Here is a 55,074-nt window from a genome sequence, read left to right on the forward strand (position 1 = left end):
TGGTCATAGCGCGACAGATCGCTACGCGCTCCTCGATGACGGCGTCCGACCGTCACCTGGGGCTGATCACAGCCGGAGAGGGACGGCGGGAGCTGGAATCTTCGCCTGAAGAGGCCGGTGGGAGGGTTGGAGTGGTGAATCCTCGGCCTATCCGAGCTGTATCCACCTCAAGACGAAGACCTCACCACAACCCCACTCCTAAATCCTCCCAATTAGGGCAATCCGACTCCTCTCTTCGGCTGACCGGTCGCCTGACATGAGTGCAGCTCGGCATGGCCGCTGTTTCGGGCTGTTTCTGCCCCATGGCGGCGGTCAGGCGCCGTCTTTGAGGGGTGGGTAGTGGTCTGTGGCGGCTTTTGATCAGCCCCAGGCGGCCGTCGGACGCCGTCGGCGAGGAGCGCGTAGCGATCTGGGGCGAGACCAGCCCCGGACGGGTCGCAGTCGCCGAGATCCGAGGAGCGCGTAGCGATTTGGTGCGCCCAACCTCCCCCGAGGGTCTTGTGGTCGAGGTGTGGGGGTGGGTGGCCGCCTGCCCGGTGCGGATGGCGGGCTGTGAGGGCCCGAGGGCGGGCCCGGCCCCGGCCGAAGCAGGGCTGGACATCGCTGACATGGCCGTTTGTCGTCGTCTCCCCCGGCCCGTTCTTTTGGGGGTTTCCCGGCAGTCCTTGTCTTTCCGGGGCGGGACGGCCTGTCAAGGGCGGCCGAAGGTCGTCGCGAAGCGACGCGACGACGAAGGAGGAGCGCCCTTGACAGGCCGGCCCGACACGGAAGGACTATGGGACTGACGGGAAAGCCCCAAGGCCTCTCTGATTCCGGCCGGCCGAAGTCCCGCCAACCGCCCCACCCCCGACCGGCCCATACGGCATGGCCCGGGTGAAACCGCCGCCCAGAACTGCCCGGCCCGAACAGACGACGCCCCCTCCCGCGGCGACACCCGCCACACCCCACCCGCACCCGAGGGGGCGGGTGGGCAGGCGCCGGGCGCGGGGTGTGGCTCGAGGGGGGTGAAGTCCCGCCTGCGGGAGCCCGTACCCCTACTTCACGCCTTTTCCGGCGCCGTCAGGTCGATCAGCCTGCACACCGTCTCGATGTCTATCTTGACCTGGGCTATCGAGGCCCGCCCCGAGAGCCAGGTGATCAGGGCCGAGTGCCAGGTGTGCTCGATGACGCGGACCGCCGAGAGCTGCTCCGCCGTCGGCGGGGCCTCCAGGCCCATGGCGTCCAGGATGATCGCCGTCGTCAGCCGGGACACCGTGTCCACCTCGGGGCTCACGCTGCGGTCCGCGAAGGTGAGGGCGCGGACCATGGCGTCGGCCAGCTGGGGCTCCCGCTGGAGGGCGCGGAAGGCGCGCATCAGGGTTTCCGCGACCCGGGCCGCCGGGTCCTCGCCCGCCGGGGGGCGTTTGCGGAGGGTGGTGTGCATGTGCTGGAGCTGGTCCTGCATGGTCGCGACCAGGAGGTGGACCTTGGACGGGAAGTACCGGTAGAGCGTGCCCAGTGCCACGCTGGAGGACTCCGCGACCTCCCGCATCTGCACCGCGTCGAAGCCGCCCCGGCTGGCCAGCTGGGCGCTGGCGTGCAGGATCCGGCGGCGGCGTGCCTCCTGGCGCTCCGTCAGGGGCGGGGACGCCGGCGTGGTGACCGTGGTGGCGAGGGCCTTCGCTTCCGGTGTCATAAGTCCCGTTCCGTGGCGTTCCGAGTCGTTGCGGGGGGTGTGCGTGGGCTGATTCGGGCTGCTCCGGGTCCAGCATCTCAGGCGCCGGAGCCGTGGCGCGAATCACCTGCTCCGCCTCTTACGGTGTGGTTTCCGGCCGGTAGATTCAATGGTCTTCAACGGATCAAGTCTGCAACTTGTTCTACATTATCCGAGCGGTTACGCTCCGGCGAAAGTGCAGGGAGAAGGGGGCCGAGAGTGACCGCTGAGGCCATGGTGACGAGCCCTTTCGCGGGTTCCGCCACCGACGGCGACCGCCCGCTACGCATCGCACTCCTCACCTATAAGGGGAACCCGTTCTGCGGCGGCCAGGGCGTCTACGTCCGCCACCTCTCGCGCGAGCTCGTACGCCTCGGACACTCCGTCGAGGTCATCGGCGCGCAGCCGTACCCGGTGCTCGACACGGGTGCCACGCTCACCGAGCTCCCGAGCCTCGACCTCTACCGGCAGCCGGATCCCTTCCGCACGCCGAAGCGCGACGAGTACCGGGACTGGATCGACACGCTCGAGGTCGCCACCATGTGGACCGGCGGCTTCCCCGAGCCGCTGACCTTCTCGCTCCGGGCCCGGCGCCACCTCGCCGCCCGTGCCGGCGAGTTCGACGTCATCCACGACAACCAGACGCTCGGCTACGGCCTGTTGGGGAACCTCGGTGCACCTCTGGTGACCACCATCCACCACCCCATCACCGTGGACCGCGCCCTCGACCTCGCCGCCGCGAAGGACCGCACGGGGCGGCTCTCCGTGCGCCGTTGGTACGGGTTCACGCGCATGCAGAAGCGCGTCGCCCGGCGGCTCCCCTCGGTGCTCACCGTGTCCGGGTCCTCCCGGCAGGAGATCGCCGAGCACCTCGGCGTCCGCGACGACCGCATCCACGTCGTGCACATCGGCGCGGACACCGACCTGTGGTCGCCGGACCCGTCCGTCGCCGAGGTCCCCGGCCGGATCGTCACCACCTCCAGCGCCGACGTCCCGCTCAAGGGCCTCGTGCACCTCGTCGAGGCCCTCGCGAAGCTGCGCACCGAGCAGCCCGACGCGCACCTCGTCGTCGTCGGGAAGCGGGCCGAGCAGGGTCCCGTCGCCCGCGCGATCGAGACGTACGGGCTCCAGGACGCGGTCCGCTTCGTCAAGGGGATCACCGACGCCGAGCTCGTCGACCTGGTCCGCAGTGCGCAGGTCGCCTGCGTCCCCTCCCTCTACGAGGGGTTCTCGCTGCCCGCCGCCGAGGCCATGGCCACCGGCACCCCGCTCGTCGCGACGACCGGCGGGGCCATCCCCGAGGTCGCCGGACCCGACGGCGAGACCTGCCTCGCGGTGCCCCCGGGCGACGCGGGCGCGCTGGCCGCCGCCCTGGGCCGGGTGCTGGGCGACTCCGAGCTGCGGGCACGGCTCGGCGCCGCCGGGCGGGACCGGGTGCTGACCAGATTCACCTGGGCCAAGGCCGCCGAGGGCACCGCCGCGCACTACCGCGCCGCCATCGAGCAGGCCGCCGCGGCCCGCACCCGCCGTTCGCGGTGACGTGACGCTCCACCAGACTCCGCATCTCCCTCACCACCCCCGCGACAGCGAAGGCAGGACCCCGTGCTGACCGTCGATTTCTCCCGGTTCCCGCTTGCCGCAGGCGACCGCGTGCTCGATCTGGGCTGCGGCGCAGGCCGGCACGCCTTCGAGTGCTACCGGCGCGGCGCCCAGGTGGTCGCCCTCGACCGCAACGGCGAGGAGATCCGCGAGGTCGCCAAGTGGTTCGCGGCGATGAAGGAGGCCGGCGAGGCCCCGGCAGGTGCCACGGCCACGGCCATGGAGGGCGACGCGCTCGCGCTGCCGTTCCCCGACGACTCGTTCGACGTCGTCATCATCTCCGAGGTGATGGAGCACATCCCCGACGACAAGGGCGTGCTCGCCGAGATGGTGCGCGTGCTCAAGCCCGGCGGCCGCATCGCCATCACCGTGCCGCGCTACGGCCCCGAGAAGATCTGCTGGGCGCTCTCCGACGCCTACCACGAGGTCGAGGGCGGCCACATCCGCATCTACAAGGCGGAGGAGCTGCTCGGCAAGATGGAGGCCGCCGGCCTCAAGCCGTACGGCACCCACCACGCGCACGGCCTGCACTCCCCGTACTGGTGGCTCAAGTGCGCCTTCGGCGTCGACAACGACAAGGCGCTGCCGGTCCGCGCGTACCACAAGCTCCTGGTCTGGGACATCATGAAGAAGCCGGCGCTCACGCGCATCGCGGAGCAGGCCCTCAACCCGGTCATCGGCAAGAGCTTCGTGGCGTACGCGACCAAGCCGCACCTCCCCGTCGACGCCGCGGGCGCAGCCAAGTGAGCTCGCCCGAGCGCACCGAACACCTGGTCCTCGACGGGGTGCTGACCGCCGACCAGGCCGCCGAGACGGTCGCGGGCATCCTCGCCGCGCAGCGCACGGACGGAGCCATCCCGTGGTTCCGCGGGCACCACCTCGACCCGTGGGACCACACCGAGGCCGCGATGGCCCTGGACGCGGCCGGCGAGCACGAGGCGGCCGAGCGCGCCTACGAGTGGCTGGCCCGCCACCAGAACGAGGACGGCTCCTGGTACGCGGCCTACGCCGACCGGGCGGACGGCGTGGACACCGCGCAGCCGCAGGACGCCGGCCGGGAGTCCAACTTCACGGCCTACATAGCCGTCGGCGTCTGGCACCACTACCTGGCCACCGGCGACGACGCCTTCCTCGACCGCATGTGGCCGGCCGTCTACGCGGCCGTGGAGTGGGTCCTCGCCCTCCAGCAGCCCGGCGGCGAGATCGGCTGGAAGCGGGAGGCGGACGGCACGGCCGTCACCGACGCCCTGCTCACCGGGTCCTCCTCCATCCACCAGGCCCTGCGCTGCGCGCTGGCCGTCGCCGAGCACCGCGAGGAGCCGCAGCCGGACTGGGAGCTCGCCGTGGGCGCGCTGCGGCACGCCATACGCCGCCACCCCGAGCGGTTCCTCGACAAGAACCACTACTCGATGGACTGGTACTACCCGGTCCTCGGCGGCGCCCTCACCGGCCCCGAGGCGAAGGCGCGCATCGAGGAGCGGTGGGAGGAGTTCGTCGTACCGGACCTCGGCGTGCGCTGCGTGCTGCCGAACCCGTGGGTGACGGGCGGGGAGTCCTGCGAGCTGGCGCTCGCGCTGTGGGCCATGGGGGAGTCGGACCGGGCGCTGGAGATCCTGCGCTCCATCGGCCACCTGCGCGCCGACAACGGCATGTACTGGACGGGCTACGTGTTCCAGGACGAGGCGGTCTGGCCGGTCGAGCAGACCACCTGGACGGCCGGGTCCCTGCTGCTCGCGGTCGCGGCGCTGGGCGGGGACGAGGCGACGGCCCAGGTGTTCGGCGGGAACGAGCTGCCGGTCGGGCTCGAGCCGGACTGCTGCGGCTAGGGCCTGTCGCCCTGGGCCCCTGCGCGCCGGCCTCCCGGGGCTCCGCCCCGGACCCCGCGCCCGCCGGCGGGGCTGGAATTGCCCGCGGGGCTGGAACGGCCGACCCGAACGGCTCCCTCCAAGGGGCGCTGCCCGGCGCGCCGGGTAAGGCTGCGGGGGACAGCTCAGCCACCGGAGGCACCCGTGTCCGTACCCCGTACTGCCCGACTGCGCCGAGCCCTCACGGCGGTGCTCCTGTCCAGCGCCCTGCTCGCAGGCGCCACCGCGTGCGGCGGCGGCAGCTCCGGCAGCAGCAGCCGGGCCGGCCGGCCCGCAGCGGAGCAGCCCGCCGAGGAGCAGATCTCCATGGCCTCGGCGGCAGAGCTGGCGGCCCTGGCGGCGGCGATCCCGGCCGCGGGCGAGGCCGACGAACTGGCCGCCGCGACGCCCTCGCCCAGTACCTCCGCCGAGAAGCAGAAGTTCGCCAAGACGCGCTTCGTCGCGAACGCCGGGCTCGCGGCCGGGGCGACCTACCAGTGGATCATCAAGCCGTACCGCGCGGGCAAGTTCAAGAAGGGCGCCAAGGGCCGCACCTTCGCCCTCATCAAGGCGGGCCTCGCCGGGGCCTTCGCGTACAACCGGCTCAAGGCGGCCGCCGAGAACGCCAAGGGCGACCCGCTGCTGTCGAAGGCGGTGGCCCCGCTGACGGTCGGCATCGAGTCCCTCAAGGGCCTCGGCACCAAGCTGCGGAAGGGCCAGGCGGGCGACGCCGACATCAGCTCCTTCCAGGACGTGATCGACGGGATCAAGAGCGCGGGAGCGGGCGCGGGCGCCCCGGTCAAGGACCAGGTCCCGAGCGCCTCCCAGCTGGGCGGGTAGCAGGGGCGCCGGGCCGTGTCGGGGGCCCTCCGCCCCCGAACGGGCCGGCCCGCCCGAGGGCCCCGGACGGGAGAGGTCCGCGCACGCCGGAGCCGGGCGGCCGGGCTGCTCCCCGTCCGCCGGGCCTGTTTCAATGGGCCGCATGATCGAGTACGTGGTGATCGCGGGCGCGGCGGCCGGGACCGGCTGGCTGCTGCGCCGCAAGCACCGGCAGCGGATCGCCGCCGGGAACGTGGCGGGGATCCCCGGGATGGCCCGGCAGCCGGCCGGCGAGGGCCGCTGGCGGATGGGCCGGCTGTACGTCGACCAGGGCGCGGCCCGCTGGGTCCCGCGGCGGGGCGAACCGGTGCCGATGCCCGGCGCCCGCGCCACCGGGGTGCGGGCCCCCTCCATGAGGGAGGGGATGTCCATCAACCCCGGCTCGCGGATCGTGACCTGCGGCTACGAGGGCGGGGGCACCATCGACATCGCGGTCATGCCGCTGGACCTGCGCGAGGTCCTGGCGGCGGTGCCGCAGGACACCGCAGGCCCTTCGGACACCGCCGGCCCTTCGGACACCCCCTAGCCCTGCTTCGTCCAGCGCTGCGAGGAGTCGCCGTCGCAGCTCGCCGTCAGCAGGCCGCTGGTGCCGGTCATGCCGAGGTCGAGGCAGCCTCCGCCGTAGTCCGCCACCAGGCTGCCGCCCGAACCGCTGCGCCAGATCCGGCCGATGTCCTGGGAGCAGTCGCCGACGAAGACGGCCTGGCCCAGCCCGTTGGAGTACAGGCAGCCCCCGCTCTGCTTGTTGACGAGCTTGAAGCTGCCGTCGGAGCGGGCCTGCACGGTCCACTGGGTGCTCGCGTCCGGGCATTCGGTGAAGCTCGAAGACCCGTACACCTGGCTGATGCACTTGCCGTTGCTGCCGTTGCGGTAGCGGTAGGTGCCGGAGGCGGGCGGCGGGGCGGCCGAGGTCTTCGGGGTGGTCGGGGGCGCGGGGTTCTGGGAGCCCGCGGAGCTGCCGGTGCCGGCGGAGCCGCCGTTGTGGCCCCCGCCGCCGCCCGGGCCGGTGCCGTTTCCGGTTCCCGCACCGGGGAGGGTCCCGGGGCCGGTCCCGGGAGCCGTGCCCGGGCCGCCCGCCCCGCCCTGTGCGTTCTGGGCGCCCTCCTCGGGCTTGCCCTCGGCCGGGGTCTGGGGCGGTGAGGCCGGCCCGGACGAGCTGCCGGCGGGCGCCGCGCCGGTCGGGTCCGCGGGGGCCGATGCGGAGGAGCGCGGGGCGCCGTTCGCCCCGGCCTGCGGGGAGGTCACGTTCGGCAGGTACTGGATGGCGAGGGTGGTGCCGCCCGCGACCACGACGACGGGCAGGGCGGCGAGGACGACGCGGACGCGGCGACGGCGCTCCGGCCGGGCCGCGGCGGTCGGGGCGGCCGGGGCCGCGGGTCCGCCTGCGGGCACGGCCTCCGGCTCGCGCGCGGGCTCCCCGCCCGGTGCCTTCCCGGGCTCCGTTCCGGGCCCGTCCTCCGCGGCCTTCGCCGACGGCTTCCCTGCAGCCTCCCCGGCCGCCTTCCCCGGTTCCTCCGCCGCTTCCGGACCGGCCCCCGCGAGCGGGGCCGTCGGTACGTCGATCTCCTTCACGTCCGCGGCGAACGCGGCCCGCTCGGACAGCCGCTCGTCGACGGCCGGCGGCCACAGCGGGGCCGTGAACGGGCCCTGCTGCGAAGCGAGTTCGCGGAGCTCGGCGGCCGTCGGGCGGTCCGCCGGGTCCTTCGCGAGGCAGTTCGCGACGAGGTCGGCGAGCTCCGGCGCCAGCGCCCGCAGCGGCTGCAGGTCGGGTTCCTCGTGGACGATGCGGTACAGCACGCCGTGCCCCGACTCGTCCCCGAAGGGCGGCCGGCCGCTCGCCGCGTACGCGAGGACCGAGCCCAGCGCGAACACGTCGGTGGCTCCGCTCAGCCCCCGCGAGCCCGAGGCCTGTTCGGGCGCCATGTAGGCGGGTGTGCCCACGACCATGCCGGTCCGGGTCAGCTGGCTCTGCTCGGCGGCCCGGGCGACGCCGAAGTCGATGAGGGTGAGGCCGTCCACGGTCAGCATGACGTTGGACGGCTTGAGGTCCCTGTGCACCATGTCCAGCGCGTGCACCTGTTCCAGCCCCGCCGCGGCCTCCCGCAGCAGCAGCCACAGGGCGTCGGCGGGCAGCGGGCCGCCGTTCAGCTCGAGGGCCTCGCGCAGGGTGAGCCCGGGGACGTACGCGGTGGCGAACCACGGGGGCCGCGCGGAGCGGTCGCTGCCGAGCAGCGGCGCGGTGGCCCCCTCGGGCAGGCGGGCGAGGTTGTCCAGCTCGTGCCCGAAACGGCGCACGAAGTCCTTGTCCTCGCCGACGACGGAGGCCAGCAGCTGCTTGACGGCGACGTACCGCCCGTCCTGGACCCCGAGGTACACCCGGCCCATGCCCCCGGCGCCCAGCCGGCCCGCCAGAGGGATCGGCCCGATGCGGCGCGGGTCCTCCGGCTCCAGCGGATCGGCGCCGCTCCCCGTCAGCTCCAACACGTCAGCCCCGTCAGGATCGGAATCAGTCCCCAGGAATCTACCGGATGGATTCAGGGGGCAACGAGGTGCGTGTGCAAGGGACTTGGGGAGGCGTCCCTAGCTGTTGAGTTCGGCGAGCACCCGCAGGGTGTGCGGGTCCGGGGCGGTCAGGAGCATGTCGGTGACCGGGCCCTTGCGCCACAGTTCGAGGCGTTCGGCGATCCGCTCCCGGGGGCCGATCAGCGAGATCTCGTCGGCGAACGCGTCCGGGACGGCCAGTACGGCCTCCTCCTTGCGCCCGGCCAGGAACAGCTCCTGGATGCGGCGGGCCTCTTCCTCGTAGCCCATGCGCGCCATGAGGTCGGCGTGGAAGTTGCGGGCCGCGTGGCCCATGCCGCCGATGTAGAAGCCGAGCATCGCCTTCACCGGCAGCAGCCCCTCGGCGACGTCGTCGCACACCTTGGCGCGGGCCATCGGGGCGATCATGAACCCGTCGGGGAGGCCGGTCAGCGAGGCCTGGTAGACGTCCGTGCGGGTCGGCGACCAGTACAGCGGCAGCCAGCCGTCCGCGATCCGGGTGGTCTGCTCGATGTTCTTCGGCCCTTCGGCGCCCAGCAGCAGCGGCAGGTCCGCGCGGAGCGGGTGGGTGATGGGCTTGAGCGGCTTGCCGATGCCGGTGCCGTCGTCGCCGCGGTACGGGTGGTGGTGGAAGCGGCCGTCCAGCGTGACGGGGCCCTCCCGGCGCAGCACCTGCCGGATCACGTCGACGTACTCGCGCGTCGCGGTGAGCGGGCTCGCGGGGAAGGGGCGCCCGTACCAGCCCTCGACCACCTGCGGCCCGGACAGGCCCAGGCCCAGCATCATCCGGCCGCCGGAGAGGTGGTCCAGGGTGAGGGCGTGCATGGCGGTGGCGGTCGGGGTGCGGGCGGCCATCTGGGCGATGGCGGTGCCGAGGCGGATCCGCGAGGTGTGCGCGGCGATCCAGGTCAGCGGGGTGAAGGCGTCCGAGCCCCAGGCCTCGGCGGTCCACACCGAGTGGTAGCCGAGGTTCTCGGCCTCGGTGGCGAGGTCGAGGTGGTCCGGGCCGGGGCCGCGGCCCCAGTAGCCGAGTGCGAGTCCGAGGCGCATGCCGGTCCCCTCCGCGCTGCCGTTTCTGACGGGTCGTCAGGTGACTGTAGGGCAACGGCCCCCCGCCCGGAAGGGCGGGGGGCCGTCGGCGCGGTGTCGCGGAATCAGCCGCGCTGGATGCCCGAGGTGTCGTTCAGGACGCCACGGCGGCCGTCCTGGGTCTGGGCGATCAGGGTGGCGGGGCCGCGCTGCTCGACGGCCAGGTACCAGGTGCCCGGGGCGAGCTCTGCGATCGGGTTGGGGGAGCCGTCCTCGGCGAAGAGGGGGCGGGCCACCGGGACCGCGAACCAGAAGGGGGAGAAGTCCGCCGCCGGGGGCGGGGTGGGCGTGGCCGCCGGCTGGCCCGCGTCCTGCGGGGTGCCGCCGTACGGCGGGACCGGCTGCGGGGTGTTGCCGTAGGGCTGACCCGGCTGGCCGTGCTGGCCTTCCGGCGCACCCGGGTAGCCGTACCCGGCACCCGGCTGGGGCTGGCCGCCGTACGGAGCGGGGGCGGCGGGGCGCGCGTCCGGCACCAGCTGGCCGGCCAGGGCCGGGACCTTGGTGCCGAACAGGGCCACGCCGGCCAGGGCCAGGGTGGCGAGGAAGGACATGATCGAGCCGGCGCCCAGGTCGAGGATGGCCGGGCAGGTGAACAGCGCCCACAGCGAGGACCAGGCGGCCGACACGGCGAGCACGGTGCCCCACGCGATCAGCGGCAGCCCCAGCACCTTCCGCTCCGGCTGGACGCGGGCGAAGACGAGCAGTCCGGCGGCGATGAAACCGACCAGGAAGATGGTGGGCAGCGCGAGGCCGCCGCCGTTCCACGCGCTCGGGAGGTCGCCGCCGGTGGCGGAGTAGAAATCGAGGAACGAGGCGATGAACAGCAGCGCCGCTGCTCCGATCACCACGCCGTCGCCTCGAGTGAGGGAGCGGATGTTCACGTCTTAGGTGTCCTTCTCGGTCTCGGTCGTCTCGTGGTGCCGCGGTCGCAGTACGTGACTGGAGCGGGCGGGCGGCACCATGGTACGGAGGTTCCCCGCGGCGATACGGATCGGGGCGGTGACCAAGTCCCGGCGGGACTCCCGAGAGGGCTACCCGCCGAGGAAGGACACAATGCCGTCCGCGATGCCCTGGGCGGCCTTCTGGCGCCACTCCGGACTCGTCATCTGTGCCGCGTCCTTGGCGTCACGCATGTTGCCGCATTCGATGAACACCTTGGGCCTGGTTGACAGGTTCAGTCCGCCCAGATCGTCGCGGACGACCAAACCGGTCCCGCTGCCAAGGTAGTTGGCGGGGTCCGATCCGGTGGTCCGGGCGAAGTTCGAGCCGATCCGTTCGCCGAGGGTCCGGGAGGGCCCCACGATCGGCGCGGTGTCGGCGCCGCCGCCCTTGACCTTGGCGGGGAGGATCACGTGGTAGCCGCGGTTGCCGGCCGAGACCCCGTCGGCGTGTACGGAGACGACGGCGTCGGCCTCCGCCTCGTTGCCGATCCGGGCGCGTTCGTCGATGCAGGGGCCCCACGGACGGTCGCCCTCGTGGGTGAGGACCACCTTCGCGCCCTGGGCCTCCAGAGCCTCGCGCAGGCGCAGCGAGACGTCGTAGGTGAACTCGGCCTCCATGTAGCCGGAGTTCGTGGTGGTGCCGGTGGTGTCGCACTCCTTGCGGTTCGTGCCGATGTCCACCTGCTGGTCGATCTCATCGGTGTGCTGGAAGTTGCCGGTGTTGTGTCCGGGGTCGACGACGACCGTCTTCCCGGTGAGCGGGCCCTTGGCGGGGGTCCTGGCCGGGGCCCCGGCGGGGCCGCTCGCCGGGCCCTTGGCCGGGGCGGCGGGCGCGGCCGCCGCCCCGGCGCCCGCCTTCGCGTCGTGCCGGCCCGCGCCGGCGTGCCCGGAGTCGGCTCCGGTCAGGACCTGGGCCAGCACCCACCCGGCCAGGCAGGCCGGGGCGAGTGCGGCGGCCCCCACGACCAGGGTGGACCGTCGGGCGTACCAGGGCCGCGCCGCGGGGCCGGCCGGGGCGGAGGTGCCGGCGGCGTCGGCGGACTCGGGGGGCTGAGGGCTGTCGTCGTAGCGCACGCGGCGATGCTAGACCGGCGGCCCGGCCGGGTCTGTGTTCTGGGCCATTCGAGGGCGCGGTGCGCTTATATGCCCGGCGTGCCGAACGGTCCCGGGTGTCAGATGCCCTCGCCGACGCGGCGCAGGACGCGGAGGGAGTCCGTCACCGAGACCTCCTCGAAGGCGCCCGAGGCGAGGGCGCGCAGGTAGATCCGGTACGGCGCCTGGCCGCCGTCGGCCGGGTCGGGGAAGACGTCGTGGATGACGAGCGTCCCGCCCGCGGCCACGTGCGGGGCCCAGCCCTCGTAGTCGCCCGTGGCGTGCTCGTCGGTGTGGCCGCCGTCGATGAAGACGAGGCCGAGCGGGCCGCCCCACGCCGCCGCGACCTGGGGGGAGCGCCCCACGATCGCGATCACGTGCTCCTCCAGCCCCGCCCCGTGCAGGGTGCGGCGGAAGGTGGGCAGGGTGTCCATCAGCCCGATCTCCGGGTCCACGACCGTCGGGTCGTGGTACTCCCAGCCGGGCTGCTGCTCCTCGCTGCCGCGGTGGTGGTCGACGGTGATCGCGGCCACCCCGGCCTCGCGGGCGGCGTCGGCCAGCAGGATCGTGGAGCGCCCGCAGTACGTCCCGACCTCCAGCAGCGGCAGTCCGAGCGCGGCGGCCGACGCCGCGGCCTCGTACAGGGCGAGGCCCTCGCCCACGGGCATGAACCCCTTGGCGGCCTCGAAGGCGGCGAGGGTCTCCGGCTTGGGGGTGGCGGCCATGGGTCCTCCGGGGTTGCGCGTGCGTGGCGGTGACGGTGGCGGCCCATGCTGCCCTACCGTCGGGTAGGGGTCCATGCCGGGGCCCGGGTGCACCTGCGGACCCGCCTCCGCGGGGGCCGCCCGGGCCGGTCCCCGGGCGCCGCCCGCCCTGCGGGGCGGGCGCGAACAGCCTTTACCCTGAGGCGAGTTCGGCCGACCAAGCGGACTCACCGGGGGGAACGGGCAGCATGAGCAGTGGGATCAGCGACGACCAGGACGAGCAGGACGACCGGGCCGGCGACGCCACCGACGACGACACCACCGACGACGACAGCGTCGACGGCGGCACGACACCGCTCGCGGCCGCCGATCCGAGCCGGATAGGGCCGTACCTGCTGCTCGGGCGCCTCGGCGCCGGCGGGATGGGGCGGGTGTACCTGGCCCGGTCCGAGGGCGGGCGGACCGTCGCCGTGAAGGTGGTGCACGAGGAGCACGTCTCGAACGCGCAGTTCCGGGCCCGCTTCCGGCGCGAGATCGACGCCGCCCGGCGCGTCGGCGAGCGGTACACCGCACCCGTGATCGACGCGGACCCCGACGCCGACCGGCCCTGGGTGGCGACGGGGTACGTCCCCGGGCTCTCGCTGGAGCAGATCGTGCGCGGGCACGGCCCCCTGCCCGTGGACTCCGTGCACGCCCTCGCGGAGGGCCTGCTGCACGCCCTCGGGGACATCCACTCGGCCGGGATCGTGCACCGCGACCTCAAGCCGTCGAACGTGATGCTGACCGTCGAGGGCCCCCGCGTCATCGACTTCGGCATCTCGCGAGCGCTGGAGACCTCCGTCGAGTCGCTGCTGACCAGCACCGGCATGGTGGTCGGCTCGCCCGGGTTCATGTCGCCCGAGCAGGTCCGCGGGCAGCGCGCCGGGGTGAAGAGCGACGTCTTCACGCTCGGCTGCGTCCTCACGTACGCGGCCACGGGCCGGCTGCCGTTCGGGGCCGGTGCGAGCAACCAGCACGCGGTGATGTTCCAGATCGTGGAGGCCGAGCCGGAGCTGGAGGGGGTGCAGGACGACGCCCTGCGGGCGCTGATCCGCCGCTGCCTGGCCAAGGCCGTCGACGACCGGCCCGGCGTCGAGGAACTGCTGGCGGACCCGGAGCGGGTCCGTCCCGCGGCGCCCGGCGGGGCGTGGCTGCCGCCCGAGGTCGTCGCACGGCTCGCCCGGCAGGCGGCGCGGCTGCTCGACGCGGAGGCGGCGCCCCGGCGGGAGGCGGAGCAGGAGGCCGCCCGGCAGGCCGCCCCGGAGGCAGCCGTGGAGGCAGCCCCGCAGTCCGCCGACCGGGCGACGCTCGGGCTGCGTCCGGAGTCCGGGGCCGCCGGGCCCGTCGCGGAGCCGGCTGCCGGTGCGGCACCGGGCGCGGCACCGGGCGCGCTCCCCGGGCCGGTGCCCGTGGACGGCACCTCCGCGGGCGGGCGGCGCAGCCGCAGGCGGCGGTGGACCGTGGCCGTGCCCGCCGTCTTCGTGATCACGATCGGCGGGGGCACGGTGGCCCTGATCCAGCCGTTCGGCGGTGACGGGTCGCAGGCGGCGCCCCCGGCGGGCAGCGCTCCCGCGACACCCGGCGCGGGCGGCGCCCCCTCCGCCGCGGGCGGCTCACCGGCCCCGGGCGGGCAGGCCCCCCAGAGCCCCGAGGCCGCGGCGCAGGGCGGCCAGGTCGGCGGTGCCGTGCAGGGCGGCCAGGTCGGCGGCGCCGCGGACCCGGGCGGCGGCGGTGCGCAGGGCGCCGCGGCGGGCGCGGGGACACCGGGAGGCGGCGCGGGCTCCCCGGGCGGGACCGGGAGCGGCGCCGGAAACGGCGGCGGGGGCGCCCCCGGGGGCACCGGTGCGGGCACCGGTCCCGGCGGCGGCAACGCGTCCGGCACCACCCCGGGCTCCACGCCCGGAGGTGCGGGCTCGCCGAGCGGCGGCGGCTCCTCCGGCGGGGACGCCGTGCCCTCGTACTTCGTCGGTTCCTGGACCTACAAGGGCCAGTTCAACATCGACCAGCCGGTGACGGTGACCATCTCCCGGTCCGGTTCCGTCCGCCTGATCACCGAGTCCCAGCTGGGCCACTGCGAGAACATCGCCAAGGTGGTGTCGGTGGGCGGCGGCGGGAGCCGGATCGACGTCGGCTCGGCGGCGGTGGACAAGAGCAGGTCGCCCGGCAATTTCTGCGGCGCGCTGGACCCGTCGTTCTTCACGAAGAGCGAGCCGGCCGGACTCCAGCACAACGTGGGGCCCGCGCACGGGGACGGCTACTACTACGGACGGTCCTGACCCCCCCCTGCTGCCGTTGCGACGCGGAGAACACGTTCCGATCTGACCTTCCGTCAGAATGGAACGTGTTCTACTCTGCCGCGCATGGGCATCGGAATCACAGCGGAACAGCGGGAGTTGGCCGAAGCCGTACGCGGCTGGGCGGCCCGGGTCATGCCTCCCGAAGAGGTGCGCAAGCTGCTCGACACCCCGCCGCAGACCGGGGCGCGGCCCGCCTACTGGGACGCGATGGGCGCGCAGGGCCTGCTGGAGCCGCACCTGGAGGGCGGGACCCTGCTCGACCTCGCCGTCGTCGTCGAGGAGGCCGCCCGGGGCGCGCTGCCCGGGGCGTACCTGCCGAGCGCGCTGGCGTCCGTCCTGCTGGACCGGGCAGGCGCCGAGCCCCTCGCCGGGCGGGTCGGTGCGGTGGCGCTCGGCCCCGGGACCCTGACGGCCGTCGCCGTCGAGGGCGGCGGGTACCTGCTCGACGGGCTCGCCCCGCCCGTGCTCGGCGCCGGCGAGGCGGACCTCGTGCTGCTCGCCGCCGAGGCCGCGCACGGCACCCGCTGGTTCGCCGTGGACGCCGCCGCGCTGGACATCCGTACGCACGAGAGCGCCGACCCCACCCGCCCCACCGCCGAGGTCCACGCCCGCGGGGTCACCGCCGGACCCGACCGGGTCCTGGAACTGGACGCGGCCCTCGTACGGGACCTGGCCTGCACCCTCTTCGCCGCCGACGCCTGCGGCACCGCCGCGTGGGCCCTGCACACGGCCGCCTCGTACGCGAAGATACGCGAGCAGTTCGGCCGGCCCATCGGGCAGTTCCAGGGCGTCAAGCACCTGTGCGCCGACATGCTGGTCCGGCTGGAACAGGCCCGGGCCCTGGCCTGGGACGCCGCGAACGCGATGGACGAGCCGGCGGACGTGCGCTCGCTGACCGCGGCGCTCGCCGCGGGCACCGCGCTGGACGCCGCCTACTCCTGCGCCAAGGACTGCATCCAGATCCTCGGCGGCATCGGCTTCACCTGGGAGCACGACGCGCACGTGTACCTGCGGCGGGCGGTCGTCGCCCGGCAGCTGCTCGGCTCCGGCGACGGCCACCGCATCCGGGCCGTCCGCCTCGCGGAGGGCGGCGCCCGGCGCGAGCTGCGCCTCGAACTCCCCGCGGAGGCGGAGGAGTACCGGGTGCGCGCCCGCACCGCCATCGAGGACGCGCGCGGCCTCGACCCGGCCGCGGCGCGGCGGATCCTGGCCCCGACCGGCTACGCGGCCCCCTACCTCCCCCCGCCCTACGGACTCGGCGCGGGCCCCGTCGAGCAGCTCGTCGTCCAGCAGGAGATGCAGGCGGCCGGGGTCAGGGTCGCGGACCTCGGCATCGCCACCTGGGTCGTGCCGTCGCTGCTCGCCTACGGCACCGACGCGCAGCGGGAGGCGTACGCACTGCCCACCCTGCGCGGCGAGCTGACCTGGTGCCAGCTCTTCTCCGAGCCCGGCGCGGGCTCCGACCTCGCCTCGCTGCGGACGAAGGCGGAGCGCACCGGGGACGGCGGGTGGAGGATCAACGGGCAGAAGGTGTGGACGAGCTCCGCGCACACCGCCGACTACGGGATCCTGCTGGCCCGCACCGACCCGGACGCCCCCAAGCACAAGGGGCTCGGCTACTTCGTCGTCGACATGAAGAACACCCCCGGAATCGACGTCCGCCCGCTCAAGGAGATCACCGGCGAAGCCCTCTTCAACGAGGTCTACTTCGACGACGCGGTCCTCCCGGCGGACGCACTCGTCGGGGCGCCCGACGGCGGCTGGAAGGTCGCCCGCAACACCCTCGGCAACGAGCGCGTCCACATGGCCGGCCTGATGAGCTTCGACACCGGCCTCGAAGCCCTCATCGCCCGCTCCGCCGACCTCGACGGGGCCCACCGCGCCCGCATCGGGGCGCTGGCGGCCGAGGCGCACGCCCTGGCCTGCATCGGACTGCGCACCACCCTCCAGCAGGTGTCGGGGCTGGAGCCCGGCGCGGGTGCGTCCGTGCGCAAGCTCGTCCAGACCCCGCACCAGCAGCGCACCGCCGAGCTCACGCTCGAACTGCTGGGCCCGGCGGGCGCCGTACGGGAGGGGGCGGGGGAGCGGGCGGTGCACGGGATGCTCATGTCCCGCTGCCTGACCATCGCCGGGGGCACCACGCAGGTCCAGCTCAACGTCGTCGCCGAGCGCATCCTCGGCCTTCCCAGGGACTGAAGGGCAGTACAGACATGAAGTCGTACATCGTGGGCGTCGGCATGACGAAGTTCGAGAAGCCGGAGTCGCGGGACTGGCAGTACTGGGACATGGCGAAGGAGGCCGGGACCGCGGCGCTCGCGGACGCGGGCGTGGACTACGGCCTGGTCGAGCAGGTGCCGGTCGGGTACTGCTTCCAGGCCTCCACCGCCGGGCAGCGGGCGGCGTACGAGCTGGGGCTGAGCGGCGTCCCGGTCTACAACGTGAACAACAACTGCGCGACCGGCTCGACGGCGCTGATGATGGCGCGGCAGTTCGTCGAGGGCGGGATCAACGACTGCGTCCTCGCGCTCGGCTTCGAGAAGATGAAGCGCGGCGCACTGGGCGGCGGCGCGGACGGCGGCGACTTCAGTGTCTCGCCGGTGGCCCGCCACTACGGGATCATGGCGGCCGGGCACGGCTTCGAGATGTCCCCGCCCACCGCGCAGATCTTCGGCAACGCGGCGCGCGAGCACATGGAGCGGTACGGGACCACGGCCGCGCAGCTCGCGGCGGTCGGTGCCAAGAACCACCGGCACTCGGCGAACAACCCGAACGCGCAGTTCCAGGACGTGTACTCGGTCGAGGAGATCCTGGCGGCGAAGGAGATCCACTCCCCGCTGACCAAGCTCCAGTGCTCGCCGACCTCGGACGGCGCGGCGGCGGCGCTGGTGGTGTCGGAGCGGTTCGTCGTGCAGCACGGGCTGCACGACAAGGCGGTCGAGATCGTCGCCCAGTCGATGACCACGGACACGGACGCGTCCTTCTCCTCGGGCTCGTGCATCGACGTCGTCGGCAAGCCGATGTCGGCGGCGGCGGGTCGGCAGGTCTTCGAGGCGTCGGGCCTCGGCATCGAGGACGTGGACGTGATCGAGCTGCACGACTGCTTCTCCATCAACGAGCTGCTCACGTACGAGGCGCTCGGCATGTGCGAGGAGGGCGCCGCGGGGAAGCTGGTGGAGAGCGGGGCCACCACTTATGGCGGCCGGTGGGTGGTGAACCCCTCCGGTGGGCTGATCTCCAAGGGCCACCCGCTGGGTGCGACGGGGCTGGCGCAGGCGGCGGAACTGGTGTGGCAGCTCCGTGGCCAGGCCGGCGCGCGTCAGGTGCCCGGGGCCGGGGTGGGCCTCGCCCACAACATCGGCCTGGGCGGCGCGGCGGTGGTGACCCTGCTCCGCAAATAGCGGCCGGGGCGGGGTCCCGGGGCTCCGCCCCGCACCCCGCGCCTCAAACGCCGGCGGGGCTGGTTTATGCCCCTGCTGGTCGTCAGGTGCGGCCACCAACACGGCGCTCCGGGGGCGGAGCCCCCGCAGCGGTGCCGCACCCGAACGGAACGAGGGCTACGGCCGGAAGACGCCGCGCCAGGTCCACCCCGCCGCCAGGACCGCGTCGCGCAACGGCGCCTTCACCCGCGCGGAGCTGAAGGCCGACTCCTTCTCGAGGCGGCGGCCGTCCGGGCCGCGCTCGACCCTCCACTGCCCGGAGACGGAGGTCACCGGCCCGCGGGAGTACTTGAGGCCCTGCCCGCCGGACGAGAGTTCCCCCGGCTCCAGCGCCTCCCACTGCTCGTCGAGCGCACGGACCTCCCGCGCCGCCGGGACCAGGCGCAGCCGGGTCTGGCCGCGCTCGGGATGCCAGCGGCCCTCGGGGATGCGCCACACCGCCACCAGGTCGGCGCGCTCCTTCGGGGTGCCCTCGCGCAGAGCGAACGGCGCGTCCGGGCCTGCGAGCGCGAGCAGCGCGGCGCGGACCTCCGCGGCGGGCAGGGGTACGACACCGCTGTCGGGGCGCCGCGTACCGGTCAGCTTGTCGAAAAGGCCCATCGGGCCACGCTATCGCCCCGCCTTCACCAACTCGCACCGGCCGTCGACGCATTCGCGCTGCAGCCGGCCCCGGGAGAGGGTCTGGGCCAGCCCGATCGCCCAGCACATCGGGCACCCGCGCAGGGCGAGCAGGCCGACGGGCGCCAGGAGCAGGGAGACGGGGCCCGTCACCGGCAGGAGGGCCACGGCGCCGATCAGGGAGCCGAAGCCGAGCGCGCCGCGCCCGAGGTGCCGGGGCAGGGAGGCGCTCGCGAAGTCGCCGCCGCCGTCAGTGGTCCGCATGGTCATCTCCGCCTCCAGGAGCCGTGTGGTGCAGGGCGAGCTGTACCGCCGCGCGGGCGCGGTGCAGCCGGGACTTCATCGCCGGGGTACTGAGCCCCAGCGCATCGGCGGTCGCCCGGCCGCTCAGGCCTTGGACGTCCCGCATGATCAGCACTCTGCGCTGGTCCTCGGGCAGCGCGGCCACCGCCGCCGCCACCCGGGCCGCCTCCAGGCGCAGCACCACCTCGTCCTCGGCGGACATCACCGGGTGCTCCGGCACCACCGCGGGGCCCCGCGGGATCGCGGAACGGGCCCGGCGCAGGCACTCGTTGCGGACGATGCGGAACATCCACGAGGCCAGCGCGCCCGACGCCCTCAGCATCCCGATCTTGCGGTACAGGATGATCAGCGCTTCCTGGGCCGCGTCCTCGGCGTCCTCGGGCGAGGAGCACAGGGTGTGGGCGAAGCGGCGTACGTGCGGGTGCGAGCCGGACACCAGCGCGGTGATCGAGTCGACGTCGCCGCGCTGCGCGGCCGCGACCAGCGTCGCGCCCGGCCAGGACGGGTCAGCCACGGGCCCGGCCCCGCTTGCGCAGGACGACGGCCGTGCAGGTGCAGAGCAGTACGAGTGCGACGGCTCCGGCGATGACGTAGATCACTGCGACCTCCAGGTCGTGCGTGTCGGTGCCGATCTTGTCGTCGGCACACACACAAGAGGCGGGAGGGCCGGAAAAGGATTCACCCCAGGACCGGGTCGATCACCGTCTCGCCCATCGAGGCACGCCGGATGGAATCGGCCAGCTCCTCCAGCGGCCCGTCCCGCAGGACCAGGCCCGCCGCGCCGGCGGCGAGCACCGCTTCGGGCAGGCCAGGGTGGGCCGAGCCCGTCATGACCAGGACCCGGCACTCCGGATCGTCCGTGAGGATCGCCGCCGCGGTGGCGACCTCCTCCACCAGCGCCACCGCCGGGCGCGCCGTGAGGTCCCGTACGACCTCGATGTCCGGCTGGAGGCCGAGCCGCAGCGCCAGGGCCGGATCGGGCGGGTCCAGCAGGACCCGCAGGGACCGGACGGGGCGGTGGTTCACGGGCATTTCGCTCACGCGGGAAGAGTAACTGACGCGGAGTCAGCACATGGGGTCAGCGCTCTTCCCAACTGCTGGGGCGTGCGTTATACATTCCCTCACCGGTCCTAGAACGCGTTCTAAAACCGGTCCGCATGCGACCTCGGTGCGGCCGACGGTGCGGACGGCCGCACCGAGGTCTTCCAAGAAGAGCCAAGAACAGGGAGCAGCATCCTCATGCCGATCGATGCCGCCAAGGCCCTCGCCGCCGACCCCCGCACGGGGGACATCGGCTGGGACCACAAGGACATCCAGCTCTACCACCTCGGCCTCGGAGCCGGCGCCGCGCGCAACGGGCAGAGTCTGGCGACCGACCCGGACGAGCTGCGCTACACCCTCGAATCCAAGCTGCACGTGCTGCCCAGCTTCGCGACCGTCGCCGGCGCCGGAATGGCCATGCTGGGCGGCCTGTCCGCACCCGGCATCGACGTCAACCTCGCCATGGTCCTGCACGGCGGCCACTCCATCCAGCTCCACCGGCCCATCCCCGTCAAGGGGCAGGCCACCTCCAGCTCCAAGGTCGCCGCCGTCTACGACAAGGGCAAGGCCGCCGTCATCGTGCTGCGCTCCGAGGTCGAGGACGCCGACGGGCCGCTGTGGACGAGCGACGCGCAGATCTTCGTACGGGGAGAGGGCGGGTTCGGCGGCGAGCGCGGGCCCTCCGCCAAGGAGGAGCTGCCCGAGCGCGCGCCCGACCGCATCGAGGAGCGGCACATCCGGGACGACCAGGCGCTGCTCTACCGGCTCTCCGGCGACTGGAACCCCCTGCACGCCGACCCCGAGTTCGCCAAGCTCGGCGGCTTCGACAAGCCCATCCTGCACGGCCTGTGCTCGTACGGGATGACCCTCAAGGCCGTCGTCGACACGGCGCTCGGCGGGGACGTCTCCCGCGTCCGCGCCTACCGCACGCGCTTCGCCGGGATCGTCTTCCCGGGCGAGACGCTGCGCATGCGGATGTGGCAGGAGCCCGGCCGGGTCCTGGTGTCGGTGACCGCCGTCGAACGGGACGACGCGCCGGTCCTCGCCGACACCGTCGTCGAACACGCGTAATCCAGACCCGCAGGACCTGTAGAAGGAGCCGCACCGTGCGCGCAGCACTGCAGAGCGAGATAGGCCAGGACAAGCTCGAGGTCGTCGACGACATGGAGGCCGTGGGCTTCGGCCCCGGCAAGGTCAGGATCCGCATCAAGGCCACCGGCCTGTGCCACTCGGACCTCTCCGCGATGAGCGGCGTCCTGCCCCAGCCCGCCCCCTTCATCCCCGGCCACGAGGGCTCCGGTGTGATCGTGGACGTCGGCGACGGGGTCACCAGCCACGCCATCGGCGACCGGGTCCTCGTCTGCTGGCTGCCGCCGTGCGGACACTGCCCCGCGTGCAAGCGGGGCCAGGGCCACCTGTGCCTGGAGGCCTTCGGGAACGTGGCCACCCCCAACTTCAAGCGGGCGGCCACCGAGATCTTCGGCTTCGCCGGCACCGGCACCTTCTCCGAGGAGATGGTCGTCCCGGCCGCCTGCGCCATCCCGATCCCCGACGACGTGCCCTTCGACATCGCCGCCCTCATCGGCTGCGGAGTCACCACCGGCCTCGGCGCGGCCATCAACACCGCCAAGGTCGAGGCCGGGGCCTCGGTCGCCGTCATCGGCTGCGGCGGCGTCGGCATCTCCGTCATCCAGGGCGCCAAGGTGCAGGGCGCGGCGCAGATCATCGCCGTCGACCCGGTGGAGTCCCGGCGCGAGGCGGCCCTGAAGTTCGGGGCGACGGAGGCGGTCGCACCCGAAGCCTTCGACGACGCCAAGAACCGCATCACCGGAGGCGAGGGCTTCGACTACGTCTTCGAGGTCGTCGGCAAGTCCGCCACCGCGCAGACCGCCTACAAGATGACCCGGCGCGGCGGCAGCGTCGTCATCGTCGGCGCGGGCGCCCTCGACGACAACTACCAGGTCGACATGTTCTCGCTCTTCTTCGACGAGAAGAAGATCCTGCCCTCGATGTACGGCGGCGGGGACGTGCTCCGCTCCTACGACCGCACCATCGCCCTGTGGCGGGCCGGCCGGGTGGACCTGGCGAGCCTGATCACCCACCGGGTGCAGCTCGCCGAGATCAACGACGCCCTGGACCAGATGCGCACCGGTGTCGCCCTGCGCACCTGCATCGAGATCTGACCCGTCCTCCGACCGTCCTGCGACGCGTCGCCTGAACCGTTCTGCCAACTCCGAGGGGAACCGTACGGATGTCACTGCCACTTGAGGGACTCTCCGCCATCGTCACGGGTGCGGGCCGCGGGCTCGGCCGGGCCGAGGCGATCGAGCTCGCACGGCTCGGCGCGAGCGTGGTCGTCAACGACTTCGGGCAGCCGGGCCGTGACGGCTCCGGGGAGGCCTCGGCCGCCCCGGCGGAAGAGGTGGCCGAGGAGATCCGTGCGGCGGGCGGCCAGGCGGTGGCGCACCTGGGCGACGTTGCCGACTTCGAGCAGGCGCGCGAGCTGGTCGACCTGGCGGTGAGCAGCTTCGGGAAGCTCGACGTCCTCGTCAACAACGCGGGCATCCTGCGCGACCGGATGGTCTTCTCGATGTCGGAGGAGGAGTGGGACTCGGTGATCCGGGTCCACCTCAAGGGCCACTTCAACACCACCCACTTCGCGTCCGTGCACTGGCGCGAGCGGTCGAAGGCGGCGGGCGGCCCGGTCTACGGCCGGATCGTCAACACCTCCTCCGAGGCCTTCCTCGGCGGCTCGGCCGGCCAGCCGAACTACGCGGCGGCCAAGGGCGGCATCGTGGGCCTGACCACGTCCACCGCCCTGGCCCTCGCGAAGTACGGGGTGACGGCCAACGCCATCTGCCCGCGCGCCCGCACCCGTATGACGGAGGACGTCTTCGCGGGCTTCCAGGTCCCGGAGGAGGGCAAGCTCGACGCCCTCGCTCCCGAGCACGTCTCCCCGCTCGTCGGCTACCTGGCCTCGCCCGCCTCGGCGAAGGCCAACGGCCAGCTGTTCGTCGTGCACGGCGGGATCGTGGTCGTGATGGAACGCCCCAAGGTGGCGGCCAAGTTCGACACCTCGAAGGAGGCCTTCTCCTTCGAGGAGCTGGACGAGCTGCTCACCCCGCACTACGACGCCCGCCCCGCGAACGAGACCTTCGCGGCGGCCGAGGTCCTCGGCCTCAAGCACGGCTAGCCACGACCGGGTACGGAAGCCGGCCCGCGATCCGCTCCTCCGGGCGGGGCGCGGGCCGGCCTCGTACGCGCGTCCCGCGCAGGGGAGCCGTCCCCGGACCGCGCGTCCCGCGCAGGGGCGCCGGGTCGTCACCGGCCGGAGCCGCCCGGCAGGCGGATCCTGAGCTCGGCGTGACCGATCAGGACGCGGTGGTCGGTGCAGGGGCGGTCGGTGCCGCCGACTGCCCTGCCCCGGGCATCGACCTCCCGGCAGCCGGGGATGTCCCGGGTGTCGGCGGTGTAGCCGGACGAGGCGAGCTGCCTGCTGCGGACGAAGATCATGTCGAGCTTCCGCCCGCCCCCGCAGGGAGGCTCCTGTCCCTCGGTGGTGTCGGCGCTCCACTCCCCGTTGCCGGGGCACCGGTCGTCGGTGTCGTCGAGCTCCCGGTGCCGGCCCCGGTTCTCCCGGTTCCTGCTGCCCGGGAGGGCGTTGACCGCCCGGTCGTAGAACTGGTCGAGGCGGCCGTAGCCCGGCTGCGCGTTGAAGTCGCCGGCCACCATGTAGGTCTTGCCCGCCTTGGCGAAGCCGTCCAGGAGGGCCACCAGTTCGTGCAGCTGCCGGTGCCCGTACGGCTGGTCCTGCGTGGACACCGGCGTGATGTGCACCGAGCAGAACTTCATGTTCGGGTGGGCCACCGGCGGTGCGCAGAGCAGGCCGCTCATCACGGGATGCGTCGCACCGTCGGCGGACTGGTACGTGTGGCCGCTCTCCTGCGCGAACACGTGGTACTCGGCCGGGCCCAGCTCGTACCGGCTGAACAGCGCCTTGCCGTAGGCCTGCCCCTGGCAGATCTCCCGGCCCGCACTGTCACGGCTGCCCGCCGGGATGGCCTCCTGGAACCGGGCGTAGCTCCTGTTCGCGGGGTTCCAGTCCGCCAGTTCCTCCAGGACCTTCTGGTACTGGCCGTGGCACATCTCGTTGAAGGACGCGAAGTCCACGTCGTCCCCGGCCCGCTCGATGGAGCCGACCGCCTCGTCCACCAGGCCGTTGTCGGTGGAGCCCCGGTTCATCTTGTGGCCCGACACGTTCCAGGTCCACGCGGTGAACCTCACCGTTTCGGACGGGTACGCGGACCCGGATCCGGACCCGGGTCCTGCGGAACCGGCCGTGACCCCCGGCGCGGAGGCAGGGAGTACCGCCAGCGCGACCAGAACGGCCGGCCAAGCCCTCTTCACGAACACATCCCCCCAGAACGCGCGGCAAGATCTTCTGCCGTTCAAGTGAGGACTCTAGACAGCGTTCCCGCCCGCGGGGTGCAGGTGGTCCCGGCAGGCGCCGACGGCCGTGGGCCGGCCGGCGCGGCTACGCCTGCGCAGCCCGGTTCAGCGGGGCCTGTTGCAGCGGGACCGGCCGGGGTGCGGCGGCCGCGGGCGGCGACGGATCCAGGTGGACCGGCGGGGGAGGGGCGGCCGGCAGGGTCGTCCCGAGGATCCCGCAGGGCGCCTCCGGGGTCGCGTACGGGAGGTGCAGGCGGCCCTCCGCGGTCCACAGGCCCGTGCCGCCGAGCCAGCCCGCGGGGCCGCCGAGCCGGAAGACGTGCCGGTCGGCGGGACGCCACAGGGCGAGCCCGGCCTCGCCCACCCGCAGCGCGACCCCGCACGTCTCCGGCATCAGGGTCTGGCCCGGCTGCACCGCGAACGGGGTCGCCTCCTCCTCGAACCGCAGGCACTCCGGGAAGCGCACCGGCCGGGTGCTGCCCAGCACCCCCCACCCCAGGCGCGGTTCGCCCGGGGCGTCGGAGCGGATCAGCAGCAGCCCGCCGTCCGGGTCGGCCAGCAGCAGCCGGTCCTCGCTGTCCTCGGCGATCTGGAGCAGCGGGGAGACCTCGCCGCCCCGCCCCAGGTCCACCGCGACGGCCTTGACGGTGCCCTCCAGCTCCCGGTCCAGGGCCAGCATCCGGCCCGCCCGGTCCAGCCAGACCCCGCCGGAACACCGGCCGGGAACACGGGCCACCTGCGCGAAGGGGCCGCCCGCCACCTGCCACACCGTCGTCTCGGTGTCCGTCGCGGCCAGGGCGAAGGCGGCGAGCCCGTCCGGGCACGGCGCGAGCAGCCGGACCCGCAGCCCCTCCTCCGCGTCCACCGTTCCGAGCCGGAGCTCCCCGGTCCGGGGTCCGGCCTCCGCGCCCGTCGGGTACAGCAGCGCGAAGGCGTGCCGCTCCGCGACCCGACGGTGGATCAGCACCCGCCCGTCCGTCAGCGGGAGCACCTCGCTGTCGGCCTCCTCGGGCTGGGCGAGCGGCAGCGGTACCGCGTACGCCTCGGACCCGGCCAGGGTCCAGCGCTCGGCGTAGTGCGCCTCGCCCTCTCCGGCGAGCCGGGCGGCGTACGAACCGTCCACGGCGATCGTGAACGGAGCCGTGGTCGTCACATCGATGGCACAGACAGTCATCTGGGCCCTCACCTCCGAGAGGAAGCTAGTTTTCGCACTTCCTGCCGAACAACACTGCCAACTCCGCTTCACACATACGGGTGTCCGGTCGGCGATTCGCCTGTGGTGGAGGTGATGGTTGTGCTGTGCGATATCGGGGCGTTCGGGGCACGGCCCCGGTGGCCGCCGCCGGCGCCGCCCCTGCCCGGCCGGACCTGCGGGCAGGAGCCGGCGGGCTGCTCCTGACCAGGATGGTCGCCCCGGACGGTAGCCTTGCCCCGTGCCCCGTCTCTCTGAAGTCATCGCCGCGCTGGACGCTCTCTGGCCCCCCTCGCGGGCCGAGCAGTGGGATGCCGTCGGCACCGTCTGCGGCGACCCCGATGCCGAGGTCTCCCGGGTGCTGTTCGCCGTGGACCCCGTACAGGAGATCGTCGACGAGGCGGTCAAGCTCGGCGCCGACCTGGTCGTCACCCACCACCCCCTCTACCTGCGCGGCACCACCACCGTCGAAGCCGGCACCTTCAAGGGCCGGGTCGTTCACACGCTGATCAAGAACGACATCGCGCTGCACGTCGCCCACACCAACGCCGACACCGCGGACCCCGGGGTCTCCGACGCCCTCGCCGGCGCCCTGGACCTGCGGATCACCGGCCCGCTCGTGCCCGACCCGACCGACCCGAACGGCCGCCGGGGCCTGGGCCGGCTCTGCGAACTGGACCACCCCGAGACCCTGCGCGAGTTCGCCGCCCGCGCCGCCGCCTGGCTGCCGCAGACCGCGCAGGGCATCCGCGTCGCGGGCGACCCCGACGCGATCATCCGTACCGTCGCCGTCAGCGGCGGCTCCGGCGACAGCCTGTTCGCGGAGGTCCGCGCCGCGGGCGTGGATGCGTACCTCACCGCCGACCTGCGCCACCACCCGGTGTCCGAGGCCCGCGAGCAGAGCACCCTCGCCCTGATCGACGCCGCCCACTGGGCCACCGAGTGGCCCTGGTGCGAGCAGGCCGCCGCGCAACTCGACGCGATCTCCGAGCGCAACGGCTGGGGCCTGCGGACCCACGTCTCGCGCACGGTCACCGACCCCTGGACGGCGCACGCGCCGTCCGTCACCTCCCCTTCTACCTCTGGAGCCCCCAACTGAACGCCGAGCCCGCCGACCAGATCCGACTTCTCGACGTCCAGGCCCTGGACGTCCGGCTGTCTCAGCTCGCCCACAAGCGCAAGTCGCTGCCGGAGCACACCGAGGTCGACTCCCTGGCCAAGGACCTCACCCAGCAGCGCGACCTGCTCGTCGCCGCGCAGACGCAGGCGAGCGACGCGGCCCGCGAGCAGACCAAGGCGGAGCAGGACGTGGACCAGGTGCGCCAGCGCGCCGCCCGCGACCAGGCGCGACTGGACTCCGGCGTCGGCGTCTCCGCCCGTGACCTGGCGAACCTGCAGAGCGAGGTCGTCTCCCTCGCCAAGCGCCAGGCCGACCTGGAGGACGTGGTCCTGGAAGTCATGGAGCGCCTGGAGGGCGCGCAGGAGCGGGTCACCGAGCTGACCGAGCGCGTCTCCGCCCTCGAAGGCAAGCTGGCGGACGCCACCGCCCGCCGTGACGCCGCGACCGGTGAGCTCGACGCCGAGGCCGCCAGGGTCACCAAGGACCGCGAGGTCATCGTCGGCTCGATGCCGGCCGACCTGATGGCCCTGTACGAGAAGATCCGCGTCAAGCAGGGCGGGGTCGGTGCCGCGCGCCTGTACCAGCGCCGCTGCGAGGGCTGCCGGCTGGAGCTCGACATGGCCGAGGTCAACGAGATCAAGGCCGCGGCCCGCGACCAGGTCGTCCGTCACGAGAACTGCGGCCGCATCCTGGTCCGTACGGCGGACTCGGGCATCTGATGCAGAGCCCTGTCCGGTTCGTCGTGGAGGCGGACGGCGGCTCCCGGGGCAACCCGGGGCCCGCCGGCTACGGCGCGGTCGTCCTGGATCCGGCGACGGGGGAGACGCTGGCCGAGCGCGCCGAGTTCATCGGCGTCGCGACGAACAACGTGGCCGAGTACAAGGGCCTGATCGCCGGGCTCAAGGCGGCCCGTGAGCTGTCCCCCGACGCGCAGGTCCAGGTCCGGATGGACTCCAAGCTCGTCGTCGAGCAGATGTCCGGCCGCTGGAAGATCAAGCACCCGGACATGCGCCCGCTGGCGGCGGAGGCGGCGAAGATCCTGCCCGCCTCCCAGGTGTCGTACGAGTGGATCCCGCGCGAGCGGAACAAGCACGCGGACCGGCTCGCCAACGAGGCGATGGACGCGGGCAAGTACGGCAGGCAGTGGGAGCCGTCGGCCTCCACGGCCGCCTTCTCGGCCCCGCCCGGGCCCCCGGGCGACGCCGCCGCGGGCGCGGCGGCGGCGCGGGCCGCCCTCGCCGCGGGCCGTACGCGAGCCGACGCCGAGGCCGCCCCCGGCGGCGGTACGCCGCCCGGCGGCCGGGAGGCCGAGGCCGCACGCGGCATCGCGGCCGGGGCGGTCACCTCCGGCAGCGGCACGCGCAGCCGCGCGACGGTGCCGGCCGCCTCCGGCGCGGTACGCGCCTCCGCCGACCGGGTCCAGGAAGCGGCCGACGTGCTGTTCACGGACGGCGGCGCCCTCCCCGAGGCCCAGGCCATGCTGGAGCCCTGCCTCGACTCCGAGGCCCCCGAGACCACGGCTGCGGCCGCGGCCACGGCAACTCCCGGCTGGGGCCCCGACATGGGGGCGCCGGCCACCTTCGTGCTGCTCCGGCACGGCGAGACCGCGCTCACCCCGCAGAAGCGCTTCTCCGGCAGCGGCGGCAGCGACCCCGAGCTGTCCCAGGCCGGACGCCGCCAGGCCGCCGCGGTGGCCGAGGCGCTGGCCGCCCGCGGCACGATCCAGACGGTCATCTGCTCCCCGCTGCGCCGCTGCCGCGAGACCGCGCAGGCCGTCGCCACCCGCCTCGGCCTCGGCGTCACCGTCGAAGACGGCCTGCGCGAGGTGGACTTCGGCGCCTGGGAGGGCCTGACCTTCGCCGAGGTGCAGGAGCGCTTCCCGGACGACCTGCAGGCCTGGCTGGACTCCCCGAAGGCGTCGCCCACGGGCGGCGGCGAGAGCTTCATGGCAGCCACCCGCCGGATCTCCGCCACCCGCGACCGCCTGCTGGCCGCCCACGCCGGCCGCACGGTGCTGCTGGTCACGCACGTGACCCCGGTCAAGATCCTGGTCCGGCTCGCCCTGGGCGCCCCGCCGGAGTCCCTGTTCCGCATGGAACTCTCCGCGGCCTCGCTCTCGGCGGTGGCCTACTACGCCGACGGCAACGCCTCGGTCCGCCTCCTGAACGACACCTCGCACCTGCGGTAGCCGCTCACGGCCCCGCCCTGCTCAGGGCGCGGGCCGGAGGTGGCCGAGGGCTTCGACCGCCCCCTCGAGGGCCCGGGACATGTTCTTGGCCTGGGCCCCGGCGAACCGGATCTTGTTGCTCGCCACCCGCGGGTACTGCCCGGCCTCCCCCGCGTCCGCGGCGGCCCAGTCGCGGCGGTGGGCGACGTGCAGGGCCAGGTGCTCCAGCGCGTCCTCGAGGTGGCGGGCGAGGTCGCGCAGGCTCTCGGTCACGGCGGCGACGTCGTCGGGACTCGCGTAGGCCTTGAAGGGGTCGCCGGTCGCTCCGGCGAGGTCGCGTATGAGCGCGGCGGCGTCGGCCGCGGCAGCGCGGTGATCGGTCATGCATCCGAGGGTGCCCGACGGTGTGCCCCGCCGAAAGACGTCTGCACCCGCCGCTGCGCACCGGGGCAGCCGCCCGCACCCGCGGCACGGCACCCCGAGCGGATCGGACACGGCACCCCGGACGGAGTGGGAAACGGCAGACGAGCCGGCCTGTACGCCGGGTTCTGTCACCCGGTGACCTCGCGGTCGCCGGGGAGACGGCCATCCATCTAGGACCGGTGTTGCCACCGGCCTCGTGCGGTCTACCCGCGAACTCGGGCGGGCAGCCCTCAAGCGTTCGCGCAGACCCGTCCGGGGACGGATCCTCTTGACCTTGCTCCGGGTGGGGTTTACCTAGCCGCCTGGGTCACCCCAGGCGCTGGTGGTCTCTTACACCACCGTTTCACCCTTACCGGGGGCCGAAGCCCCCGGCGGTCTGTTTTCTGTGGCACTGTCCCGCGGGTCACCCCGGGTGGGCGTTACCCACCACCCTGCCCTGTGGAGCCCGGACGTTCCTCGGCGGGATCCGGGGATCCCGACGCGGCCGCCCGGCCGACTCGTCTGCCGTGCTGGCCATGGTACCCGGGGCGGAGGCCGCGCTTGACCTTGACGCAGCGGCAGGGTTTCTACTGGGGCCATGCGGATCGGAGAGATCGCCGCGCTCGTCGGGGTCACCGCCCGGGCGATCCGGCACTACCACCATGTCGGGCTGCTCCCGGAACCGGAGCGGCGACTCAACGGGTACCGGGCCTACGGGGTCCGCGACGCCGTCCTGCTGGCCCGGGTGCGCCGGCTCACCGAGCTCGGGCTGAGCCTCGACGAGGTGCGGGACGTCCTCGCCGACGACGCCGGGCGCGAACTGGCCGACGTACTGGCGGAACTGGACGCCGACCTGGCCCGCCAGCAGGCCGAACTCGCCGAGCGCAGGCGGCGGCTCGCCGTGCTGCTGGCCGCCGGGCCCGGGGAGGCCGAGCCGCTGTCGCCCGCGCTCGCCGCGCTGCTCGCGAAGGCGCCGCGGACGGCTTCGCGCTCCGCGGCGACGGACCGCGAGCACCTGGAACTCCTCGACGCCTCCGGCGCGGCCGGCGAGGAGCTCTACGCGGTGCTCGGACCGCTGGCCGCCGATCCCGCCGTACTCGCCCTGTACGAGCGGCTCGACGACCTCGCCGAAGCCCCCGTGGACGATCCGCGGATCCCGGGGCTGGCCGCGGAGTTCGTGGCGGCCGTGCCCGAGGAGGTGTTCGCCGCCGTGCCCGCGGACGGGGTGGTCGTGGCCGGGTTCCGGGACGCGCTGCTCGCCGAGTACGCCCCCGCGCAGGCGGAGGTCGTCCGCCGGGTCATGGAGGCGTTCCTGGAGAGGGGGCGGGGATGAGCGCGATACGCGCGGCGCGCCTAGCCGCGGCCGCCGCCGTGCCGGCGGAGCTGGTGCTCGTGGCGTGCCTGGCCGCGGGCGTCCGGCTCCCGGGGTGGGGCATCGCCGCCGCCGAGGGCCTGGTGCTCGCGGTGCTGCTGCTGGAGGCCTGGGTGCTGTGCCGGCTGTACGCGGCCGGGCGCCGCCGCGGCGCGCCGCGCGGCGAAGCTCTGCGGGAGGCGGGGCGGGCCGTGGTGCCCGTCCCGGTCCGGCGGCTGGTGCGGCACGAGCTGCGCGCCACCGCCTCGCTCGGACGGTGGGTCGTGCGCCGCAAGCACGGGGTGCGGGACGGGGACCTGGCCGCCGCGTACACGGGACCGCAGACCGCCATGATGTACGGGATGCTCTTCGTGTCGGTCGTGGAGACCGTCGCGCTGTCCTTCCTCATCCCCTGGCCGGCGGTGCACCGGGTGGTGCTCGTCCTCGACGTCTACGGGGTGCTGCTCGTGCTCGCCCTGCACGCCGCCTGCGTGACGCGGCCGCACGTGGTCCGCCCCGACGGGTCCCTGCGGATCCGCTACGGGGCGCTGTTCGACCTCGTCGTGCCGCCGGACGCGGTGGCCTCCGTACGGGTCGACCGCCGCTACCCCGAGGGCCGGCTCGTCGGCCTCTCCGAGGACGGGGAGCTCGACCTGATCGTCGGCAGCCAGACCACGGTGACCCTGGAGCTGACCCGCCCCCTCCCCGTCACCCGCCCGCTGGGGGCCCGGGGCGAGGCGCGCGTGCTGCGCTTCCACGCCGACGACCCCCGGGCGCTGGTCGCGGCCGTCAGGGAGGGGAGCGGGAGGGCCGTCACACCGTAGCGAAGAGGATCTTCGCGGTCCCCGGGTCCGCCCGTGCGAGGCGGACCCGGATGCGCTCGCCCAGCGGCAGTTCCTCCCGCGGGGACTCGACGCGGCCGACCACCGCGGGCTCCTCCAGGTGGACCGTCCCCACCAGCGGCTCCCGGTCCTTGACGTCGATCACCGTGGCGTCGAAGGTCTCCCCGACGCGGTCCTTCAGCACGGCGGCCTCGACGAGGTCCACCGACTCCCGCTCGACCGCGTTCGCCAGCCGGGAGCCCTCCGACATCCGCTCGGGGAGCCCGGCGAGCGCCTCCACCGCCCACTGCGGGGGCTCCGCCCCGGCCACCGCCGCCGCGCACAGCTCGCCGGAGTACCGGTCGACGAGCCGGCGCAGCGGTGCGGTGCAGTGCGCGTAGGGGGCCGCCACCGCGGAGTGGATCGCCGGGTCGGGGGTCTCGCCGCCGCTGAACACCGTGTAGCCCGCGCCGCGCAGCAGGGCCGTGCACTCCTGCAGGAACGCCGCGTGGGCGGGGCGGTGCGGGTCGAGGGAGCGGACGAGTTCCGCGTACGGGACGTGGTGCGGCCAGTCGATCCCCAGGGCCTTCGCCGTCAGCCGCAGCCGTCCGACGGCGCCGTCGGGTGCGTTCGGCAGGGTCCGCAGGATGCCGGTGCCCGCGGCCAGCATCAGGTCGGCCGCGGCCATGCCGGTCATGAGGGAGATCTGGGCGTTCCAGCCGTCGGCGGGCAGCGGGGCGCGGTAGGCCAGGGCGTACGAGCCGTCCTGGGCGACGACCTCCTGCTCGGGCACGTTGAGGGAGATGCCGCCGCGCTCGCGTTCCAGGGCCTCGCGGAGCCGCCCGATGTCCTTGAGGAGGGCGAGGGGTTCCTCCGCGGTGCCGGAGTCGATGGCCTTCTGCACGCCGTCGTAGTCGAGCTTGGCCCGGCTGCGGACCAGGGCGCGGCGCACGTCGGCGGTCTCGACCCGGCCGTCGGCGTCCAGGTCGAGCCGCCACAGCAGGGCCGGGCGGGTCTGACCGGGCAGCAGGCTGGCCGCGCCCTCCGAGAGCAGGGACGGGTGCAGGGGGACCCTTCCGTCGGGGAAGTAGAGGGTGGTGACCCGGCGGTGCGCCTCGGCGTCGAGGACGCCGCCCGGGGTGACGAACGCGGCGACGTCGGCGATGGCGTAGTGCACGCGGTAGCCGCCGGAGGACCGCTTCGCCAGGTGCATGGCCTGGTCGAGGTCGACGGAGGCAGGGGGGTCGATGGTGAAGAACGGGATGTCGGTGCTGTCCTGTCCGGGGAGGCGCGGGTCCGCGGCCGCCTGCTCCGCCTCGGCGAGGACCGCGGCCGGGAACTCCCCGGGCACCTCCAGCTTCGTCCGCAGTTCACGCAGCGCGGCCCGCAGGGCAGCCCCGTCTGCGCCGGTCATGTGCATCTGACGGCGTGGCATGGGTCGAGCCTAGGGGCGGGCAGCCCGTCCGGCACGGCGAGCGGTGGGGCGGTGGTTGCGGGGCCGTCTACCCTGGCTCGGGGGCCGCATCCCCCGCGTGGCGACGTGCTGAAGTCGCAGGGAAGTCGTACCGAAGGAGAACCACCGTGCTCGTGCTGCTGCCGCCGTCCGAAGGAAAGGCCGCCGGCGGCTCCGGCGCACCCCTGGAGCCGGAGACGCTGTCCCTGCCCGGACTGGCCGCTGCCCGGGCGGAGGTGCTGGAGGAGCTGGTCGGGCTGTGCGGGGCCGACGAGCTCAAGGCGCGCGAGGTGCTGGGCCTGAGCGAGGGCCTTCGGGGCGAGGTGGCGAAGAACCTCGAACTGCGGTCCGCGGCCGCCCGCCCGGCGGGGGAGATCTACACCGGCGTGCTGTACGACGCGCTGGGCCTGGCCGACCTGCCGGAGCCGGCGCGGAAGCTCGCCGAGGGCTCGCTGCTGGTCTTCTCGGGCCTGTGGGGCGCGGTGCGGATCACCGACCGGATCCCGTCGTACCGCTGCTCGATGGGTGTGAAGCTGCCGGGTCTGGGGGCGCTGGGCGCGTACTGGCGGGGGCCGATGGCGGAGGTCATGCCGGAGGCGGCCGGTGACGGGCTGGTGCTGGACCTGCGGTCGGCGGCGTACGGGGCGGCGTGGAAGCCGAAGGGCGAGGTGGCGGGGCGGACCGCGACCGTGCGGGTGCTGCACTCGCAGGTGGTGGACGGCGTCGAAAAGCGTTCGGTGGTGAGCCACTTCAACAAGGCCACGAAGGGCCGGCTGGTCCGGGACCTGCTGCTCGCCGGGGCCGTGCCGACGGGCCCGGGCGAGCTGGTCGAGGCCCTGCGGGACCTGGGCTACGCCGTCGAGGCCGAGGCCCCCGCCAAGGCGGGCAAGCCCTGGTCCCTCGACGTGGTGGTGACCCAGATCCACCACTGACGCCCCGCGGGGTGGGGGGTGGGGGTGCGGCGCCGTTGCCGGAGCTCTGCCCCGGACCCCGCTCCTCGATCGCCGGAGGGGCTGGGCGTCGTGGCCGGTGCCGGGGGTTCCGCGCGTCGGGGTGGTCCGCTGCGTCCCTCCGGGGCGTCTCCTCGTCCTCCCCCCCCGAGCAGACCGAGCCCCGCCCCGGTCGGCCGGGAGGGCGAGTGACACCACCCCAGCCCCGGTGGTACTACGGGGCGGGGTGGGCGCGGGAGGAGGCGTTCTCCTGGGCCAGCCGGCGGAGGGCCGCGAACATGGTGTCGCCCAGGACCGTGCCCACCGCGGCCGACTCGACCAGGTCCTCGCGGGCCACCGAGTGGGCCAGGTACGCGAGGTCCGCCGCGGCGACCCGCTCCGCCGCCTCGGCATACGCGTCGAGCACCTCCTCGAAGCGGCCGTGCCCCGCACGGGACACGCCCTAGCGGCCCAGGGGCCAGGCGACCGTCGCCGGGGCGTGGTCCGTGGAGCCCGCGTACAGGGCGCAGGCGTCGGTCAGGGTTTCCAGCAGGGTGAGCGGGTCCGGGAGGGGGTGCTCCATGCCGCGGATCCAGGTCACCGCGTGGTCACCGGGCAGGGCCGCCGGAGGGACCAGGACGTAGCTGCCGCGGCAGTGCCAGCGCAGGCCCGGGTGCTCGTCCATCGTCTCGGGGTGGCAGTCCAGTTCGCAGGGCCACCACTCGTCCTCGTCCTCGGGGGTGCCGCGGGTGGCGGTGAAGAAGAGCATGCGGGCCTGGTCGCCGGTGCCGCCCGACTCGGCCACGGGGCCGACCTCGATGCCGGCCTGCAGCAGGCGGGCGAGGGCGTCGGTGCCTGCTTCCAGGGGGACGTCGAGCACGTCGTGGACCATGCCGGTCGCGGTGACGAAGTTGGCCTGGGGCTGGTTGCGGGCCCAGCGTTCGACCTGGGCGCGGTCGGTGGTCGACTGGGTCTGCCAGGCGAAGGAGAGCGGGTGCCGGGCCGGCGTGGGACAGCCGATGCGGTCGCACGAACACCGGTAGCCGGCCGGATGGGCGGCGGGGGCGAGCGGCAGACCGGCGGCGGCGACCGACAGGAGCAGCGCCTCGCGCTCGCGTCCGGGGTCTTCTGCCACGGGTTTACGGCGCCGCAGCAGCCACTGGGAAATCCTGCTCTGCGCGCCGCGCGTGACGCGGCCGGACTCAGACCCCATCTATCCCCTCACCGAACCTTGCCCCTGCAGACCTTGGCAGACCCTCACATCGTCCCACCATCCTGAGCCCCGGGTGACCGGTCTTGACGAGCGGGGGACCGGGGCCGGGCACCCGAATACCGGCACAGACATGGGCAATAGGGGCGTATCTTCGCCCGATGTTCGCGATTCAACGGGCGGTGACGTTGGCCACCCCGCCCAGCACCCGGTCCACCAGGGCGTCCGTGAAGGCGTGCGTCAGCGGCGCCGTCCGCATCAGCCAGCGGTACGTCAGCGGGCCCAGCAGCATCTCCACCGTCAGCCGCAGATCCGTGTCCGGGGCGAGCTGCCCGGCGTCGCGTGCCGTGCGCAACCGGGCCTCGTAGAGGGCGAGCTGCGGCTCCAGCAGCCGCTCGGTGAACTGCGCGCCGAGCTCCGGGTCGGTGGCCCCGGCCGCCGTCAGGGCGCGCGCGGGGGCGGCGTACTTCTCGTCGGTGAACTCGTCCACCGTCGCCCGCAGGACGGACTTCAGGTCGGCCGCGAGGTCCCCGGTGTCCGGGAAGCCGGTCCATCCGGCCTCGCCCTCCGCCTCCCCGGCGAGCGCCAGCGACGCGTCGAGGAGGACCGCCGCCTTCGACGGCCACCAGCGGTAGATGGTCTGCTTGCCGACTCCGGCGCGGGCGGCGATCGCCTCGATGGTCAGCTTGTTGTAGCCGACCTCCCCGACGAGGGCGAGCGAGGCGTCGAGGATGGCGCGCCGGGAACGGTCGCTGCGGCGGGAGGCGTCAGGGGTCCTGGTCATGGCTCGAAACTACCAACCGAGACGTCTCGTCTCCTGCTTGCCCGGTAAACCACCCAATCAGTTCACTGCGGTGTCCCGCTTATGGAGAGACGATTCTCTCCACACTCGTCGCACGCCGACGTCGTAAGTCGTGAGGAGCCTTCTTTGCGCAGAGACGCCACACCCCGGCGCTACCTGATGTGCCCACCGGCACACTTCAAGGTCACCTACTCCATCAACCCGTGGATGGATCCCACGAAACCGGTGGACCTGCCCCTCGCACTGGCCCAGTGGGAGGACCTGAGGGACCGCTACCGCGCCCTCGGGCACACCGTCGAGACCCTCGTCCCGGACCCCGGGCTGCCGGACATGGTCTTCGCGGCCAACGGAGCCCTCGTCGTCGACGGCCGGGTGCTCGGCGCCCGGTTCGCCTACCCGGAACGGGCCGCCGAGGCCGAGATCCACCTCGCGTGGTTCCGTGACCACGGCTACCGGGACGTCCACGAGCCGTCCCACGTCAACGAGGGCGAGGGCGACTTCGCCGTCACCGCCACCTACATCCTGGCCGGCCGGGGCTTCCGCTCCAGCCCGCTCTCCCACGACGAGGCGCAGGAGTTCTTCGGGCGCCCGGTCATCGGCCTCGACCTGGTGGATCCGCGCTTCTACCACCTGGACACGGCGCTCTGCGTCCTCGACGGCGACGAGATCATGTACTACCCGGCGGCCTTCTCGCCGGGCAGCCAGGGCGTCCTGCGCAGGCTCTTCCCCGACGCGCTGATCGCCGAGGCACCGGACGCGGCGGCCCTCGGCCTGAACGCGGTCTCGGACGGCCGGCACGTGCTGCTCCCGCAGGAGGCGACGGGACTGCTGGCGCCGCTGCGGGACCGGGGCTTCGAACCGGTGCCGATGGATCTCGGGGAGCTGCTCAAGGGCGGCGGCAGCGTGAAGTGCTGCACGCAGGAGCTGCGGCCCTAGGGGGTGTCCGACCCTGATCCGCCGGACACCCCCTAGTCCTCGAGGGCGCCGTCGTCGTCGGAGGGCGGGGGCCAGGCATTGCCCCAGTCGGCGTCCCGCGCGGCCTTGTAGAGGCCGCCGTGGCGCTTGGTCACGTTGACCCGGGTCAGGCCCTCGCTCTCCGGGCCGCACAGCTCCAGCAGTACGAGCCCCTTCCGGATCTGCGGCTTCCGCGTGATCCGGGAGGCGGCCGGCTCCGGCGGGAACCGGGTCGCGGCGACGTAGCTGAACTTCTCGTCCTCGTACGGGAGCGAGCCGCCCTTGACCTGGCGGTGCAGGGAGGACCGGCTGACCCGCGCCGAGAAGTGGCACCAGTCCCGGCCGACCTCGATCGGGCAGGTGCCGTCGTGGGGGCAGGGGGCGGCGACGTGCAGGCCCGCCGCGATCAGCTGCTCGCGCGCCTCGCGGATGCGGAGGTAGCCCTCCGGCGTGCCCGGCTCGATCAGCACCACCGCCTGCCCGGCGCGGGCCGCCTCGGCGACGACCGCCGTGCGGGCCTGCGGGGTGAGCTCGCCCAGGACGTACGAGACCGTCACGAGGTCGGCGTCGGGGATCGCCGTCCCGGCGCCGATGACCGCCCGCCGCCAGTCCGCTGCGCGGAGCACGGGGGAGGGGGCCGCCTGCGCGAGCTCCCTGCCGAGCTTCAGGGCCGGCTCCGCCCAGTCCAGGACCGTGGTCCCGCGCGGGCCGTCCCAGGTGGCGTCCACCGCCCAGGTCGCCGCGCCCGTTCCGCCGCCGACGTCCACGTGCGAGCCCGGCGCCCAGTCCGGGGCGGCGTCCGCGAGCGCGTCGAGGGCGGTGCGGACGGCCTCGAAGGTGGCCGGCATCCGGTACGCCGCGTACGCCGCCACGTCGGAGCGGTCGCGCAGCACGGGGGCGTCGGTCGGGGTCTGCCCGCGGTAGCTGGCGATGAGCCGCTCGACGGCGGCGGAGGCCTGCTTGGGCGGGAGCCCGTCGAGCAGCCTGCCGAGCGCGGTGCGGAGGGTCTCGGCGGTGGTGGGGGCGGGGGCGGCGTTCACCTGCGAAGTTTACGCCGCGCGGACGGCCTCCCGGCCCGGGTCGCTGCCCCTGGTGCCCCGTCGCCCATGCCGGCCGCGGCCCCGCAGCGGGGGCGGCGCGGGGCCGGGCTCGGTCAGTCGCGGGGTTGCCAGGGGCGGCAGAGGGCCAGGAAGCAGGTCGTCGCCAGGAGGACGCAGGTCAGCTGGACCACGGCCATGGGGACCGCCGTGTCCTCGCCCGCGATGCCGACCAGCGGGGACGCGATCGCACCGACCAGGAAGGAGCACGTGCCGATCAGCGCCGAGGCCGACCCCGCCGCGTGCGGGGTCCGCATCAGGGCCTGGGCGTTGGTGTTCGGCAGGAGCACGCCCATCGCCGACATCAGGACGAAGAGGGCGATGGCGATCGGGGCGAGGCCGACGGTGCCGAAGACGCCCGTCGACATCAGGAGGAGGGAGACCGCTGCGGCGGTGACGACGGCGAGGCCGACCGCCAGCACCTTGTCCAGGCTGACCCGGCCGACCAGCAGCTTGCCGTTGATCTGGCCGACGGCGATCAGCCCGACGGAGTTGGCGCCGAAGAGGAGGCTGAAGGCCTGCGGCGAAGCACCGTAGATCTCCTGCACCACGAAGGGGGAGGCGGAGATGTACGAGAAGAGGACGGCGAAGGCGAAGCCGCCGGTCAGGGTGTAGCCGGTGAACACGCGGTCGGACAGGAGCCCGCGCATGGTCCGCAGGGCGGCGCCGACGCCGCCGGTCTGCCGCCGCTCGGCGGGGAGGGTTTCGCCGAGCCTGCGCCAGACCGTCAGGGTGAGGGCGATGCCGACGGCGGTGAGGACGACGAACACCCCGCGCCAGTCGGAGACGCGGAGCACCTGGCCGCCGATCAGCGGGGCGACGATCGGGGCCACCCCGGATATGAGCATCAGCGTGGAGAAGAAGCGGGCCATCTCGACCCCGTCGTACAGGTCGCGCACGACGGCCCGGGCGATGACGATGGCGGCCGCGCCGGCCAGTCCCTGGAGCAGCCGGAAGGCGATCAGGAGTTCGGCGGAGGGGGCGAGGGCACAGATGGCGGTGGCGAGGACGTAGACGGCCATCCCGGTCAGCAGCGGGCGGCGCCGGCCCCACTTGTCGCTCATCGGGCCGATGACGAGCTGGCCCAGGGCCATGCCGGCGAGGCAGGCGGTCAGGGTGAGCTGGATCGTCGCGGCAGGGCTGTGCAGGGCCGTGGTGACCTCCGGCAGGGCCGGGAGGTACATGTCCATGGACAGCGGGGGGAGGGCGGTGAGCCCGCCGAGTACGAACGTGACCAGCAGGCCGGTACGGCGTGCTGACGCGAGGGGGGTGGGGGAGGAGGGCGATTCGGGTGATGCGGCACCCGAGGGGGCCGTCGAGGGGCCTCTCTCCGACATACGGGAACTCCAGTCCTCTTGTCTGCTTTTCGCACCCCTGACCGACCCATGCTCTCAGCTATCGGAACGTCCCGGGGCCCGAGCCCGGTGTGACGTAACCTGCGGCCCCATGAACGCAAGTGCCAAGAAGATCGCAGTGGTGACCGGCGCGGGCTCCGGCATCGGCCGCTCCGTGGCCCTGACCCTGGCCGCCGCAGGCTGGGCCGTGGCCGTGGCAGGCCGCCGGACCGAGCCGCTGGAGGAGACGGCGAAGGCGGCCGGCGAGGACGCCGACGTGCTGTGCGTCCGGGCGGACGTGAGCAACCCGGATGACGTCAATGCTCTGTTCGAGTCGGTGCGGGGCCGGTACGGGCGCCTCGACCTGCTCTTCAACAACGCGGGCACCTTCGGCCCCGGCGGGGTCCCGCTCGAGGACATCTCCTACGAGGCGTGGCGCTCCGTCGTCGATGTCAACCTGACCGGATCCTTCCTGTGCGCGCAGGCCGCGTTCCGCCAGATGAAGGAACAGGACCCGCAGGGCGGCCGGATCATCAACAACGGCTCCATCTCCGCCCACGTGCCCCGCCCCCACTCCATCGCCTACACCGCGACCAAGCACGCGATGACCGGCCTGACGAAGGCCCTGTCGCTGGACGGGCGTCCGTACCGCATCGCCTGCGGCCAGATCGACATCGGCAACGCGGCGACCGAGATGACCGAGCGCATGCAGACCGGCATCCTCCAGGCCAATGGGCAGCTGGCCGTCGAGCCGGTGATGGACGCCGCCGACGTGGCGAGGACGGTCCTGCACATGGCGGAGCTGCCGCTGGAGGCGAACGTGCAGTTCGCGACGGTGATGGCGACGTCGATGCCGTACATCGGGCGGGGCTGAGCAACCCCGTTGCACGGCTGCCGGATCGCGGCCGATCATGACTGGATGACGGACGTCGAAGTACTGCGCTACACCGCCTTCTCCCGGGACCCGGAAGGCGGCAACCCCGCCGGGGTCGTCCTCGACGCCGCCGGGCTCGACGAGGCCGCGATGCTGGAGATCGCCGCCGGGCTGGGCTACAGCGAGACGGCCTTCCTGACCGCCCCGCCCGAGGGGCTCGGCGGTGAACCGGGCCGGGCCTTCTCCGTGCGCTACTTCAGCCCGAAGGCGGAGGTGCCGTTCTGCGGGCACGCCACGGTGGTCACCGCCGTGGCGCTCGGGGAGCGGATCGGCCCGGGCGAGCTGCTCCTCGCCACCCGGGCCGGGACCGTCCCGGTGGCGGTGACCGTGTCGTCGGACGGGGGGCTGCGGGCCACGCTGACCAGCGTCGAGCCCCGGGTGGAGGGCGTTGGCGCCGAGGAGCTCGCGGAGGCGCTGGCCGCCCTGGGGTGGCCCGCCGCGGACCTGGATCCGGCGTTCCCGCCCCGGATCGCCTACGCGGGGGCCCGGCACCTCGTGCTCGGCGCCGCCACCCGGGCCCGGCTCGCGGACCTCGACTACGACTTCGCCCGGCTCGAGGCCCTGATGCGGCGCCTGGACCTCACCACGGTCCAGCTGGTGCACCGCACGGGCCCGGCGGAGTTCCACGTACGGGATCCCTTCCCGGTCGGCGGAGTCGTCGAGGACCCCGCCACGGGAGCCGCCGCGGCCGCCTTCGGCGCGTACGCGCGCGAGCTCGGGCTGGTTCCGGAGGATGCCGTCCTCACCCTGTACCAGGGCGAGGACATGGGCCGCCCCGGGGTGCTCACGGTGGAACTGCGTGCGGGCGACCCCCGCGTGCGGGTCGGCGGCGAGGGCGTGCGGATCGGATGAGGGTGCTCGGGTTCGCAGAGGGGGAGGTTCCCGCCGGGCTGGCGCGGCAGGTGGCGGGGCTGGAGGACGCGGCCTGGCCGGGTTCCTCGCCCGGGCACGACCCGGCGCTGGCGCCGCGCGCCCTGCTGTTGGTGGACGGCGGCGGGGCGGTGGCCGCCTCGCTGGCGCTGCTGTTCAAGACGATCCCGCTCGCCGGGCGGACGTACCGCGCGGCCGGGCTCAGCTCCGTGGTCACCCGGCCGGACGCCCGCGGCCGCGGGCTCGGCGGCCGGCTGGTCGCGGCGGCCCGCGCCGAACTGGCGGCGGACCCGGCCGTGGACCTGGCCCTGTTCAGCTGCGACCGCCCGCTGACCCCGTTCTACGAGGCCGCCGGCTTCGCACCGCTGCCCGGCACCGTCCTGGTGGGCGGCACCCCGGCGGAGCCGCTGTGCACCGACGGGCCCGGCTTCGAGAAGGACGTACTGGCCGCCTTCTTCACGGACACCCCGGACCGTGACCGGGCGGCCTTCACCGGGGTCCGCGTCCCGCTGTACCCGGGGCTCATCGACCGGCTGTGGTGACGGGGCCGATGCGAACGGGCCGTGCCGGCCGCCTTCCGGCGGCGGGCACGGCCCGTTCGGTCGTTCGGGTCCCTCAGGCCTGCTTGGGCTCCGGGGCCGCGGGCTGCGGCTTCGGGGCGGCCGGGCGCTTCGAGTCGTAGAAGAACAGCGCCAGCACCGGCACCAGGTACAGCCCCCACACCGACAGCTGGATGAGCGTGGGGTCCGGCTGGAAGTTGAAGACGCCCTTGAGCAGGGTCCCGTACCAGCTGTCCGGCGGGATGGTGGCGCTGATGTCGAAGGCCTTGTCGTTCAGGCCGCCCAGGAAACGGGCCTCCTGCAGGTCATGGACCCCGTACGCGAGCACGCCCGCGGCCACGACCACCAGCATGGCGCCGGTCCACTTGAAGAACTTCGCCAGGTTGATCTTCAGGGCGCCCCGGTAGAAGAGCCAGCCCAGCACGATCGCCGTCGCGATGCCGAGCAGCACCCCGATCAGCGGGGCCGAGGACCCCTCGCCGCTCGCCCGGACGGACGCCCACACGAACAGCGCGGTCTCCAGGCCCTCGCGGCCCACGGCCAGGAAGGCCGTGGCGACCAGCGCGCCGGTGCCCATGGCGAGCGCCGTGTCCAGCTTGCCGTGCAGCTCGGCCTTCAGGTGCCGCGCGGTGCGCTTCATCCAGAAGACCATCCACGTCACCAGCCCCACCGAGATGATGGAGAGGCTGCCGCCGAGCAGCTCCTGCGCCTCGAAGGTCAGCTCCTGGGTGCCGAACTCGAGCATCGCGCCGAAGGTGAGCGAGAGCGCGCAGGCGATCCCGATGCCGAGCCACACGGGACGCAGGGCGTCCCGGCGCTCGGTCTTCACCAGGTACGCGACGAGGATGCAGACGACCAGGCTGGCCTCCAGCCCCTCGCGCAGGCCGATCAGATAGTTGCCGAACACGGCGGTGGTTCCTCTCCAGGCTCTACGAGCGGTACGACGACGGGGCTACGCGAACAGCGTCCGGCCCCACCAGTCGTCCTTGTCACGGACGCCCGGCGGGACGGCGAAGATCGCCGAGCTCACGTGCTGGATGTACTCGTTGAGGACGTCGGACTTCGCCAGCCGGCGCTGGATCGGGACGAAGCCCTTGCGCACGTCCCGCTGGTAGGCGAGGAAGAACAGGCCCGCGTCGAGGCGGCCCAGCCCGTCCGTGCCGTCGGTGAAGGAGTATCCGCGGCGCAGGATCGTCGCACCGTCGTTGGTGTCCGGGTGCGCGAGGCGGACGTGCGCCTCCGGCTTCATCGCCTTCAGGAACGGCTCGTCGCGCTCCTTCGACTTGCCGACCGGGGCGCCCTCGCCCTTGTCGCGGCCGAAGATGTCCTCCTGTTCCTGCAGGGGGGTGCGGTCCCAGATCTCGATGTTCATCCGGATGCGCCGGGCCACGAGGTACGAGCCGCCGGTCATCCACGCGCTGCCGTCGCCCGCGCCGACCCACACGTGCTTGTCCAGGGCCGCCTTGTCGGTGCCCGAGATGTTCCGGGTGCCGTCCTTGAAGCCCATCATGTTGCGCGGGGTCTGCTCTTCGGGCGTGGTCGACGAGGTCTTGCCGAAGCCCAGCTGAGACCAGCGGACCACGGTCTTGCCGAAGCCGATGCGGGCCAGCTGGCGGATCGCGTGCACGGCGACCTGCGGGTCGTCGGCGCAGGCCTGGACGCAGATGTCGCCGCCGGAGCGGGCCGGGTCGAGGTTGTCGCCGGGGAACAGCTCCAGGTCGACCAGCGCGTCGGGGCGCTTGCCCTCCAGCCCGAACCGGTCCTTGGCGAACAGGCCCGGTCCGAAACCGATGGTCAGGGTCAGGCGGGAGGCCTTCAGGCCCAGCGCCTCGCCCGTGTCGTCCGGCGGGGCCTCCGGGAGGCCGCCGAAGCCGCCCTCGCCGACCGGCAGACCGGCCGTCATGCGGCGGGCCGCCTCGGTCCAGTCCTTCAGGAGCTTGATCAGCTCTTCGCGGTCCTTCGTCTTCACGTCGAAGGCCGCGAAGTGCAGACGGTCCTGCACGGCGCTGGCGATTCCGGCCTGGTGATCGCCGTGGAACGGCACGGCCGCACCGGCCGCCGCCGCCGAGACCATGTCCGAACCCCCGCCGAACGCGGCCGCCGCACCGCCGGCCGCGGCCGCGCCCAGCGCGAGCCCGGCCCCGCCCCAGCCAAGGACGGCCCGCCGCGAGGGCGCGGTCGCGGACCCGCCCGATTCCTGCTGCTCCTGCTGCTCCTGCGGCTGCGCCGCCGACTCCGACTCGCTCATGGTGATCTCCCGCCTCCTTCGGCTCTGCCCGTGACTTACTTCGTGACCGCGGCGGCGAGCTTGGACAGCGGCTCACCGAGGGCGGAGACGGCGTCCGAGAGCTCCTTGCGCTCCGCGTCGCCGACCTTGTCGTAGGACGTGAAGTCGTAGGTGGCCTTGTCGGCGCGGTACTTGTCGAGCAGGACGGTCATCGCCGCGAACTGGGTCTCCAGCTGCTTGGTGAGCTCCGGGTCGGACTTCGAGACGACCGGCTTCAGGACCTCGAAGGCCTCCTGGGCACCCTCGACGTTCGCCTTGAAGTCGACCAGGTCGGTGTGGGAGTAGCGCTCCTCCTCGCCCGTCACCTTGCCGCTGGCGACCTCGTCGAGGAGCTCCTTGGCGCCGTTCGCGATCGAGCTGGGGGTGATCTCCGCCGTGCCGACCTTCTTCTGCCAGTCGGTCAGGTCCGCCATCAGGGTGTCGGCGAGCTTCTTGTCGTTGTCGTCGATCTTGTTGTCGGCCCACAGGGACTTCTCCAGGCGGTGCCAGCCCGTCCAGTCCTTCGCCGGGTCCTGGCCGGCCTCCAGGCCGTCCTCGCGGACGTCGACCTTGGGGTCGATGTCACCGAAGGACTCGGCGACCGGCTCGGTGCGCTCCCAGCCGATGCGGGAGGCGGCGTACAGCTTCTTCGCGGTCTCGATGTCGCCGGCCTTGACGGCGTCGGCGAAGGCCTGCGCCTTGGGGAGGGTCTCCTCGGCCTGCTTGACCACGTACGCGCGGTACGCGGCGACGGCGGCGTCCGCCTCGGGGCTGCGCTTCTCGGCGGCCGCACCCTTGCCGGTGGCCTTCACCTTCTGGGTGATGCCGTCGCCCTTCATGCCGGGCTTGCAGACGATCTCGTAGTCGCCCGCCTTGATCTCGGCGGTGATGGAGGCCTTGGTGCCGGGGCCGATGTTCTCGCGCTCGGTCACGATGCGGGCGTCCGGGAACAGGACGTAGACCTCGGTGACCTTGGAGCCCTTGTTCTCGACGTCGATGGTGACCTTGCCCGCCGGGAACTCCTTCTTCGACACGTCGCAGGCGGTGTCGGAGGCCGCCACCTTGATCACACCGTCGCCGCCCGCGTCGCTCTTCTGGGAGCAGCCGGTGACGGCGGTCAGGGCGGCCGCCACGGAGGCGGCGGCGATGACGGTGAGGCGGGCGGGGCGCATGAGGGCTCCTGGGCGTCGGACGAATCGGGCCGTCCCAAGGGGGAGAGGCCGGTGAGGCGGACCTAACTTAACCGAGGCTTACCTGACCCATACCCACTCGTCCAGTGATTCAGCTCTCACCTTTCGGCCACGGACACGGCACCGTTACGGCCACCCCATGCCCACCCCATGGGCGGGTCAAGCGGAAGTCAAGCCGTGGTGGCCGTTCCGTACTGCGGAATCCGCCGTTCCCCCGTACGGGAACCGCCGGAGGGGCCCGGTGCGCACCCGTCTCCGCCGGCGGCGCCGAAGCTCGGCCCCGCAGGGCGGACGGCGGCCGTGCTTGAATGCCCGCGTGAACGATCTCGACGTGTTGAAGGTCTTCTGTGCGGGCGACGGCCGCTTCGGCAACCTGCTCGGTGTCGTGCGCGACGGCCGGAGCTGCCCCGACGACGCGTCGCGGCAGGCCCTGGCCGCCGAACTCGGCTACAGCGAGACGGTCTTCGTCGACGACCCCGAGCGCGGGCTCGTCGACATCCGCACCCCCGGCACCCGGATGTCCTTCGCCGGGCACCCGCTGGTCGGGGTCGCGTGGCTGCTGGACATCGAGGAGCTCCAGCCGCCGGCCGGCTCCGTATGGGCCCGTGACGACGGGGAGTTCACCTGGATCACGGCCCGCCCCGAGTGGGTCGAGGGCAAGCGCACCGAGCAGTTCGCCTCCGTGGCCGAGGTGGACGCGCTGCCCGCCCCGCCGCCGGGCGAGGGCTGGCTGTACGCGTGGGCCTGGGAGGACGAGGCCGCGGGCCGGGTACGGGCCCGCGGCTTCCCCCGCCGTCCGGACGGGGTCATCACCGAGGACGAGGCCACGGGCTCGGCGGCGATCCTGCTGACCGCCGAACTGAACCGCGCCCTGAACATCACGCAGGGCGCGGGCTCCCAGATCCTCACGGCGCCCGGCCCGGACGGCACGGTCGAGATCGGCGGCCGCGTCCGCTTCGCGGTGCACCCCGGGGCGGCTACGCGCTGAGGGGGAACTCCTCGCCGAGCTCGCGGAAGACGGCGCCGTTGAAGTCGAAAGCGCGCTTGCACTCGTCGATGATGCGCTGCTTCTCCAGGTCGTCCGCGGCGATCGAGTCCAGCAGTTCGCGGTAGACGCGCTTGAAGGCGGCCGGGTTGGAGATGTCCGCGAAGACGTAGAAGCGGACGCCGTCGCCCTTGCGCTCGAAGCCCCAGGTGCGCTCCGCCTTGTCGCGGATGATCTGGCCGCCGGAGAGGTCGCCCAGGTAGCGCGTGTAGTGGTGGGCGACGTACCCGCCCGGCCACTCGGCCGCGCACCGGGCCACCCGGGCGGCGTAGGCCTCGGTCGCCGGCAGGGCCGACACCGCGCCGCGCCAGTCGGGGCCGAGCAGGTGCGCGAGGTCGCGTTCGATCTCGGCGACGCGCATCAGCTCCGGCCGGATGAACGGACCGGCGACCGGATCGTCCCTGAGGGATTCGGCCGCGTCCTCCAGCGCCCGGTACACGAACCACAGCTGCTCGGTGTAGCGGGTGTACGCGTCGACCCCGAGCCGTCCGCCCAGCAGGTCGCTCATGAAGGTCGAGGTCTCCGCTTCGGTGTGCTGCTGGTGCGAGGCGACGCGGATGGCCGTAGAGAAAGCGTCCAAGACCGACCTCCAGGAAGAGGAAACAGGCGTGACGGCATGACCGCCACGCCTGATCCTCCTGCTTAGGTTCGCCTAAGTCAACGGGTTCCCGACGTCTTGTCGGTAAAAAGCGGTGCCGCCACGGCGGGGCCGCTAGGGCAGGGCCTCTGCGGTGCGGCCGCTACGGCGGGGCCGCTAGGGCAGGGTGAGGATCTCCGCCCCGCTGTCCGTCACCACCAGCGTGTGCTCGAACTGCGCAGTCCGCTTGCGGTCCTTCGTGACGACGGTCCAGCCGTCGGCCCACATGTCGTACTCGTGGGTGCCCAGGGTCAGCATCGGCTCGATGGTGAAGGTCATCCCGGGCTCGATGACGGTGGTGGCGTGCGGGCTGTCGTAGTGCGGGATGATCAGGCCGGAGTGGAAGGACGAATTGATGCCGTGGCCGGTGAAGTCCCGGACCACGCCGTAGCCGAAGCGCTTCGCGTACGACTCGATGACCCGGCCGATGATGTTGATCTGGCGGCCCGGCTTGACGGCCTTGACGGCCCGGTTCAGCGCCTCGCGGGTCCGCTCCACCAGCAGCCGCGACTCCTCGTCCACCTCCCCGCACAGGTAGGTGGCGTTGTTGTCGCCGTGGACCCCGCCGATGTACGCGGTCACGTCGAGGTTCACGATGTCGCCGTCCCGCAGGACGGTGGAGTCGGGGATGCCGTGGCAGATGACCTCGTTGACCGAGGAGCACAGGGACTTCGGGAAGCCCCGGTAGCCGAGCGTCGACGGGTAGGCGCCGTGGTCGCACATGTATTCGTGCGCGACCCGGTCCAGCTCGTCGGTGGTCACCCCCGGGGCGATCAGCTTGGCGGCCTCTTCCATCGCCTGGGCGGCGATCCGGCCGGCGAGGCGCATCGCCTCGATGGTCTCGGCCGACTGCACCTCCGGTCCGGTGTACGGCGTGGGCATGGGCTTGCCCACGTACTCGGGCCGGCGGATGTTTCCGGGAACGGAACGGGCGGGAGAGAGCTCGCCTGGTACGAGCAGCGACTGGCCAGACATGCATGCGAGTGTATCCAGCGGGGATGGGGCAGCATGGCGGCAGAGATCCTTCTGGAGCGGTATCGAGAGGAGCCCGGGAGCGATGGCCCTGTTCAAGAAACGCCAGGTGGGCAAAGCGGGCGAGTGGTACTACTGCCTGGTCCACAAGAAGGTCGAAGAAGGCCCCGAATGCCCCGCCAAGGACCGCTTCGGTCCCTACGGGAGCCCCGAGGAGGCGTCCCACGCCATGGAGACGGCGGAGGAACGCAACCTCGAATGGCAGACCGACCCCAAGTGGAACGACAAGTCCCGCGAGGAAGACGAAGGCACGGCGAGCTGACGCCCGGCTACCAGCGGCTGGGCGGCGGCGCGGTCAGCTGATCGGCCAGCCGCGCCAGCCGGTCCCGGAAACGGCGCGGCCCGCGCTGCACCGGCAGGCTGTTCTCCCCGGCCGCCGCGCTGACCAGGTGCTGCACGGTGTCCAGGTCCAGCTCCGCGGCCCCGTCCGGCACCGACAGCGCGTCGTGCGCCAGCGTGCCCAGTTCCGGGTCGCCGCCGTCCAGTGACAGTACGGTCGCCCCCGCGCGCCGGGCGTCGTGCACCCGCTCCAGCAGCCCCTCGCCCGGCTCCTGCGGAGCCACCACCAGCAGCGTGTGCCCGCTCCGGGCCGCCTCGAGCCTGCTCAGCCCCACCGACAGGTGCGGCGGCTCCCCGGGCAGCACCCGGTGGCGTACGAGCGTGGGTGCCAGCTCCGGCAGGCCCGACCAGGCGGCCTCGTCCACCAGGTGCGCCGCCAGGTGCCAGGGCTCGTAGCTCTCGGTCCCCACCAGCAGCAGGTTCCCGCCGGCCGGCACGACGGAGCGCCGCAGCACCCCGGCGAAGCGCCGCGCGGCCCCCGGCCACTGCGTCCCGGCGAGCACCTCCCGCAGCAGCGCGACTCTCACGGCATCCATGGGCGGCATCCTGCCGCATGGACGGCGCGGATGTGACCGCTTCCCACCCCTTCCTCCCCCTTCCGGGCCCTTCGACTGTCAGCTACTCGGCAGTACCCTCGCCCCCATGACTTCCTCGACTTCCTCGACTTCCCCAGACAACACGCAGAAGCCGCCGGCCAAGGACCCCTGGGACCTCCCGGACGTCTCCGGCCTCGTCGTCGGCGTTCTCGGCGGTACCGGCGACCAGGGCCGCGGCCTCGCCTACCGGCTCGCCCGGGCCGGCCAGAAGGTGATCATCGGCTCCCGCGCCGCCGACCGCGCGCAGACCGCCGCCGAGGAACTGGGCCTCGGCGTGGAGGGAGCCGACAACGCCGAATGCGCACGCCGCAGCGACGTCGTCATCGTCGCCGTGCCGTGGGAGGGCCACGCCAAGACCCTCGAAGCGCTGCGCGAGGACCTCGTCGGCAAGCTCGTCGTGGACTGCGTCAACCCGCTCGGCTTCGACAAGCAGGGCGCGTACGCCCTCGAGGTCGAGGAGGGCAGCGCCGCCCAGCAGGCCGCCGCACTGCTCCCCGACTCCCGGGTCACCGCCGCGTTCCACCACCTCTCGGCGGTCCTCCTCCAGGACGAGTCCATCGAGGAGATCGACACCGACGTGATGGTCCTCGGCGAATCCCGCGCCGACACCGACCTCGTCCAGGCCCTCGCCGCCCGCATCCCGGGCATGCGCGGAGTCTTCGCGGGCCGCCTGCGCAACGCCCACCAGGTCGAATCCCTGGTGGCGAACCTGATCTCGACGAACCGCCGCTACAAGGCCCACGCGGGCCTGCGCATCACGGACGTCTGACCCACCCCCCGGCCGCCCCCTCACCCCCGGCGGCCGGGCCGGGCCTCGCCCGAGCCCAGGTGCGCCACCACGCCCTGGTAGAAGCGGTCCACGGCGTCGTCGACGCTGCGGATGAACCCGGACTCCGTGTTGCCGCGGCTGGCCCCCATCCCCTTGATCAGTGTCAGCCGGAACCCGGTGAGCCCGGCCCCGTCCTTCGGCAGCAGATCGCCCGGCTCGGGACGCAGCCGCTCCAGCGTGCCGCGCGGCCCGTTCCCCTCGGCGACGAGGCTCTGCACGTGCAGGTCCGCCGGTGCCTCGGCCAGGAGCCGCAGCAGCCGCTTGACGATGACCAGCGGGTACGAGCCCTCCGGCGCCGGGACGTCCACGGACGTGCGCACCTTTCCCGTGCGCAGGTCGGCGGTGACGGCGATGACGCTGCTGGTCCCCTCGATGCGCAGCTCGGCGGAGAGCCTGCCGTCCGCGCACAGCTGATCCGCCGCCGCGGTCCGGCGGGCCTGCGGATCGCTGCCTCGGCGGGCGCGCTGGACGGGCAGGGCCTTCTGTCCGAGTTCCCCGCCCAGGCGCAGGCAGACCTGGCGGACGAGCCGCTCCCAGCTCTCCACGACCTCGACGGCGCGGGCGTCGCCGAGCCCGAGGGTCTCGTCCTCGATGCCGTTGCGGACCGGCACCCAGGCGGGGCCCATGTTCTGGAAGCCGTGGCAGCCCGAGTTCTCGTGCTGGAGGTACTCCAGCAGCTCCTGGAGGAGCCAGGCGTGGGCGGCATTGCCCACGCCCTCGTGGCGGATCAGCATCTGCGCCTGGTGGGCGACCTCGGCCCACGACAGGTGCCAGAGGCCCACCTTGTGCTTGCGCCGCCCGTCGATCTTGATGTCGACCATCGCGGTTCCTTCGAGGGCCACGTCGTTGGAGAGGGTGATCACGGCCTCGTAGCCGCGGCGCGCGGCGATGTCCATGTACGCCTGCACCTGCTCGGCCTTGAGCGGGTTGCCGTTGGTCTTCGTCTCCACGAGTGCCGTCCACAGCTTCCCCGCGCGTTCCAGACGGATCACGCCGTCCGGCCGCTTCGGGGTGTCGCCGTGCGGCAGGGACACCTCGGTGAAGGTCTGCATCCGTCCGGCCGGCGCACCGAAGGCGGCGGTGAGGCGGCGGCCGAACTCGGGGACCTGGGCCATGACGGACAGCAGCACGGAGGTCGCCCGTACCTCCCGCTCCCTGTCGCTCTTGAGGGTCGGGACCGGGAAGAGCCGGGCTGTCCGCCAGCTGTCGTTCTCCGCAAGGGACTTCTTGGCCACCTTGGGCAGGGTGATCTTCTTCTTGGTCGTGCGAGGGGCTCGGCCACGGCTCTGGGCAGGCACGGCGGCGGGGGTCGTGGAGGTCGCGGGGGGCTCCGCCGGGGCGTCCGCCCCGCTCGCCGCGGCCGGCGGGGCCTCCGGCGCCACGGCCTCAGCGGCCCCTGCGGGCTCCGTGGCCTCCTCGGCCTTGCCGGCCTCCGCGACGGCGCCGGGCTCGTCGGTCTCCGCGAGTGCGCCGGGCTCTTCGGCCTCCTCCAGGACGGTGATGCCGAAGTCCGTGGCCAGACCGGCCAGACCGGTCTCGTACCCCTGCCCCACAGCGCGGAACTTCCACTCCTCGCCCCGCCGGTACAGCTCGCCGAAGATGAAGGCGGTCTCCACGCCCGCGTCCTCGATGGAGAACCCGACCAGCGGCTCGCCGGAGCGGTCCGCGACCGTCATCCGCAGGTCGTCGAGGTCGCCGAACGACGCGCCGCCGTACTGGCTGGCCGCCACCACGATGCGTGCGACGTCCTGCGGCACCGCCGTGAGGTCCACGCCGATCCGGTCCTCGTCGCCGTTCTCGGTCGGCGTCTTGCCCAGGAGCTGCACGCTCCCGTCGGCCGCGGCGGGGTTGTTGTAGAAGTAGAAGTCGTTCTCGCTGCGGACCTTGCCGTTCTCGTCCACCAGCAGCACCGACACGTCGGCGTCCCCGGCCCCGGTGGCACTGGTCCAGCCCAGACTCACGACGACCGAACCGGCGTCCTCGCTGAGGGCGGTCAGGCTGACGTTCGCGCCCTTGACGATCTCTTGCATGTGTTCCCCCCGGCTCAGCGTGTACCGGCGAACCTAAACGCCGGGCCACGGAGAAGATCGGGTAAAGGCGAAATTGGCCGGATGTGATTCCTCGCCCGATCCGCCCCCGTCTTTACGGGAGCACTGCGGGGCATGGGGGACACTGGGAGGGCTCGACCCCCTTCAGTGTTTCCGAGGAGTTCTCCCCATGCCCCGCCTTGCCGTCTTCGCCGTCGTCGTCTGCGTCCTCGCGACCGCCGCGGCCGTCGTCGCCTTCGTCCAGGGCAACTTCATCGGGATCGTGTGGGTGCTGCTCGCGGGCCTCACGTCCAACATGGCTTGGTACTACCAGCGCAAGGCGAAGGCCGAGAAGGCCGCGCGCAGCTCGTAGCCGCTACTGCGGGACCGTGCAGAGGCCGTTGGTGTCCTGCCAGAAGCGGTAGAGGTCGCGGCCGCAGTACGTCTCCAGGTCCGAGACGCCGAGGCCGGACAGCACGCCGCTCACCGCGTCGAAGAAGACGGCGTTGACCTCCGGGATCCACAGGAGCGCGAAGACGGCGATCAGGCCGAACGGCGCCAGCGGCTCCACCTGGCGGCGGACGCCGTACGAGAGCCACGGCTCGATGATCCCGTAGCCGTCCAGGCCCGGTACCGGCAGGAGGTTCAGGATCGCCGCCGAGACCTGGAGCAGGGCGAGGAACGCCAGCGCGAAGCGGAAGGGCCACGGGACGCCTTCGAGGGCGTCCAGCCAGAACGGGGCCGTGCACACGACGGCGAAGGCCACGTTGGCCAGCGGGCCCGCCGCCGAGATGAGGCTGTGCTTCCAGCGGCCCCGGATCCGTCCGCGCTCGATGTACACGGCGCCGCCGGGCAGGCCCAGGCCGCCCATGATCACGAACAGCACCGGCAGGATGATGCTCAGCAGCGCGTGCGTGTACTTGAGCGGGTTCAGCGTCAGGTAGCCCTTGGCCCCCACCGTCAGGTCGCCGCTGTGCAGGGCGGTGCGGGCGTGCGCGTACTCGTGCAGGCAGAGGGAGACGATCCACGCCGAGGTCACGAAGAGGAAGACGGCGAGACCGGTGCTCGTCGCGTACTGGGTCCACACCGCCCAGCCGGTGACCGCCATGACGGCGACGATGCCGAGGAACACGGAACTGATGCGCCGCTCGCCGCGGCTGCCCTGATGACCCATGCGGCGAAACCTATCCCGGGAGCGGAACGGAAATGGAGTCGGGGCCGGGGCCCGGTATGGGGACAATGGGCCGGTGCATTACGCGATCCTCGGCACCACCCAGGCCATCCGCGACGACGGGACCCCCGTCGCCGTCGGCGGCGCGCGCCTGCGGGCGCTGCTGACCGCGCTCGCGCTGCGGCCGGGGCGGGTGGTGCAGGCGCACCTCCTCGTCGACGAGGTGTGGGACGGCGACCCGCCGGCCGACGCCGTGGCCGCCCTGCAGGCCCTGGTCGCGCGGCTGCGACGGGCCCTCGGGCACGGGGCCGTGCGCTCCGCGGACGGCGGCTACCAACTGGCCGCCGAGCGCGAGGACGTCGACCTGTACCGCTTCGAGCGCCTCGCCCGGGGCGCGGACGCGGCGCTGGCCGCGGGGGACGCCGCCAAGGCCGCAGCCCTGTACGACGAGGCCCTCGCCCTGTGGCGCGGGTCCGCGCTCGCGGACCTGCCCGACCCGGCCGCCGAGGCCGCGCGCTGGGAGGCCGTACGGTCCGACGCGCGCCGGGGCCGGCTCGCCGCGGCCCTCGCCCTGGGCCGGGCCGAGCAGGCCCTGCCCGAGCTGACCGCCCTGTGCGCGCAGCAGCCGCTGGACGAACCGCTCCAGGCCCTGCGCATCCGCGCCCTGCGCGACGCGGGCCGCCCGGCGGAGGCGCTGGCCGCGTACGAGGCCGTGCGCAGGGAGCTCGCCGACCGCCTGGGCGCGGACCCGGGCCCGGCGCTCCGGGCCCTGCACGCGGAACTCCTGTCCCCGCCGCAGTCCTGGCCGGGGGTCCGTGGTGCGGACTCCGCCTGGTCCGGGGCGCGGCCCGGGACCCCCGGCGGCCCCACGGGCCAGCCCCCGTACCCCGGTCCCGGCGCGGCCGGGAATGCGGCCGGTGCGCATGCGGAGCCCGGTAGCGCCGGTGCCTTCGCCGGGCCCGGGGCGCACGCCCCGTACCCCGTCCCCGGCGCGGCCGGGCATCCGGACTCCGCCCGGTCCGGGCCGCAGCCCCCGGGTCCCGGCGGGCCGGGGCACGGCCCGCACGCCCCCGCCGCCCACCCGGACCGGGCGTCCGGCACCCCGGGCGCCGTCGGCCGGCCCGGGGCGCACGCCCCGCACCCCGGTCCCGGGCAGGACCGCCCCCACCCGCCCGCCGCCGGGGGCAACCTGCGGGCCCGGCTGACCACCTTCGTGGGCCGGGAGGACGACATCGGGGTCATCGGGGACGACCTCGCGCGGGCCCGGCTCGTCACCCTGCTCGGACCCGGCGGGGCCGGGAAGACCCGGCTGTCGCAGGAGGCCGCCGAGGCGCACGCCGTCCGGGGCCACTGGCCCGACGGGGTGTGGCTCGTGGAGCTGGCCCCGGTGGACGACCCGGACGACGTCGCCGAAGCCGCGCTCGCCGCGCTCGGGGCCCGCGAGACCAAGCTGCGCGGCGCCGCCACCGAGGAACTGCGGGTGCTGACCGACCGCCACGGCGACGACCCCCTCGACCGGCTCGCCGAGCACTGCGCGCGCCGCCGGCTCCTGCTGCTGCTCGACAACTGCGAGCACGTCGTCGACGCCGCCGCCCGGCTCGCGGAGGAGGTCCTGGCCCGCTGCCCCGGCGTGCAGATCCTCGCCACCAGCCGTGAACCCCTCGGAGTGCCGGGGGAGACCCTGCGGCCCGTCGAGCCGCTGCCCGACCCGGTCGCGCTGCGGCTGCTCGGCGACCGCGGCGCCGCCGCCCGCCCCGGGTTCCGCGCCGACGACGACCCGGCCGCCGCCGCGGAGATCTGCCGCCGCCTCGACGGTCTGCCGCTGGCCATCGAGCTCGCCGCGGCCCGGCTGCGACTGCTCACGCCGCGTCAGATCGCCGACCGGCTCGACGACCGTTTCCGGCTGCTGACCAGCGGCGCCCGTACCGTGCTGCCCCGCCAGCAGACCCTGCGGGCCGTCGTCGACTGGTCCTGGGAGCTGCTCGACGAGCCCGAGCGCGCGGTCCTGCGCCGGCTGTCCGTCTTCGCCGGCGGCTGCGACCTCGCCGCCGCCGAGGACGTCTGCGCGGACGCCTCGTACGAGGTCGCGGACGTGCTCGGCTCCCTCGTCGACAAGTCCCTCGTCGTGGCGGCCCCCGGACCGGACGGCTCCGCCATGCGCTACCGGCTGCTGGAGACCG

54 protein-coding genes and 1 other RNA gene (1 of these 55 only partly in view) are annotated in these 55,074 nt (G+C 73.7%); 26 read left to right on the plus strand and 29 right to left on the minus strand.

Annotated elements, in window-relative coordinates; genetic code table 11:
* Positions 1-1,039: 1,039 nt before the first annotated feature.
* The gene (locus tag ACIGFK_RS32700; protein WP_376661774.1) at positions 1,040-1,675 is read right to left on the minus strand and encodes a TetR family transcriptional regulator; all 636 of its coding nucleotides are present in this window, start codon (positions 1,673-1,675) and stop codon (positions 1,040-1,042) included.
* Positions 1,676-1,912: 237 nt separating this feature from the next.
* On the opposite strand from ACIGFK_RS32700, the gene ACIGFK_RS32705 reads away from it, so the two are divergent.
* The 5 genes from ACIGFK_RS32705 (at position 1,913) to ACIGFK_RS32725 (ending at position 6,541) form a co-directional block, all read left to right on the plus strand.
* The gene (locus ACIGFK_RS32705) at positions 1,913-3,232 is read left to right on the plus strand and encodes a glycosyltransferase family 4 protein (protein ID WP_376661775.1); all 1,320 of its coding nucleotides are present in this window, start codon (positions 1,913-1,915) and stop codon (positions 3,230-3,232) included.
* A 63-nt stretch (positions 3,233-3,295) separates the two neighbouring features.
* Positions 3,296-4,039, plus strand: a complete 744-nt coding sequence (locus ACIGFK_RS32710; RefSeq protein WP_376661776.1) for a class I SAM-dependent methyltransferase — start codon at positions 3,296-3,298, stop codon at positions 4,037-4,039.
* On the plus strand, positions 4,036-5,118 hold the full coding sequence (locus tag ACIGFK_RS32715) for a prenyltransferase/squalene oxidase repeat-containing protein (RefSeq protein ID WP_376661777.1): 1,083 nt from the start codon (positions 4,036-4,038) through the stop codon (positions 5,116-5,118). Before ACIGFK_RS32710 ends, ACIGFK_RS32715 begins: the two co-directional genes overlap by 4 nt.
* A 183-nt stretch (positions 5,119-5,301) precedes the next feature.
* A complete protein-coding gene (locus ACIGFK_RS32720; protein WP_400054695.1) occupies positions 5,302-5,976 on the plus strand; it encodes a hypothetical protein in 675 nt (224 codons plus the stop codon).
* A gap of 142 nt (positions 5,977-6,118) precedes the next feature.
* On the plus strand, positions 6,119-6,541 hold the full coding sequence (locus tag ACIGFK_RS32725) for a hypothetical protein (RefSeq protein WP_376661779.1): 423 nt from the start codon (positions 6,119-6,121) through the stop codon (positions 6,539-6,541).
* On the opposite strand, the gene ACIGFK_RS32730 is transcribed toward ACIGFK_RS32725, so the two are convergent.
* From ACIGFK_RS32730 to ACIGFK_RS32750, 5 genes are all read right to left on the minus strand, one after another.
* Entirely contained in the window at positions 6,538-8,499 is a 1,962-nt protein-coding gene (locus tag ACIGFK_RS32730) for a protein kinase (protein ID WP_400054697.1), read from the minus strand. The two genes, ACIGFK_RS32725 and ACIGFK_RS32730, sit on opposite strands and share 4 nt — an antisense overlap.
* 96 nt (positions 8,500-8,595) lie before the next feature.
* Complete coding sequence (locus tag ACIGFK_RS32735; protein ID WP_400054699.1) at positions 8,596-9,606, minus strand: LLM class F420-dependent oxidoreductase; 1,011 nt, start codon at positions 9,604-9,606, stop codon at positions 8,596-8,598.
* 104 nt (positions 9,607-9,710) lie between these two features.
* Entirely contained in the window at positions 9,711-10,526 is an 816-nt protein-coding gene (locus ACIGFK_RS32740) for a hypothetical protein (protein ID WP_376662514.1), read from the minus strand.
* Positions 10,527-10,676: 150 nt separating this feature from the next.
* Complete coding sequence (locus ACIGFK_RS32745) at positions 10,677-11,660, minus strand: N-acetylmuramoyl-L-alanine amidase (RefSeq protein ID WP_400054701.1); 984 nt, start codon at positions 11,658-11,660, stop codon at positions 10,677-10,679.
* A 98-nt stretch (positions 11,661-11,758) separates the two neighbouring features.
* Positions 11,759-12,403: a class I SAM-dependent methyltransferase gene (locus tag ACIGFK_RS32750; protein WP_400054703.1), complete on the minus strand. Its 645-nt coding sequence runs from the start codon at positions 12,401-12,403 to the stop codon at positions 11,759-11,761.
* A 227-nt stretch (positions 12,404-12,630) separates the two neighbouring features.
* On the opposite strand from ACIGFK_RS32750, the gene ACIGFK_RS32755 reads away from it, so the two are divergent.
* The 3 genes from ACIGFK_RS32755 to ACIGFK_RS32765 all read left to right on the plus strand — a co-directional run bounded on the left by ACIGFK_RS32755 (position 12,631) and on the right by ACIGFK_RS32765 (position 18,116).
* The gene (locus tag ACIGFK_RS32755) at positions 12,631-14,697 is read left to right on the plus strand and encodes a serine/threonine-protein kinase (protein ID WP_400054705.1); all 2,067 of its coding nucleotides are present in this window, start codon (positions 12,631-12,633) and stop codon (positions 14,695-14,697) included.
* A gap of 84 nt (positions 14,698-14,781) precedes the next feature.
* Complete coding sequence (locus ACIGFK_RS32760) at positions 14,782-16,914, plus strand: acyl-CoA dehydrogenase (protein ID WP_376661057.1); 2,133 nt, start codon at positions 14,782-14,784, stop codon at positions 16,912-16,914.
* A gap of 14 nt (positions 16,915-16,928) precedes the next feature.
* Positions 16,929-18,116 carry a lipid-transfer protein gene (locus ACIGFK_RS32765; RefSeq protein ID WP_376661058.1) on the plus strand — a complete coding sequence of 396 codons (1,188 nt, stop codon included), beginning with the start codon at positions 16,929-16,931 and terminating at the stop codon, positions 18,114-18,116.
* 156 nt (positions 18,117-18,272) lie between these two features.
* On the opposite strand, the gene ACIGFK_RS32770 is transcribed toward ACIGFK_RS32765, so the two are convergent.
* From ACIGFK_RS32770 to ACIGFK_RS32790, 5 genes are read right to left on the minus strand one after another with little or no spacing between them, the layout of a single operon-like run.
* Positions 18,273-18,755 carry a hypothetical protein gene (locus ACIGFK_RS32770; protein WP_400054708.1) on the minus strand — a complete coding sequence of 161 codons (483 nt, stop codon included), beginning with the start codon at positions 18,753-18,755 and terminating at the stop codon, positions 18,273-18,275.
* A gap of 9 nt (positions 18,756-18,764) precedes the next feature.
* Positions 18,765-19,037 carry a hypothetical protein gene (locus ACIGFK_RS32775; protein ID WP_386467494.1) on the minus strand — a complete coding sequence of 91 codons (273 nt, stop codon included), beginning with the start codon at positions 19,035-19,037 and terminating at the stop codon, positions 18,765-18,767.
* The gene (locus tag ACIGFK_RS32780) at positions 19,024-19,590 is read right to left on the minus strand and encodes an RNA polymerase sigma factor (protein WP_376661061.1); all 567 of its coding nucleotides are present in this window, start codon (positions 19,588-19,590) and stop codon (positions 19,024-19,026) included. Before ACIGFK_RS32780 ends, ACIGFK_RS32775 begins: the two co-directional genes overlap by 14 nt.
* Positions 19,583-19,726 carry a hypothetical protein gene (locus ACIGFK_RS32785; RefSeq protein WP_376661062.1) on the minus strand — a complete coding sequence of 48 codons (144 nt, stop codon included), beginning with the start codon at positions 19,724-19,726 and terminating at the stop codon, positions 19,583-19,585. Before ACIGFK_RS32785 ends, ACIGFK_RS32780 begins: the two co-directional genes overlap by 8 nt.
* A gap of 28 nt (positions 19,727-19,754) precedes the next feature.
* On the minus strand, positions 19,755-20,108 hold the full coding sequence (locus ACIGFK_RS32790; RefSeq protein ID WP_400054791.1) for a DNA-binding response regulator: 354 nt from the start codon (positions 20,106-20,108) through the stop codon (positions 19,755-19,757).
* Between the two features lie 207 nt (positions 20,109-20,315).
* Between ACIGFK_RS32790 and ACIGFK_RS32795 the strand changes: the two genes are divergently transcribed.
* From ACIGFK_RS32795 to ACIGFK_RS32805, 3 genes are all read left to right on the plus strand, one after another.
* Positions 20,316-21,188: a MaoC/PaaZ C-terminal domain-containing protein gene (locus tag ACIGFK_RS32795; protein ID WP_386467495.1), complete on the plus strand. Its 873-nt coding sequence runs from the start codon at positions 20,316-20,318 to the stop codon at positions 21,186-21,188.
* Positions 21,189-21,223: 35 nt separating this feature from the next.
* Positions 21,224-22,300, plus strand: coding sequence for a Zn-dependent alcohol dehydrogenase (locus ACIGFK_RS32800; protein WP_400054711.1), 1,077 nt, complete (start codon positions 21,224-21,226; stop codon positions 22,298-22,300).
* Between the two features lie 68 nt (positions 22,301-22,368).
* Positions 22,369-23,310, plus strand: coding sequence for a 3-oxoacyl-ACP reductase (locus ACIGFK_RS32805; RefSeq protein ID WP_376661065.1), 942 nt, complete (start codon positions 22,369-22,371; stop codon positions 23,308-23,310).
* A gap of 128 nt (positions 23,311-23,438) precedes the next feature.
* Here ACIGFK_RS32805 and ACIGFK_RS32810 read toward each other — a convergent pair whose 3' ends face one another.
* Both ACIGFK_RS32810 and ACIGFK_RS32815 read right to left on the minus strand, forming a co-directional pair.
* A complete protein-coding gene (locus tag ACIGFK_RS32810; RefSeq protein WP_386467499.1) occupies positions 23,439-24,401 on the minus strand; it encodes an endonuclease/exonuclease/phosphatase family protein in 963 nt (320 codons plus the stop codon).
* 250 nt (positions 24,402-24,651) lie between these two features.
* Positions 24,652-25,740: a hypothetical protein gene (locus tag ACIGFK_RS32815; protein ID WP_400054713.1), complete on the minus strand. Its 1,089-nt coding sequence runs from the start codon at positions 25,738-25,740 to the stop codon at positions 24,652-24,654.
* Positions 25,741-25,999: 259 nt separating this feature from the next.
* Here ACIGFK_RS32815 and ACIGFK_RS32820 point away from each other — a divergent pair, with 259 nt between their 5' ends.
* From ACIGFK_RS32820 to ACIGFK_RS32830, 3 genes are read left to right on the plus strand one after another with little or no spacing between them, the layout of a single operon-like run.
* Positions 26,000-26,857 (plus strand): Nif3-like dinuclear metal center hexameric protein, encoded by an 858-nt coding sequence (locus tag ACIGFK_RS32820; protein WP_376661068.1) that lies wholly within the window; start codon positions 26,000-26,002, stop codon positions 26,855-26,857.
* Positions 26,854-27,597 (plus strand): zinc ribbon domain-containing protein, encoded by a 744-nt coding sequence (locus ACIGFK_RS32825; protein WP_400054792.1) that lies wholly within the window; start codon positions 26,854-26,856, stop codon positions 27,595-27,597. The genes ACIGFK_RS32820 and ACIGFK_RS32825 overlap by 4 nt, the downstream gene beginning before the upstream one ends.
* Positions 27,597-29,066, plus strand: coding sequence for a bifunctional RNase H/acid phosphatase (locus ACIGFK_RS32830; RefSeq protein ID WP_400054715.1), 1,470 nt, complete (start codon positions 27,597-27,599; stop codon positions 29,064-29,066). The genes ACIGFK_RS32825 and ACIGFK_RS32830 overlap by 1 nt, the downstream gene beginning before the upstream one ends.
* 21 nt (positions 29,067-29,087) lie before the next feature.
* On the opposite strand, the gene ACIGFK_RS32835 is transcribed toward ACIGFK_RS32830, so the two are convergent.
* Both ACIGFK_RS32835 and rnpB read right to left on the minus strand, forming a co-directional pair.
* Entirely contained in the window at positions 29,088-29,429 is a 342-nt protein-coding gene (locus tag ACIGFK_RS32835; RefSeq protein WP_376661098.1) for a hypothetical protein, read from the minus strand.
* 137 nt (positions 29,430-29,566) lie between these two features.
* Positions 29,567-29,968: RNase P RNA component class A (gene rnpB, locus ACIGFK_RS32840), an RNA gene on the minus strand.
* A gap of 77 nt (positions 29,969-30,045) precedes the next feature.
* Here rnpB and ACIGFK_RS32845 point away from each other — a divergent pair.
* Together ACIGFK_RS32845 and ACIGFK_RS32850 are read left to right on the plus strand one after the other, a co-directional pair.
* Positions 30,046-30,780: a MerR family transcriptional regulator gene (locus tag ACIGFK_RS32845; protein ID WP_386467508.1), complete on the plus strand. Its 735-nt coding sequence runs from the start codon at positions 30,046-30,048 to the stop codon at positions 30,778-30,780.
* The gene (locus ACIGFK_RS32850) at positions 30,777-31,622 is read left to right on the plus strand and encodes a hypothetical protein (protein WP_400054718.1); all 846 of its coding nucleotides are present in this window, start codon (positions 30,777-30,779) and stop codon (positions 31,620-31,622) included. The genes ACIGFK_RS32845 and ACIGFK_RS32850 overlap by 4 nt, the downstream gene beginning before the upstream one ends.
* Here ACIGFK_RS32850 and ACIGFK_RS32855 read toward each other — a convergent pair.
* Complete coding sequence (locus ACIGFK_RS32855) at positions 31,612-33,054, minus strand: RNB domain-containing ribonuclease (protein WP_386467510.1); 1,443 nt, start codon at positions 33,052-33,054, stop codon at positions 31,612-31,614. The two genes, ACIGFK_RS32850 and ACIGFK_RS32855, sit on opposite strands and share 11 nt — an antisense overlap.
* A 146-nt stretch (positions 33,055-33,200) precedes the next feature.
* Between ACIGFK_RS32855 and yaaA the strand changes: the two genes are divergently transcribed.
* The gene (yaaA, locus tag ACIGFK_RS32860; RefSeq protein WP_376661102.1) at positions 33,201-34,004 is read left to right on the plus strand and encodes a peroxide stress protein YaaA; all 804 of its coding nucleotides are present in this window, start codon (positions 33,201-33,203) and stop codon (positions 34,002-34,004) included.
* Positions 34,005-34,236: 232 nt separating this feature from the next.
* Here the strand turns inward: yaaA and ACIGFK_RS32865 are convergent, their stop codons facing one another.
* The 3 genes from ACIGFK_RS32865 to ACIGFK_RS32875 all read right to left on the minus strand — a co-directional run bounded on the left by ACIGFK_RS32865 (position 34,237) and on the right by ACIGFK_RS32875 (position 35,995).
* Positions 34,237-34,461 carry a hypothetical protein gene (locus ACIGFK_RS32865; protein ID WP_400054720.1) on the minus strand — a complete coding sequence of 75 codons (225 nt, stop codon included), beginning with the start codon at positions 34,459-34,461 and terminating at the stop codon, positions 34,237-34,239.
* 3 nt (positions 34,462-34,464) lie between these two features.
* Positions 34,465-35,214 carry a bifunctional DNA primase/polymerase gene (locus tag ACIGFK_RS32870; RefSeq protein ID WP_376661104.1) on the minus strand — a complete coding sequence of 250 codons (750 nt, stop codon included), beginning with the start codon at positions 35,212-35,214 and terminating at the stop codon, positions 34,465-34,467.
* A 169-nt stretch (positions 35,215-35,383) separates the two neighbouring features.
* On the minus strand, positions 35,384-35,995 hold the full coding sequence (locus ACIGFK_RS32875; protein ID WP_376661105.1) for a TetR/AcrR family transcriptional regulator: 612 nt from the start codon (positions 35,993-35,995) through the stop codon (positions 35,384-35,386).
* Between the two features lie 81 nt (positions 35,996-36,076).
* Between ACIGFK_RS32875 and ddaH the strand changes: the two genes are divergently transcribed.
* On the plus strand, positions 36,077-36,949 hold the full coding sequence (gene ddaH, locus ACIGFK_RS32880) for a dimethylargininase (protein ID WP_376661106.1): 873 nt from the start codon (positions 36,077-36,079) through the stop codon (positions 36,947-36,949).
* A gap of 32 nt (positions 36,950-36,981) precedes the next feature.
* On the opposite strand, the gene ACIGFK_RS32885 is transcribed toward ddaH, so the two are convergent.
* Positions 36,982-38,007, minus strand: coding sequence for a small ribosomal subunit Rsm22 family protein (locus ACIGFK_RS32885; protein WP_376661107.1), 1,026 nt, complete (start codon positions 38,005-38,007; stop codon positions 36,982-36,984).
* Between the two features lie 113 nt (positions 38,008-38,120).
* Complete coding sequence (locus ACIGFK_RS32890; RefSeq protein ID WP_400054723.1) at positions 38,121-39,401, minus strand: multidrug effflux MFS transporter; 1,281 nt, start codon at positions 39,399-39,401, stop codon at positions 38,121-38,123.
* A gap of 109 nt (positions 39,402-39,510) precedes the next feature.
* On the opposite strand from ACIGFK_RS32890, the gene ACIGFK_RS32895 reads away from it, so the two are divergent.
* From ACIGFK_RS32895 to ACIGFK_RS32905, 3 genes are read left to right on the plus strand one after another with little or no spacing between them, the layout of a single operon-like run.
* Entirely contained in the window at positions 39,511-40,272 is a 762-nt protein-coding gene (locus tag ACIGFK_RS32895; protein ID WP_376661109.1) for an SDR family oxidoreductase, read from the plus strand.
* 45 nt (positions 40,273-40,317) lie between these two features.
* Complete coding sequence (locus tag ACIGFK_RS32900; RefSeq protein WP_386467516.1) at positions 40,318-41,184, plus strand: PhzF family phenazine biosynthesis protein; 867 nt, start codon at positions 40,318-40,320, stop codon at positions 41,182-41,184.
* Entirely contained in the window at positions 41,181-41,744 is a 564-nt protein-coding gene (locus tag ACIGFK_RS32905) for a GNAT family N-acetyltransferase (protein ID WP_376661111.1), read from the plus strand. Before ACIGFK_RS32900 ends, ACIGFK_RS32905 begins: the two co-directional genes overlap by 4 nt.
* Before the next feature lie 73 nt (positions 41,745-41,817).
* On the opposite strand, the gene efeU is transcribed toward ACIGFK_RS32905, so the two are convergent.
* The 3 genes from efeU to efeO are packed head-to-tail and all read right to left on the minus strand — an operon-like array spanning position 41,818 to position 45,200.
* A complete protein-coding gene (efeU, locus tag ACIGFK_RS32910) occupies positions 41,818-42,669 on the minus strand; it encodes an iron uptake transporter permease EfeU (protein ID WP_376658905.1) in 852 nt (283 codons plus the stop codon).
* Positions 42,670-42,714: 45 nt separating this feature from the next.
* Positions 42,715-44,010 carry an iron uptake transporter deferrochelatase/peroxidase subunit gene (gene efeB / locus ACIGFK_RS32915; RefSeq protein WP_376658906.1) on the minus strand — a complete coding sequence of 432 codons (1,296 nt, stop codon included), beginning with the start codon at positions 44,008-44,010 and terminating at the stop codon, positions 42,715-42,717.
* A 35-nt stretch (positions 44,011-44,045) separates the two neighbouring features.
* Positions 44,046-45,200, minus strand: coding sequence for an iron uptake system protein EfeO (gene efeO / locus ACIGFK_RS32920; RefSeq protein WP_376658907.1), 1,155 nt, complete (start codon positions 45,198-45,200; stop codon positions 44,046-44,048).
* A gap of 334 nt (positions 45,201-45,534) precedes the next feature.
* Here efeO and ACIGFK_RS32925 point away from each other — a divergent pair, with 334 nt between their 5' ends.
* Positions 45,535-46,206, plus strand: a complete 672-nt coding sequence (locus ACIGFK_RS32925) for a PhzF family phenazine biosynthesis protein (protein ID WP_376658908.1) — start codon at positions 45,535-45,537, stop codon at positions 46,204-46,206.
* Here ACIGFK_RS32925 and ACIGFK_RS32930 read toward each other — a convergent pair.
* Together ACIGFK_RS32930 and map are read right to left on the minus strand one after the other, a co-directional pair.
* Positions 46,196-46,843: a heme oxygenase (biliverdin-producing) gene (locus ACIGFK_RS32930; RefSeq protein ID WP_376658909.1), complete on the minus strand. Its 648-nt coding sequence runs from the start codon at positions 46,841-46,843 to the stop codon at positions 46,196-46,198. The two genes, ACIGFK_RS32925 and ACIGFK_RS32930, sit on opposite strands and share 11 nt — an antisense overlap.
* A gap of 174 nt (positions 46,844-47,017) precedes the next feature.
* Complete coding sequence (map, locus tag ACIGFK_RS32935; RefSeq protein WP_400054727.1) at positions 47,018-47,875, minus strand: type I methionyl aminopeptidase; 858 nt, start codon at positions 47,873-47,875, stop codon at positions 47,018-47,020.
* A gap of 82 nt (positions 47,876-47,957) precedes the next feature.
* Here map and ACIGFK_RS32940 point away from each other — a divergent pair, with 82 nt between their 5' ends.
* Positions 47,958-48,194, plus strand: a complete 237-nt coding sequence (locus tag ACIGFK_RS32940; protein ID WP_376658911.1) for a hypothetical protein — start codon at positions 47,958-47,960, stop codon at positions 48,192-48,194.
* Between the two features lie 7 nt (positions 48,195-48,201).
* Here the strand turns inward: ACIGFK_RS32940 and ACIGFK_RS32945 are convergent, their stop codons facing one another.
* A complete protein-coding gene (locus tag ACIGFK_RS32945) occupies positions 48,202-48,807 on the minus strand; it encodes a hypothetical protein (RefSeq protein ID WP_376658912.1) in 606 nt (201 codons plus the stop codon).
* A gap of 106 nt (positions 48,808-48,913) precedes the next feature.
* Here ACIGFK_RS32945 and npdG point away from each other — a divergent pair, with 106 nt between their 5' ends.
* On the plus strand, positions 48,914-49,636 hold the full coding sequence (gene npdG, locus ACIGFK_RS32950) for an NADPH-dependent F420 reductase (protein WP_386467524.1): 723 nt from the start codon (positions 48,914-48,916) through the stop codon (positions 49,634-49,636).
* 20 nt (positions 49,637-49,656) lie between these two features.
* Here npdG and ACIGFK_RS32955 read toward each other — a convergent pair whose 3' ends face one another.
* Entirely contained in the window at positions 49,657-51,726 is a 2,070-nt protein-coding gene (locus ACIGFK_RS32955) for a TerD family protein (protein ID WP_400054730.1), read from the minus strand.
* Between the two features lie 187 nt (positions 51,727-51,913).
* On the opposite strand from ACIGFK_RS32955, the gene ACIGFK_RS32960 reads away from it, so the two are divergent.
* Positions 51,914-52,096, plus strand: a complete 183-nt coding sequence (locus ACIGFK_RS32960; RefSeq protein WP_376658914.1) for a hypothetical protein — start codon at positions 51,914-51,916, stop codon at positions 52,094-52,096.
* Between the two features lie 3 nt (positions 52,097-52,099).
* Here the strand turns inward: ACIGFK_RS32960 and ACIGFK_RS32965 are convergent, their stop codons facing one another.
* The gene (locus ACIGFK_RS32965; protein ID WP_386467528.1) at positions 52,100-52,897 is read right to left on the minus strand and encodes a site-2 protease family protein; all 798 of its coding nucleotides are present in this window, start codon (positions 52,895-52,897) and stop codon (positions 52,100-52,102) included.
* Between the two features lie 73 nt (positions 52,898-52,970).
* Here ACIGFK_RS32965 and ACIGFK_RS32970 point away from each other — a divergent pair, with 73 nt between their 5' ends.
* Positions 52,971-55,074 carry the 5' portion of an AfsR/SARP family transcriptional regulator gene (locus ACIGFK_RS32970; protein ID WP_400054733.1) on the plus strand. The gene runs 1,523 nt beyond the window's last position, so 2,104 of the gene's 3,627 nt are visible here — the first part of the coding sequence; the start codon lies at positions 52,971-52,973; the stop codon falls past the right edge of the window.

Source organism: Streptomyces sp. NPDC085524 (genome assembly GCF_044541755.1).
Lineage (GTDB): Bacteria > Actinomycetota > Actinomycetes > Streptomycetales > Streptomycetaceae > Streptomyces.

Bases quoted from the DNA above. Each gene is read 5' to 3' on its own strand.
- ddaH (WP_376661106.1), top strand. From the start codon at position 36,077: ATGGAGAGACGATTCTCTCCACACTCGTCGCACGCCGACGTCGTAAGT.
- ACIGFK_RS32835 (WP_376661098.1), bottom strand. From the start codon at position 29,429: ATGACCGATCACCGCGCTGCCGCGGCCGACGCCGCCGCGCTCATACGC.
- ACIGFK_RS32890 (WP_400054723.1), bottom strand. From the start codon at position 39,401: ATGTCGGAGAGAGGCCCCTCGACGGCCCCCTCGGGTGCCGCATCACCC.
- ACIGFK_RS32875 (WP_376661105.1), bottom strand. From the start codon at position 35,995: ATGACCAGGACCCCTGACGCCTCCCGCCGCAGCGACCGTTCCCGGCGC.
- ACIGFK_RS32850 (WP_400054718.1), top strand. From the start codon at position 30,777: ATGAGCGCGATACGCGCGGCGCGCCTAGCCGCGGCCGCCGCCGTGCCG.
- ACIGFK_RS32870 (WP_376661104.1), bottom strand. From the start codon at position 35,214: ATGGGGTCTGAGTCCGGCCGCGTCACGCGCGGCGCGCAGAGCAGGATT.
- map (WP_400054727.1), bottom strand. From the start codon at position 47,875: ATGTCTGGCCAGTCGCTGCTCGTACCAGGCGAGCTCTCTCCCGCCCGT.
- npdG (WP_386467524.1), top strand. From the start codon at position 48,914: ATGACTTCCTCGACTTCCTCGACTTCCCCAGACAACACGCAGAAGCCG.
- ACIGFK_RS32805 (WP_376661065.1), top strand. From the start codon at position 22,369: ATGTCACTGCCACTTGAGGGACTCTCCGCCATCGTCACGGGTGCGGGC.
- ACIGFK_RS32770 (WP_400054708.1), bottom strand. From the start codon at position 18,755: ATGGGCCTTTTCGACAAGCTGACCGGTACGCGGCGCCCCGACAGCGGT.
- ACIGFK_RS32895 (WP_376661109.1), top strand. From the start codon at position 39,511: ATGAACGCAAGTGCCAAGAAGATCGCAGTGGTGACCGGCGCGGGCTCC.
- ACIGFK_RS32815 (WP_400054713.1), bottom strand. From the start codon at position 25,740: ATGACTGTCTGTGCCATCGATGTGACGACCACGGCTCCGTTCACGATC.
- ACIGFK_RS32700 (WP_376661774.1), bottom strand. From the start codon at position 1,675: ATGACACCGGAAGCGAAGGCCCTCGCCACCACGGTCACCACGCCGGCG.
- ACIGFK_RS32795 (WP_386467495.1), top strand. From the start codon at position 20,316: ATGCCGATCGATGCCGCCAAGGCCCTCGCCGCCGACCCCCGCACGGGG.
- ACIGFK_RS32775 (WP_386467494.1), bottom strand. From the start codon at position 19,037: ATGCGGACCACTGACGGCGGCGGCGACTTCGCGAGCGCCTCCCTGCCC.
- ACIGFK_RS32855 (WP_386467510.1), bottom strand. From the start codon at position 33,054: ATGCCACGCCGTCAGATGCACATGACCGGCGCAGACGGGGCTGCCCTG.
- ACIGFK_RS32940 (WP_376658911.1), top strand. From the start codon at position 47,958: ATGGCCCTGTTCAAGAAACGCCAGGTGGGCAAAGCGGGCGAGTGGTAC.
- ACIGFK_RS32750 (WP_400054703.1), bottom strand. From the start codon at position 12,403: ATGGCCGCCACCCCCAAGCCGGAGACCCTCGCCGCCTTCGAGGCCGCC.
- ACIGFK_RS32900 (WP_386467516.1), top strand. From the start codon at position 40,318: ATGACGGACGTCGAAGTACTGCGCTACACCGCCTTCTCCCGGGACCCG.
- efeB (WP_376658906.1), bottom strand. From the start codon at position 44,010: ATGAGCGAGTCGGAGTCGGCGGCGCAGCCGCAGGAGCAGCAGGAGCAG.
- efeO (WP_376658907.1), bottom strand. From the start codon at position 45,200: ATGCGCCCCGCCCGCCTCACCGTCATCGCCGCCGCCTCCGTGGCGGCC.
- ACIGFK_RS32905 (WP_376661111.1), top strand. From the start codon at position 41,181: ATGAGGGTGCTCGGGTTCGCAGAGGGGGAGGTTCCCGCCGGGCTGGCG.
- ACIGFK_RS32830 (WP_400054715.1), top strand. From the start codon at position 27,597: ATGCAGAGCCCTGTCCGGTTCGTCGTGGAGGCGGACGGCGGCTCCCGG.
- ACIGFK_RS32755 (WP_400054705.1), top strand. From the start codon at position 12,631: ATGAGCAGTGGGATCAGCGACGACCAGGACGAGCAGGACGACCGGGCC.
- ACIGFK_RS32955 (WP_400054730.1), bottom strand. From the start codon at position 51,726: ATGCAAGAGATCGTCAAGGGCGCGAACGTCAGCCTGACCGCCCTCAGC.
- ACIGFK_RS32965 (WP_386467528.1), bottom strand. From the start codon at position 52,897: ATGGGTCATCAGGGCAGCCGCGGCGAGCGGCGCATCAGTTCCGTGTTC.
- ACIGFK_RS32945 (WP_376658912.1), bottom strand. From the start codon at position 48,807: ATGGATGCCGTGAGAGTCGCGCTGCTGCGGGAGGTGCTCGCCGGGACG.
- ACIGFK_RS32960 (WP_376658914.1), top strand. From the start codon at position 51,914: ATGCCCCGCCTTGCCGTCTTCGCCGTCGTCGTCTGCGTCCTCGCGACC.
- ACIGFK_RS32845 (WP_386467508.1), top strand. From the start codon at position 30,046: ATGCGGATCGGAGAGATCGCCGCGCTCGTCGGGGTCACCGCCCGGGCG.
- ACIGFK_RS32790 (WP_400054791.1), bottom strand. From the start codon at position 20,108: ATGCCCGTGAACCACCGCCCCGTCCGGTCCCTGCGGGTCCTGCTGGAC.
- ACIGFK_RS32760 (WP_376661057.1), top strand. From the start codon at position 14,782: ATGGGCATCGGAATCACAGCGGAACAGCGGGAGTTGGCCGAAGCCGTA.
- ACIGFK_RS32735 (WP_400054699.1), bottom strand. From the start codon at position 9,606: ATGCGCCTCGGACTCGCACTCGGCTACTGGGGCCGCGGCCCCGGCCCG.
- ACIGFK_RS32725 (WP_376661779.1), top strand. From the start codon at position 6,119: ATGATCGAGTACGTGGTGATCGCGGGCGCGGCGGCCGGGACCGGCTGG.
- ACIGFK_RS32765 (WP_376661058.1), top strand. From the start codon at position 16,929: ATGAAGTCGTACATCGTGGGCGTCGGCATGACGAAGTTCGAGAAGCCG.